The organism is Paenibacillus tundrae (genome assembly GCF_030812775.1).
Classification (GTDB): Bacteria; Bacillota; Bacilli; order Paenibacillales; family Paenibacillaceae; genus Paenibacillus; species Paenibacillus tundrae_A.
This window is the reverse complement of sequence record NZ_JAUSTI010000002.1, coordinates 173,014-230,684: the sequence shown is the minus strand read 5'-3', so window position 1 is coordinate 230,684 and position 57,671 is coordinate 173,014. Positions and strand designations below refer to the sequence as shown.

Here is a 57,671-nt window from a genome sequence, read left to right as displayed (position 1 = left end):
AAAGGATCGACACCTGAACAGACTCGGGTGGCTAACGAGATCATTAATGAGTTGCTGAATGCTGAATCGCTGACAAGTTATGCAGATGCTACCGGAACGCCTGTAACTAGCACTACTGCAACGGTACCAGACAAGTATAAGGATGATCCTTCCTTCTCCGTTGAAACACAAAGTAACGGCATTAATCCGGATTGGGACAAGCTGGCACAGAACAGCTCTGCTTGGAAAGAATTGTGGGATCGTCTTGTGAAAACGAAGCTGCAATAATTAGGGCGTGTCTGACACGGCCTGAAATCTATTCGTAAACCAAACTGGGTAGATTGGAGGAATAGAATGAACAGCGGACGAGAACCCGTTTCCATTGAAACGAAAGGTGTCAGGAAGACATATGGAGAGCGAGCCGCCGTTGATCAGGTAACGCTTCAGGTTCAAAAGGGAGAGTTCGTCTCCCTTCTGGGGCCAAGTGGATGTGGCAAAACAACACTGCTACGCATGTTGGGTGGGCTTGAACAGCCAGATGAAGGGGTCATTTTACTGGGAGGGCGCGATGTCACGGGAGTTCCTGCTTATGGTCGCAACAGTAACATGATATTCCAGCAGCTTGCACTGTTTCCTCATATGGATGTATTCCACAATATTGCATATGGTCTTAAGGTGAAAAAAACACCGAAGGCGGAGATTAAACGGCAAGTCTATGAAATGCTTGAATTAGTCCAGCTTGGAGATTACAGCAACCGAGCTATCTCGCAACTGTCGGGAGGACAAGCTCAGCGTGTGGCCATAGCCCGTGCGCTAGTTAACCGGCCAGAGGTTTTGTTACTTGATGAACCGCTCTCTGCGCTTGATATGCAGTTGCGCCTGGATATGCAGCATGAGCTGAAACGTATTCAGCGGGAGTTCGGAGGCACATTCATTTTTGTCACGCATGACCAGAGCGAAGCGATGAATATGTCTGATCGAATTGGTGTCATGCGAAGTGGAAAACTGCTGCAATATGGGACGCCTGATGAGATTTATGAGAATCCTGCGGATCATTTTGTAGCGAAATTCATCGGGGATACGAACCTTATCAACGTAACCGTATTAGGAGCAGATCGAGAGGTTGTTCGCGTTGATTGTTTCGGTCATACACTTATTGTGAAAGAAAACAGGGGAGGAAGCGCCCAACCAACGGGTACACCATCCGTACTGTCGTTACGTTATGAGTATATTCGTCTTGGTGCCGAAGCCGAGGGCAGTGTGAATTCCTTCGAAGGCAGGGTGATTGAGAGCGTGTATGGAGGCGCAAGTATACGCTACACTTTGGAAATAACATCCGAATTACGTATTCAGGCGACCGTTCTGCATCAGCGAGGTGCATCTCGATATGCACCAGGTGATATCGTACGGATTGGATTTGACCCGGATGATGCACTGTTGCTATCTGAACCTGAGCCTGAATCGAATCAGGAGAATAGATCATGAAACGGGTAACTGAACGCGTTGTCCATTTGTATTCTTCTCAGCATCGTCACTGGTTGACCCAGTTTCTTCTGCTCGTGCCTGCTTTAGCGTTGATGGGAGTCGTCTATCTCGGTAGCTTGCTGATCTTTGGCAGATACAGCTTCGACATTTATGAGAACGGCAAATTAATTCGGGGATGGGACTGGGCTTCATACCGTGCTTTTCTAACGGACTCTTATTACTGGAAACTGATTGGGACGACGTTTCGGATTGCATTCAAGGTTACATTGTGGAGTGTTCTGCTTGCGTATCCACTGGCTTATACCATCGCGGGCCTGAAGAAACCAGGCTTGAAGCAGTGGTTGCTCCTATTAACGTTTCTACCCTTACTGATTAGTGCGGTTGTGAGATCCTATGGATGGCAGTTGCTCTTATCAAGACAAGGGATGATGAACTGGTTGTTCACTCATCTAGGGATTAGCGAAGAAGGCTTCAACATGATGTATAACGAGACGGGTGTTGTCGTTGCACTAGTTCATATTTTTCTACCATTTATGGTTTTTCCTATCCTGAATGTGTTATCCCAAAGTGATGCTTCCCTCAAAGCAGCTGCTCAGGATCTAGGTGCAGGCAGTTGGCGTACCTTTTTTACCATAACGTTGCCCTTATCGGCAAGAGGCATTGCAAGCGGTATCCAGATTGTATTTACGCTGTGCCTAACCGCATTCACCACACCTCAGCTTATTGGGGGAGGTCGGGTAATGACATTACCTGTTTTCATATATCAGCGAACACTGGATACGAATTGGCCTATGGCAGCCGTTGCTAGCTTGTTTTTGCTGGTATCCTCCATCGTTGTCTCACTTATCGTCAACAAAGGCGCGGACATGCTGATGTTTAGACGTTCCCGCAAAGGAGGTCAGGCACATGGTTAGCTCTAACAGACTTACGAAGCTGCTACTCTATGTTTTTACAGGCATGGTAGCTGTATATCTGCTGTTACCATTACTTATGATCGTGATGACGTCAGTAGGCTCGGGATCGGCAAGTAAATTCCCACCAGAGGGGTTCACACTCAAGTGGTACGCTAATCTAGCGGAGCAGACCCAGTTTTTGCATGCGTTCAAGAACAGTCTTATAGCTTCTACAGGTGCCGTACTACTGGCTCTTGTAACGGGTACACTAGCTTCACTTGCTATCGTACACTATCCGTTTCGTGGATCAGGATTATTGCGGGCTTTCTTCGTCTCCCCAATGGTCATGCCCAAAATCACGTTGGGTATTGCTTACCTGATTCTCTTTTCCAAAATGCATATTGCAGGTGGCTTATTTGCCCTGATTTTGGGTGAGGCAGTCATTGTTCTACCTTTCGTTCTGACGATCGTTGGGAGTGCACTCGCCAACCTACAGCCTGTATATCGGGAGGCTGCTGCGGATATGGGCGCAAGCCCGATAAGGATATTCTTCACCATAACGCTGCCACAGCTTAAATTGTCCTTGCTCCTTTCGGGTTCAATTGCATTTGTATTTACATTTGATCAGGTCGAAGCTGCTTTATTGCTCTTGCGGCAGGACAGCTACACGTTGCCTATTCAGTTATTTTTGTATATGGAAAAATGGCAAGACCCTACGATTGCGGTGGTATCCGTTGTTTTAATCGTATTTGCGCTGGTGCTATTTCTGCTGATTAGGCTGGTTCTGCGTTCACTTACAGAAATGGAAGGCATGTTGGGCGGAAGGAAAAAACAAAGGAGGTCTTGATTATATGGAAGAAGCAGGCTCACAACAGCGTTCTCGTAGTGCTGGCTTGAACTGGGAGCGGGCAGAAGAAGTGATGAAGACAAAAGGGATTGCAGCTCTAATTGCGACTACACCGGAGAATATCCAATATGTCATTGGCTCTCAGCTGCGTGCGAGTAACTGGACGATGCAAATTTATGCGATACTTCCTGCGGATCGATCGACAAGACCTTGTATCATCATCCCGACCAATCGTCTGGGAGTAGTCGCACAATTTGGCATAACGAACGTTGATATTTTTGCATACAGCGATTTCTTCGTGGAAGGCACGATGGAAGGCAAGCCCTCAACCCCGGATATTGACTTGTTCTATTCCTTGCTACAATCCACAGTTATTCACAAAAGTCCTTTAGATGCGCTTCAAGCGGCACTGAAACAGTTGGGTATTGAGCATCAGCCTATCGGAATTGATGAAATGCGGATAGCTCCACAGATCTTGGAGGGTATCAAGAAAACGGTGCCTAATGAAGCCGTTATACCTGCCTATGCCCTGTTTCGACAGATCCGGCTGATCAAAACATCCTATGAAGTGAGTCGGCTACAAGAAGCAGCCCTTCTGAATGAACAGATTGAGAAGGAATTAATCGATCTGATCGAAGCAGGAATTCATGAGAGACAGATTGCAGATCACTATCGACTGGCCGTGATGAAAGGCGGTGGGATTCCGGCGATGACTGCAGTAGGCGCAGGGCCACGAAGCGCACTGCCTTTGATCGAGAATTATTTCCACACGATAGAATCAGGTGACCAGGTTCGCTTCGATCTATGTTTGCAACTGGAAGGGTATTGGGCAGATACCGGTCGCACAGTGGTTGCAGGTGAGCCTACACCTTGGATGAAAAAACATTTTGATGCGGTAAAAAGTGGATGGGAGACGGCACTTGAACATGTGCGCCCAGGGGTCAAAGCGTCAGACGTATTTCATGCAGCGGTATCACGCGTACAACGCGAAGGTATCCCTCATTATCGACGTCAGCATGTAGGACATGCGATTGGCCTGGAGCTGTATGATGATCTGACCCTCTCCCCGGGTGACCAGCACATTCTGGAGCCCGGTATGGTACTTTGTGTTGAGGTGCCTTACTACGAGCTTGGTGCTGGTGGCTTCCAAATCGAGGATACGGTGATCGTGACCCCAGATGGTTTTGAGTTTCTGACCCATATGGAGCGTAAACTGTTCACGAAATAACGATTGATGGAAGGCTTCACACAAGCGATCTGGCAACAGCCGATCAGGGAGCATTCCTGCCAGAAAGTTGGAAAATGCAATGATTCAGCAGGGAACAACGACATTTCGAAACATCAGTCTTGCACTGTTTGCCGGAGGATTTATCACGTTTGCATTATTATATAGCTTGCAGCCTTTGATGCCTGAAATCAGTACAGCTTTTGCGATTACGCCTGCCCAGTCTAGCTTAACCCTCTCCGTAACGACCGTTGCTATGGCACTTACGATGCTGTTTGTGGGCTCTTTGTCTGACTTGGTCGGGCGCCGTTATATCATGACCGCTGCTTTGGTGATCTCATCTCTAATCGCTATATTGAGCGCGTTTAGTTCAGGATTTACGGAGCTTTTATTGCTCCGTATCCTTCAAGGTGTCGCACTTGCAGGGCTTCCGGCTACTGCTATGACCTATTTGGCTGAGGAGATTGACACCTCCAGTCTGGGGTATGCCATGGGTCTATACATCAGTGGCAATTCCATTGGAGGCATGGCCGGTCGTTTTATTAGCGGTGTGATTACAGACTGGTTCAGTTGGCGGACAGCTATTGGTTTTATAGGTGTCTTGGGCTTATGCGCTGCTCTGATATTCTGGCTTGTTATTCCACCGTCACGTAATTACGTCAAGAGTGCTGTAAGCTTCTCACGTATTATGCCGCTCTTGTGGTTCCAATGTCGTAATCCACGTCTGCTTTGTCTGTATGGACTTGGTTTTCTATTGATGGGTGGCTTTGTAACGGTATTTAACTATATTGGCTTTGAATTAACTAGAGAGCCGTATAGCCTTAGTCAATCTGTTGTTGGAGGCCTGTTTGTTGTATATATTATGGGCACCTTAAGTAGCACTTGGATGGGGAGAATGGCAGATCGATACGGCAGGTCACATGTTCTTATTCTCACGCTTGTTATCATTCTTGCTGGGGCACTATGTACACTTCATTCGGACTTGTGGGTGAAAATTATTGGACTTGCACTGTTCGCCTTTGGTTTCTTCGGCGGACATTCCATCGCAAGCAGTTGGGTAGGTCTTGTGGCGAAGCAGCATGTATCCCAGGCGAATGCGCTGTACTTATTTTTCTACTATGTTGGTTCAAGTGTTAGTGGAACAGGTGGAGGGGTGCTGTACAGTGTACAGGACTGGCAGGGGATCGTAGGTATGATCGTTGTCTATGTCATCCTAGCGATTATCCTGTGCAGTATCCTTGCCCATCTGGATGAAAGACCCTCGAAGGCAACTTTGAAATAGCAAAAAATGATCATGGATGCTATTCGTTACGAACAAGTGGAAACCACATGATCACTTAAACAAACATTTGATCAATAATAATATGCGAGCATTAGGCTATTTCGGGATTAGTATCCTACGAATTAGCCTTTTTTGTTTTGATAAATGAATCAATTTCAACATACCTTTAGCTGCTTATATCTAGTTACATAAAACTCGTTTTAATGAGTTATGAAATTGATTCAATTGGTGACTTTAAACTCCAGTTGGGTTACGGATTTTACGTACATGCCAAGGACATCTCGAAAATATTAAAAACAAAATGTGACTAAATGTCGTCCGTAAGAGTGTTAAACATATAAAGGAGGGCAAGACACCATGCAGCGATCAGTGCCCGAGCCGGGCGATCATGTGATGAACATCTACGAGGCATATGCGGATACGCTGTTCCGGATTGCCATGGTACACCTCGGCAGACGAGAGGACGCAGAGGAAGCTACTCATGATACCTTCATCAAATATATAGAAAAAGCCCCCACCTTCAACGACGCAGAGCATCAGAAGGCATGGTTAATTCGGGTCATCACCAATCACTGCAAGTCCTTATTAGGCAGAGGTTGGCGCAAACGGGAGGTCAAGCTGGAGGGCGCAGATCCTCTCACAACGGATAACCCTGAAGACCAGGCGTTGATTGAACTTGTGCTGTCCCTGCCTGTCAAATATAGATCGGTGGTTCACTTATATTATTACGAAGATTATCCGATCCGAGAAATCGGCGCTATTCTACAGATTAGCGAGTCAGCAGTGAAGATGCGATTACAGCGGGGAAGACAGTTGTTAAAACTGGAGCTGGAAGGGGAAGAACAGCTATGAACGAGGAACAATTCAGACGAAATTATAAGAAAGCGGTGGATTCGATGAAAACAGACGATCAAATGAAAAAACGGATGGAGCAAACTGTGAATGCAGACCGCCAGCAACCAAAGCGTCAACGCAAACCTCTATACATCGCAGCCAGCGTTGCTATTGTTGCGAGTATTGGAATAGCCGCGCCTAGTGTATGGCAGCAATGGAACACACCGAATGCACCGGTGACCAACGTGGCTTCCAATGAAACAAACAAGTCGAATGAAACCAATACACCAAATACATCGGATAATTCAGTTGTTATTCCAAAAACGGAATTACCAAGTGCGGATGGAAAAGGAACTAAGGCAAGCATGCTGCAATTAGTCGTCTATCAGGGCAATGTCTATACCCAATCAGCGACATCGCTCGATGGTGCGGATGCGCTTGCGTTGCGTGGTGAGAAGCTTGGCACGACAACAGGTGGCATCCATGAGCTAAGCGGCCAAGATAAGTATACGGAGCTTGCTTCCAACATCGGTGAAGCAGACATATATGCAGTAAATGGGTACGATCAAGACTTCCGAATCATGTCCTATACTGAAATTGATGGACAGGTATACGCACAATTATTCGATAAAAACAATGATATCACGATTAGCAGTGGTGCCGATCTCATTGGTAAGCTGCATATTGAAGGGAATATTACGGCCGCGCAGTGGGAAACATTTGCAAGCTGGAACAACGGATTGCAGGAGCTGCAACAGCTACCAGCAGACGAATCGTTGAATGACTTTGTTGCAGTATTGAATGCTGCCAAACCAATTGCAACCAGCCCAGAGCTTGAAGAGAAATTGTACGGACAGGAAGATCGTAAAATGATCTATCTTACACTGCAAGACAAAACGCAAGTTTCCTTGGTATTGTTCGGCGAAGGTCTAGTGCGTTACGGCAATGTACCGGTATTCCTGGAAGTTGAGCAAGGTGCATTCCAAGCGTTCTGGGATAGCCTGAGCGAATAAAAAAATCGTCCGCAGCGAATGTATGCGTAATGAAAAACGAGCAGGGCATGATAGTGCCTCGCTTGTTTTTTTTTTTTTTTGAAACATGCCTATGAGTTCTCATAACAGGTCTAGATAATTGTTTATAAATGGTCAAAAATCTAGAACTAGGATATCTATCAGAACGAGCCAGCTCATGCTAAGATGAAGCTAAAAAGGAGTTTTGGCTCATGATCGAAACGAGTGAAAAAGAAGAGTTATTAGTCAATAGTGACAACCATTTCAGAACATTACTTCATATCGTTGAATCTGTGCCTAGAGGCAAAAGAAGTCGTTCGATTGAAACAGAGGAAAGAGACAAAAATTTTCGCGATGTGCTGATGCATTTATATGAATGGCATGCCATGTTGGAGAGATGGTACCGAGAAGGCATGGATGGGGATGTCCCTTCGATGCCTGCACCTGGCTTTAAGTGGAGTACACTCACGCAGCTCAATATGCAGATTTGGGAAAACTATCAAGATGTGACTTTGAATCATGCGATCAAAAAATTAAAGCTGAGCCACGAACGAGTGATGATGCTTATTCATAGCCATACCAACAAAGAAATCATGACCAAGAAACATTATAAATGGGTGAAAACAAGCAATTTGTACAGTTACTTTGCTGCTAACACTTCCAATCATTACGTGTGGGCAATTCAAAAATGTGAGCGGATCGCAAAGGAGTTATGACATAATTGTTCAGAATTTGTTGAGTATTATATGTTAAAATCTTCTTCATAAAATCGTGAAGTTAAGCGGAATGAATCTGAAGCTCTGTAATGCAACCCACAACGGTAGTCAGGCATCGTTAATCATATCGTTTATTGAGAACGGGACTACTCTTAAGCCAGCAGACAAAACCCTCAACAACTCGATTAGTTTAATGACAAAAGAGGGATTGAAATTGGAAAGAAAGATTAGAAATTCTGCCAAAGCATTGATTATTCAAGATGGAAGAATGCTTGCCTTGAAGCACAAAGATGATCAGGATGTATATTATACGTTACCTGGCGGAACTCAGAATGCAGGCGAAGCATTGACTGATGCTGTTAAACGCGAAGTGGCAGAGGAAATAGGAGTCGATGTAGAGCCGTTGTCATTGGAGTTTGTGAACGAAGGTGTATACGGTGAAGCTCTTCATCGAGTAGATTTCTTTTTTTTATGCAAGTACAGGGGCATGCTGAATCATGCGAATCTGCACAATGAACCAGCACATGAGGCGTATGAATGGTTGGAGATCCAAGATATAATGGAACAACCCCTCAACCCATCTAAATTACGAAAGCAGATTCAACGATTGGTTGCTGGAGAGAAAACCGTTATGTATCTAGGAAATGAAGAACATGAAGACTCAGAATGATTCATTTGAAGAGTCGGCCTGAATATCAGAGTTCATTTGCAATGTTTGAGATCAAAAAAAGACCTCCAGCTTCGTAAGAAGACTAGAGGTCTTTGTCGTATCGTTAGAAACACGTTATATACAGCATGGCTTTCGAGGACGCAGCAGGTTCGTTCGTGCGAACTCTGCCAGTGAATTAGGCTTGCTTGGTTTTAAGACGGATCACGTTCCATGAAGCTTTGTTCAGGACAGCTTGCACTTTACCTTGATCTACCTTCGTGTGTCCGCCGTTGTGAGGCATAACGTTATGTGGGTTTGTTTTGGTATTGGTTGCTTTCAGGTTATCATTTTCTAATACAATGTGCTCTACAAATGTAGTTTCGCCAAAAGAACGAAGATCTACATTCAGTTCCATCTGTTCGTCCAGGTGTCTGTTCACCGCAAAGATGGTGATCATGCCATTCTCTTCATCATGCACGCTGATTGCTTCGAGGTAAGGCACATCCGTGAAGTCTTTGGAATCATACTTCGGTGAAGATACGATAGATTGAAGTACGGTGCCACGTCCGAAGTTGGATGCATGCATGAACGGGAAGTAGGTTGTCTGGAACCAGATCGCTCCGTTGTTCTCAGTCATGATTGGTGCAATAACATTGATCAGTTGTGCAAGACATGCCATCTTCACTCGATCCGCATGTTTCAGGATGGTAATCAGGTAGCAACCTACCGCCAGCGCATCTTCATGCGTGTACACATCCTCGAACTCCGGCGGTGCAATCTGCCACCGTTCTTCCATACGGCTCGTACCAATAGAGTTCCAGACATTCCATTCGTCCAGGGACAACATCAATTTCTTTTTACTGCGTTTCTTTGCTTGCACAAAATCACAGATCGAAGCGACACTGTCGATGAATTGATCTAGATCCAGCGAACTAGCCAGGAAATCGTACGTGTTGTCTTTATTATTGTTATAGTAAGCGTGTAGAGACAGATAATCTACGTTCTCATAGGAGAGATCAAGAACCGTCGCTTCCCAATCAGCGAATGTGCTCATGCCACGACTCGAACTTCCACATGCAACAAGCTCAATATTTGGATCAACCCATTTCATCGCTTTCGCAGTTTCGTTCGCAATTCTACCGTATTCATGAGCAGTCATCGCTCCGATCTGCCAAGGGCCATCCATTTCATTACCTAGACACCAGGTTTTGAATTGGTGAGGATCTTTGTAACCATGAGAAATACGCAGATCGCTCCAATATGTGCCTGAAGGATGGTTACAATATTCTACGAGATTTCTTGCCGCATCAATACCACGGGTACCCAGATTAACAGCCATCATCACTTCGGTTCCAACAAGCTTCGCCCAATCAGCGAATTCATTCGTTCCAATCGCGTTCGTTTCGATGGTCCACCAAGCAAGCTCAAGTCTGCGTTTACGCTCCGCTACAGGTCCTACACCATCTTCCCAATTGTAACCTGATACAAAATTTCCGCCAGGATAACGAACAATAGGCACATTCAATGCCTTGATGGCTTCAATCGCATCCTGACGGAAGCCTTGCGCATCTGCAGTTGGATGACCTGGATCATAAATCCCGCCATACACAGCACGTCCCAAATGTTCAACAAAGGAACCATAAACTCGTGGATCAACTTCAGCAATCTGAAAATCTTTATCAATAAGCATCTTAGATGTAAGCAAAATGAAAACCTCCATAGGATCGATTTAGTAGTTGTTTTATTCATCATTCATGTATTGGATTCGTTAAAAAGCAAAATCAAAATATTGATTTGTTATCTAATATGTATCATAATGCTTTTTTAGGAGCAAGATTATTTTACAGGGTTCGCAAAATAACGAATTCATAACGAGAAAGAAGTGGAGTTCATGATGCTCGGTACGGATGCTAATTCGCTAATCATTTACGAGGCGCTTGCAAGCGAGGCTCGTTTAAATATTGTTCGTTTATTACTGCAGAAGAGAGAGATGCACATCAATGCGCTCGCCGAGGAGCTATATTTGAGCAAAGCCATCGTTAGTACCCATGTGAGTAAGTTACAGAAAGCTGGCATTGTTGGTAGCCGAATGAGGAGAGAAAACGGTGGAACCTATAAATTTTGTTATATCCAGCAAGAATTTATGACGATTAATCTATCGCCAGAGCCAATGGCTGCACCTTACCACGAAGTATCCATTCCCGTAGGGCAATATACGGATTATGAGGCGTGGCCAACATGCGGGATTGCGACGACGACCCAAATCATTGGTCAATACGATACGCCAGCATGCTTCATGGATCCGGATCGGGTGAATGCAGGTATTCTCTGGTTAGCACGCGGGTTTCTCGAATATAAGATTCCTAATTATCTATATAAAGATCAGGCAATCACGGAGATCGAAATCTCACTAGAGCTTGGCTCGGAGGCTCCTCAAGTGAATGAGAACTGGCCGTCGGATATTCGTTTTACGCTGAATGGTCATGCTCTTGGAACGTGGACGAGTCCTGGTGACTTTGGGGATCGCAAGGGCAAGCTTACTCCACAGTGGTGGCATTCCGATGTGAACCAGTATGGTGTACTGAAAGTGCTACGAATCAATGCTGATGGCACGTTTATTGATGGGCAGCGCATTTCGGATACCAAAATAAATGATTTGAATCTCAATAACGCTACATATTGGACGATTGGCTTAAGCCCAGAAGAAGGTGTACCTGGCCGAGGTGGACTTACGTTATTTGGAAAGGGTTTTGGGAACTATAACCAGGACATTTTGATCAGGTACTATTATGAACCAGTAGATGCTAAATAAATGGCTGTGTTAATCTTTTAAGTAAGAATGCATTGGCTTTAAGTCTCTACCGATAAAGTTAGCGGATACAGGCGTTAATTCTAGTTCTCTCGCCCAAACAGAAAGTTGCCCGATATGATGAATTTCGTGGGCAATTAAATGATGTAATATCTCATCTTTGGTATATTCATCTTCATTCCAGTGGACTTTTACCAATCGATCGTTTTTTTCCTCTGAATTGGTCTTTAAGAACTCAACGATTTCAGGTCGTAATGAATTTGAAAGAGCTCTTATCTTCTCAAGTGTTTTATAATTTTCAAAATCAAATATCACATCTTCCTTATCCTGGATACCACGAATCCAACTATATTCAACGTCAATAATGTGAAAAAGAGTGTACAGAATATTCTCTACTCCACCTATGCGGGTTTCTAATAGCTCTGCTGTTGTTAGTTGATGGCACCAGTTAAACCATTCGTCTCTTACTTGCCAGTTGTATTCAAAAAACGTAATCATAATAATCACTCCGATCATAAATTTATCTAAATTGAATGTAGACAGAACCCTAATTATCCAAACGTTTGTTCTTATTTAGATTATATCAAGAATTTATATAACGATCAAAGATCAACACTCACCTTTAACACAGCCAAAAAAATAAATAATATCTAGAATAATATGGAATCATAGGATATATTGGTTATATCCAAATATAAAGGAGCGAATTTTAATGTCTAACAAGGTGATTGTGCTTTAGGTTCACGAAAGGATGATCGGTTCAAGAAATTCCTTTTGTGGACATTGTAATGCGGGAGACCGCCCATCAATGTTTACTGGAGGAGATTATTATTCATTTTAACGAAGCTACTCACATTACCAACATGCATGTACTGCCATTTGCATCCAAGATGTTCGACCTGGAAGGATACACGATTCAACTTATCCCACCTCATGAGGGAGGTCGGAATATCGTGTACTCTTGTGATAAAGAGGGGCATGAATCACTCATTCTTCGTATTTCTTTTTTGCCAGATCGATGCAGGAAGGATTATTTGGCAGAGCTCGAATACGTCCGTTATCTGCATGATCATGGCGCAAGTGTATCTAATGTTGTAAGTTCCAACAAAGGTCATCTACTCGAAGAAATCGTTTATGAAGGACATACATTCTATATTAGCTTGTTTGTAAAAGCCAAAGGGAAGCTGCTTGTAGACAATCATTATCAGTACCGGGAAGGGGTTCCCCTTACCGAGTACTATTATAATTGCGGCAAAGTTCTGGGCAAGATGCATCAGGAATCGAAAAGTTATACGCCCGTTCATCGCAGATATCCATTTCTGGAGAGATACAATACAGAAAAAATCGCGAGCTTAATTCCTGAAGCGTTCCCTCTGCTCAAAGAGAAGATGGCTGAGCTGTTGCAAACCGTTAAGCAATTGGAGTTAGGTCAAGAGAACTTTGGCATGATTCATTTCGATTTTAATGACGGGAACTACGCCATTGATTATGATACCGGTCAGATCACGGTGTATGATTTTGATAATGCTTGTTTTGGCTGGTACATGTTAGACCTTGCATCGATTTGGTCAAACGGCGCTGGCTGGATTCAATTCGAACCAGATGCAGATAAACGTAGACAGTTCATGGACGATTATTTCCAAACCGTACTTGCTGGATATACTTCGGAAACGCACGTTTCGGAAGCGATGCTGGAGAATCTGCCGTTATTCATTCAACTCAATTTGCTGGAGAACATTCTGGATATGTTTGAGGTGATGCAGTATAACGAGCAGGAAGCGGAAGAAGATGATGAACATCTGGCATATCTCATTAAATGTATGGAAGAGGACATACCGTTTAAAGGTTTTTTCCATGAGATGTATTCTCCAGAGTCCCCTTTTGAATATGAGGAAAACTGAACTGAATATGGATGGATTACTTGTAATTCATGATCATGAATGAGTTCATTCAATATGAAGAGGCAGCCGGTGTAGATCGGTTGCCTCTTTTTTGTAGCTTGCTTTGATACAGATATGAATTATGGAGCTAAGGTGCGCTATTCGAATTTGGAAGGAGGGACGTGATACATTTTTTTGAATGCTTTCGAGAAGGTGAAGGGATCGGGATATCCCAGAAATTCAGCGATTTGCTGGATGGTATATTTCTTCTCATACAGATAGTCTCTGGCGCGATTCATTTTAATCTGATTGATGTACTGTCCTGGCGTAATCCCTAAAATTTTCTTGAACAGAGAGATAAAATATTTCTCGGAGACACCCGCAACAGCCGCAAGCTCATTAATCCGGATGGCTCGGTGCAGGTTCGCATCAACGTACTGGAATATGCTCTGAAGAACATCCAAACTTCCTTCGTTTTGTTTAGACTTCCGATTCTGCAGAAATGTACCTGTATACAAGCCTTGCCCATGAAGCTCTAAAATTTTTGCGATGACGAGAAGCAGAGTCGCTTTTAGATAAAGTGGATTACCAGAAGTGCCCTTGCTCTGCTTAAACCGTCGATAGGAAGAGGCAAATAACGAGGTTTCTTCTTGAATCAAGTTGCCAGGTACGATGCCTGGGAGTTGGAATTCACCTAGAATTCGTTTTTGCTCAGCGATACTAAAGTCAAAGTGCATGTACACAAATCGACACAGCTCTTCCGTTGTTGTTGCCATGTAGGGCATATCCGGATAAAAGAATATGACATCGCCAATATTTGCTGTATGTTCGATTCCATCTACGGTTATTTGGACGGAGCCTTCGGTAACAAGCCATAGATCATAGTCAGAATGCGACTTGTGCTCAAACCACTTTCGGTCGTGAGTCTGTTCAAGATAAGAGCTCATCCGGAGTGTGATATGGTCAGAGAGCTCATCGATTACACTCATATTAACTTGATGGGTACGCATCAGATTAATCCTCGCTTTGTTTAACTTTATGACATCCTACAATTTATTCTAATACATAAAAGGATTTGGAGTATTCTTAAAATCATACCATATGACATGTATAGAAAACTATCACACATTCCGATTTTGTGCCACTTTCTTATAATGAACTTATAACGTTACGAGGAGGTTAATACATGAATGACACAACGATGCAGCAACATCCCAAAGTGGTCGTGATTGGCGCTGGTAGCTTGTTTTTTGGTCGTCAGTCCATCTGGCAGATGGTTCATTCCCCATACTTGAATCAGGGTACACTTGCGCTTGTGGATACGGATGAGGAACGTCTCTCGAAAATGGTAACATTGGCTGAAAAGGTAGCGCGGGAGAATAATGTATCTCTTAAGGTGGAGGGATCTGTGGATCGAAGGCAAGTGTTACCGGGGGCAGACTTCGTTGTACTCAGCTTTGCGGAGCAATCGGTGAAGTATCGTGGTATTGATTGTGAGGTTTCTCTGAAATACGGTATTCGGATGTGCTCCGGTGATACGATTGGACCAGGTGGGATCTTTCGAGCTATGCGGGAGCTACCGGTTATTATGGAGTGTGCAAAAGACATTGAAGCCCTATGCCCTGATGCCTGGGTCATTAACTATATTAATCCATCAACGGTTCATGGGATTGCGCTACATCGTTATGCACCACAGCTCAAATCGTTTGCACTCTGCGATAGCCACCATATGCCACACAAGAAGGCCTACTATGCTGTGCGAGCCGGAATCATCGGAGACCATAGCGAATTTACCCAAGAGATCGACCAGAAATTCGATTTCCGTATCGCTGGTGTGAACCACTTTACTTGGCTACTCCAAGCCGAGTTTGAAGGGGAAAATGTGATGCCGAAAATTGCTGAAGCGATGCGCAAGCTGGCAGGGGATGAGAACAACGGCGGCGATCGTGGTGCTAAAGCTCTTTTTAATGATGCGATTACGTACGAGTTGTATAATATTTTCGGAATTATTCCTACATGTACGGCTCACACGAAGGAATATGTTCGATACTGGCAAGGTCACGGCAAGACTGCGGACACGATCCCGCCTTTATCCATCTGGGAGACAGAGGATCGATATCAGCGGCATGACGAAATGTGGCAACAGGTGGATGATTTTCTTGCAGGAAATATCCCGATTGCTGATTACATGAGCACATTCGGTTCAGATCATGCGACAGATATCATCGAGAATATGGTGGGTAATCTGGGCAAGAAGTTCTTCATCAATACTCTCAATCAAGGTGCGGTAACCAATATGAATAAGGATTCATTTTTGGAGCTGTTATGTGACGTGAGTATGGATGGTGTTAAGCCAGTCCATGTAGGCGAGATGCCACGTGGAATAAGAGGTATGCAGGAACTTGTACTGGATACGCATGAGCTTACAGTCGAAGCTGTTCTGGATCAGAGCTACGAGAAGCTGAGAAGGGCGATGCTGACCGACCCGCTGGTGAATTCCATCAGTGATGCAGATAAGATCATACACGAATTGTTAGAACTAGAGCGTGAGATGATTCCGGACGGTTGGTACAATAAAAATTAATGAAGAGACCACGTGAGTTCCTGGAGAGGGAATTACGTGGTCTTTGGTTATGGATCGTTATATATACGTAGTCATAGATATGCCTAGTCCAGTTTTAAGTCACCTCAAACTTTAAACATGCCAGCATTCTCATAGTAATATGAGATAATAAATTCACGAAAGTCCTTAACGGAGGGAGAGAGCCATTTCCGCTTAACCCAAGACAAGCTGATCGGATATACGGAAGCTTCATCTGCAATTTGCATATAGTTCAAGCCCAGATTTCTACATACTGACACGGGAAGCAAGGCCACACCTTGATCAAGTCGGATAATTTCCAGCAACGTATGCGAATCAACCTCAAATGCAAGATTGGGCAGGAAGCCGGCTTTTTCGCACAGCATCGTTGTAAACCGACTGTACTCCTTATTGTCAGCCAGTGAGATAAAGGGCTCCTTCGCAACAACACCTAATGATATGGTCGTCTCGCCACGATAAGCGTGATTCTTAGGTACAGCTAGCACAATGTCTTCTTCAACAAGAACAACACTCTCAATCTCCTCGTCATCAATCGGATGCCCCGTTATCCCCAGATCCATATCACCTTTTTTCAAACTTGTAATAATCTCACTCCGGCTCCCAATGCCTTGCTGAAGCTTGGATTCAGGAGAAGCGTTAATGTAGTCACCAATGAGACCCGTCAGAAATCGAGGATTCGTAATGGAGATTCGGATGGTGCTAGCGATCTGATGTTCCTCTGCTCTAATCTCCATCTCAGCATTCTCAATTTCTAAGAAAATTCGGTTCACATGCTTCAGCAGAATTCTCCCCGACGTATTCAATTCGATCGTTCTTCCTTTGCGGTGAAACAGAGGTGTTCCTAGTTCGTCTTCTAACCGTTTAATGGTTAAGCTCAGTGAAGGCTGGGCTATATTTAGTTGAGCAGCAGCTTTAGATATATGTTCCGTATAGGCTACTGTCTGAAAATATTTGAGTTGAAGCAGCTCCATTTATTCGCACTCCTTATTTATTGTGATAAATATATATAGTTCTTATTATGTATTATATTAAATTTAAACATTGATGTAGAATTTATTTATGAGATAGAGATAAATTTGGATAAGGCAGGTGTCCTTTGATGAAAATCGATGTAAATAACATAGCTAACAATCTGAATACCCCCTTAACGGCTCCGGCTTATCCAATGCCACCGTATAAATTTGTGAATCGCGAATATCTAAATATTATATACCGAACAGATGAGCAAGCTTTGCGAGCTGCAGTACCAGAGCCTTTGCAGATCACAGACCCTCTCGTCAAATTCGAAGTGATGTGGATGCCGGATGTATCTGGACTCGGTGCTTATACGGAAGCAGGGCAAGTCATTCCCGTTCAATTCAATGGTGAGCATGGCGATTATGTGCACTCGATGTATGTAGACAACTTCCCGGCAATTGCCAGTGGTCGAGAGCTTACGGCATATCCGAAAAAGCTGGGTGCACCGAAGCTCTACACGGATTCAGATACACTCGTTGGTACGCTTGATTATGGAACACTTCGTGTCGCAACGGCGACGATGGGTTACAAGCACGTGGAAATGGACAAAGAGGCTGCTAGAAGCGAAATATGTCGTCCGAATTTTATGATCAAGATTGCGACGGACTATAACGGTAATTTGAGAATCTGTGATCTGATCCGCACTCAAATTACGGATATTGAAGTGAAGGAAGCCTGGACAGGGCCTGCCCGGCTTCAACTCTTCGAACATGCATTAGCACCTCTTGCAGATCTGCCTGTATTGGAAGTAGTATCTGCATCCCATATTGTTACCAACCTGACCTTAAATGCTGCACAGCCTTTATATAACTACCTAGAAGAGAAATAAGGAGGAAACACAATCATGAGAATTGCAATTGTAGGAGCAGGATCTTTGGGAACGATCGTCGGAGCTTATCTAGCAGACGGTGGAATGGATGTCGAATTAATTGATGCATATCAGGAGCATGTTGAAGCTTTAAATCAGACAGGTGCCAAAGTGACCGGTACTACAGCGTTTCAGGCTAAAGTAAAAGCCATAACCCCTGAGCAGAAGTCAGGACAATACGATCTCATCCTACTTCTAACGAAACAGTTATATAATGATGCGATTCTACAGGAATTACTTCCATTCTTGAAAGAAGACAGTATCGTATGCTCCCTACAGAACGGGATTCCTGAAGATAAAGTCGCTTCGATTGTTGGGGCACAGCGCGTTATAGCAGGCTCTGTAGAATTTGGCGCAACCTTCATTGAACCTGGCGTGTCGAGTCTGACGACAGAATACACACAGTTCAAGCAGTATGCTTTTCAGATTGGAGAGCTAAATGGTGAAGTTACCGAGAGAATTGAGCGAGTAAAATCCGTTCTAGACCTGGTCGGAGGGACACATATATCGGACAATCTGGTTGGGACAAAATGGTCGAAGCTGTTAATTAATAATGCATTTAGCGGATTATCAGCAGCATTAAACGGAGAATATGGAGATATTATCGACCACGATGCTGGTATTGTGAGTGCAGTTCACATTGCGGATGAGACAATTAAGGTTGGACATGCAAGTGGAGTTCAATTTGTGAAAATGAATGGATTCGATATTGCTTCGCTTGAACTGAACAGTGAGGCAGATATTGCTGCACGAGTTCAAACATTACGTACCGTAATGGAACCTTCAAGACTCCTTAAAGCAAGTATGCTACAGGATCTGGAGAAGAAACGTAAAACCGAGATTGATTATATCAATGGAGTCGTATCCAGTAGAGCGGCAGGTACAGGGGTGGCAACGCCATACAATGACCTAGTTGTTGAACTGGTCAAACAGGCCGAAGAGACACAAACGGTTCCACAGTTCAATAGCAATATCAAAACTTTTGAAGCATTGTTAAATGAGTTACAAGGCAACACGATTTAACATAAATAGCTTGAATGAGCGCATCACCTGTATTGAAACTCTGAAAGACCTTATCAATCAACATCTGGTGAGGTCTTTTTTTGCTATAAGCAGCTTTTAATTATAGACACAAAATAAAATCTACATATATCAAAACGAAGCTGAAATCATGTAGAATAAACAAATGCAAAATCAGATAGATTAAAATCAAGTTTGTATATATTAATTGAGGTGCACAATGAATCGAATATTATTAGTTGAAGATGATGAAAATTTAGTGTTTGGGATGGAGTACACATTAACGAGCGAGGGCTATACCGTAACGGTTGCGGGCAGTCTAGAAGAAGCGAGAAAAGCGTTGAAGGCAGATGTTATAGATATGATTTTATTGGATGTGAATTTGCCTGATGGGTCAGGATACACCTTATGTAGAGAGATTCGGGCAACATCCCCGATTCCGATTATTTTTCTTACTGCTCTGGATGAAGAAGCGAATATTGTTGCCGGGCTTGATCTGGGTGCAGATGACTATATGACAAAGCCCATCCGAACGAAAGAGCTTCTATCTAGAATGAAGGCTGTGCTAAGACGGAATACCAAGGCTAGAGAAGAAGTAAGTGTATGGTTCTCCGATCATATGGAAGTGCGCGTTCTTGAAGGCAATGTGTTTAAGCATAATCAAGAAATTTTGCTAACGGCTATGGAATATCGATTGTTATTAATGCTGATGTCCCACGCCAGACAAATCTGCAGTCGCACAACGATTCTTAGTCATTTATGGGACTCTTCGGGCGACTTCATTGATGATAATACGCTTTCGGTGCATATCCGAAGACTTAGAGAGAAGATAGAGGATGTTCCTGCGGCGCCGCAATATATTCTAACGGTTCGAGGAGTCGGTTACAAATGGAATGCAGATGTGGTTGGGCGATAGATCATGCTTGATGTTCTCCGTAATCCAGAATGGAAGTCTGTTGTTGTTAAAGTCATAGCAGTACAAGTGATATGTGTTGTAACGATGTTCTTTTTTATGAGTTATCAAATGGGACAGATCAATAAGGCGATCATAAATCAGAATGCTGCGCTGATTGGATACGTGTTGAAGCAAGAGCCTCACTTGGAGAATGAGATTATCCATTTCATCACACAGGGAGCCCAAGCGAGCGAAATAGATGAAGGAAAACAAGTGCTCTCACAATACGCATACACAGAGAGTATGCCTGTAGAGAATCAGCCTATTCTATCGAATATTTCGTCGCCAATGCAATCAGCTGCAATTGTTCTGCTGTTTACTGTCGTTCTTATGCTCCTGATCTATTGGGAATACCGTAAGGTATTTAGCAAAATACGTACAATCTCCCAAGCAGCAGAGCAGGTGGTGGAGCAGCAATTCGACAGACCTCTTCCAGAGCATGATGAGGGAGACTTTAGTGCTCTAGGGCGTAGCTTCAATGCCATGGCGGACAGACTCCGTCATAGCTTGGACATGCTGCAACAAGAAAAGGTATTCCTACGTAATCTATTGTCTGATATATCCCATCAATTGAAGACGCCATTGGCATCACTGATCGTATTTAATGAGAATTTGCTAAAGGACGATACGATGAAACCAGAGATGCGGGTGAAGTTTCTAGAAAGAAGTCAACGGCAATTAGAACGAATGGAATGGTTGATTATTAGTTTGTTGAAGCTGGCACGTGTTGAGGCGGGTGCGATTGTTTTTCGGAAGGAGAACGTTCGGATCAGAGAGGTCATTGAGCGCGTGTTACAGTCACTACGTAGTATCTCCGAGCAAAGAGCACAGAAAATCTTTATTGATGACCATGTAGACTTGTCCGTGCACGCAGATGAGGCGTGGCTGACTGAAGCATTCATTAATATTATTAAAAACGCATTGGAACATACACCACCTGAAGGTTGCATTTATATTGAATTTGAGGAGAATACGTTGTTCCAAACGATTAACATCAGAGATGAAGGTGAAGGCATCTCTTCTGAAGATCTGCCGCACATTTTCGAACGGTTCTATCGAGGTTCCGGAACGTCAAAGTCACAGAGTATTGGGATTGGTCTATCCTTATCTAAGTCCATCATCGAAGAACAGGGCGGATTCATTAGTGTTGATAGCACGCCAGGACAAGGAACCGAATTCAGAATCTCATTCAATAAAGCAGATCGATGAGGAAGCTTACGATATCGTAAGCTTCTTCTTCACTTGAATGTAAGCTTCCGTCCGTATAATTACAGACATGGAACGGAACTTAACTCAGGAGGTACTCAGGTGGAAATATTAAAAACCGTAGATTTAACCAAAACGTATGGTAGTGCAGAGACCAAAGTTGAAGCTTTGAAACGTGTGAATTTTTCGGTACAGCAAGGAGAATTCGTTGCAATTGTAGGAGCCAGTGGCTCTGGTAAGAGCTCTCTTCTACATCTTCTCGGTGGGGTCGATCAGCCAACAAGTGGACAGGTTATCATTGATGGAACGGACATCTATAGCAAAAACGAAGCGGAGCTTGCGTTATTCCGCAGACGTAAGATAGGTTTTATTTTTCAATCGTACAATCTTATTCCGGTTTTAACTGCAGAGGAAAATATCCATTTACCGATGTTGTTGGAGAACAAAAAGGTGGATAAAACATACGCATCAGAACTGATGGACATTCTTGGGTTGACGGGGCGCAAACATCATCTCCCTTCTGAAATGTCTGGCGGTCAGCAGCAGAGAACAGCGATTGGACGAGCATTGATTAATAAACCCTCCATTATTTTGGCAGACGAGCCAAGCGGTAATCTAGATAGCAGGAGCAGCAAGGAGATTATGGAGCTATTAACGTTCTCCGTTAAAAAGTATCATCAGACGTTGATTATGATCACACATGATCTCAATATAGCCAAAACGGCAGATCGAGTTGTAACGATTAAAGATGGCGTCCTTTATCAACCTGGTGAGGTGAGTAAGCTTTGAGAAGCTATACAGGCCTCACTGGAAAGTATGTAAAAGTTCAGAAAAAGAGATCGTTGTTAACGATTTTCGGTATTATTCTGTCCGTTACCTTACTAACCTCTATTGGTACGATGGGAATGAGTTACTGGGATAAGACCGTCAGGCAGACCATCCGTGACTTTGGAAATTACCACGTTTCCATGAACAATATCCCGGGAGATGCGGTTAACAAGATAGAGAACAATACGACCGTGGGAAGTGCAGGGGTCGCAAGTAGAGAAGGATATGCCATCATTCGTGAGTCTAAGGAGAAAGAGAAAAAAGAAGACCCGAACGCAGCACCATATCGCTACTTGAATGTCAAAGGATATGATGCAAAAGCGCTGGACATGCTTCAAGTGAAGCTGGATTCAGGGCGTCTGCCTACGAAGCAGAATGAAATTATCCTTTCGGCCTCCAGTTTGAGTTATTTTCCAGTCAAACCGCAACTGGGCGAGAGTATTAGCCTTAACCTTGGAATTCGTAAAGAGGCTTCTACAGGTAAAGAACTTCAAATAAGCGGCTTAGGCGATTTTGGCTGGGGGCTTGACGAAGCGTTTGAGGCACAATCGGAACAACAATACACGGTCGTCGGCTATATGAAGCGCCCAAGTACAGGTGATTGGTCTTCCCGATACATTTTTCCTGCTATCACGTATGATGATCACCAGAATATTGACCAGAACAAGAAGTATTTCGTATATGTGCAGATGAAATCGTTGGATCATATCGAAGAGAAGACGGATAATATGATCGCTGCCTTGCAGCTCGGTCATGCCGAAAAGGATACCGCTAAGCAACTGGACAAAGACAATGACCTGAAGGATATTGGAATTGAATACAATAATGAACTGCTTAAATTGTACGGGAAAAGTACCTATGAAGGGGTCAACCTTAGCTTAAGCCTGGCTATTGCTGCGGTTATTGCGATCGTGATGATATCTACTATTGCTGTTATTTATAATACATTTCATATCTCCGTTCTCGAACGAATCTCGCAGTTTGGTATGCTGAGATGTATAGGAGCTACGCCAGCTCAAATTCGCAAAATCGTATTGCAGGAGGCGGCATTACTTAGCTTAATTGGCATACCGATTGGACTTCTGATGGGCACGTTATTTATGAAGGTACTCTTCTATAATATCAGCTTGATCGCACTCGGCTTCTTAAATGATATGAGAATGGTGATCTCTGTCCCGATCTTAATCGTAGCGGCTTTGCTCGGTTTGCTCAGTGTATACTTCTCGGCCATAGGTCCAGCCAAATTAGCTGCCCGTGTATCCCCACTCGAAGCACTTAAGAGCACAGGGAAGGTTGAACAAGTCGCCAAGGTTAAGACATCGCATGTTGCGCAGAAGCTGTTTGGTATCATCGGACAATTTGCCAGTCGTAATCTAAAGCGGAATAAGAAGAGGTTCAGAATTACAGCTTTATCGATGATTATTAGCATCGTATTGTTCATCGTATTTAGTGGATTGGTCGATTTCATGCGTCAGAACACCCAGGTCTCTGGTGCACAGTATTCGTACTCTTTATCCTATGACAACCTTGCTGGCCAAATGGACGATATGGTATATGAGCATATTGCAGGCCTTGATGCGGTAGATCATGCCTATAAGTTTTACAACAGTCAGGTGGCTGCGATCATCCCAGAAGATAAGATTAATCCGGAGTATATGGCGCTGAATGGAGGGCGATATGTTGTTGCAGAGGACGAAGGGTACCGAACCGATAACAACTTCTTAACCTCGTATGGAGATAACGGACTGGAAGCGCTAGAAGCAAAACTTGTCGCTGGAAAAATAGACAAAGATACGATGAACCAGGAGAACGGAGTTATTGTTCAACAAAGAATACGTCTGTTCACAGACGACGGCAAAGAAAAGATTCTGGATCAAACAGAGTTCAAGGTAGGGGATCATATTCGGATTAGAGATATGAATTCTCACGGATATCAGACTGTAACTGTAGTCGGAATTGTTAATCAGGATCTGCTTTCAATGGAGTATAATAGCAGCCAAGTTGTTACCTTCATCACGACTCCAAAAGTGTACAAGCAGATCACTGGCCATGATGACTATTCTAGAATCTTTATCCTGGCGAATCCTAAACTTTCGAATAAACCGATAACCGATTATCTTCAATCCTTGAGTGAAAAGGATGCGGGATTCAACTACAATGATCACGTGACGGAAATTGCACAAGCTCACAACGATGCCATGACGTTAAGTATCATTTTATACGGATTTATCGGTGTTATTGTAGTTATTGCATTATTGAATATTGTGAACACGGTAAGTACGAATCTGATTCTACGTACCAAAGAATTTGCTGTACTTAAAGCCATTGGCATGACTCAGCGAGAGTTGAAGAAAATGATTATCCTTGAGGGTGTGTTCTATGGTTTGTTTGCGGCTACGATAGGAACGATTCTGGGCACTGTTCTACATTATGGAATACATGCGCTCTTCTCAGGTGCAGTTGATACAGCGTGGAGCATGCCATGGTTAAGTATAGGCATTGCTTTTGTTGGAGCAGTGGTTGCGACGTTGCTTGCAACGATCTGGCCATTGCATCGATTGAACAGAGTGAATATCGTAGAGGCTCTTCGCACTGAGAATTAGGAGAAGGCATTTGCGCAGACCATAAAGATACTAGAAAGGTATCAGAAAGACATCGTCGAAAATCATAGAAACATCGATGTACTATGTGAGTCTCACAGAGCCGGATCACCGTTGATCCGGCTATTTTATTTGTTAAACGATAGGAAGAGTGATGGCTCACCATTCCCAGTGTATTAAGTCAAGTTATACAATGATTTCCCTAACATTTTACAAAAAAAGATGGTTATTTTGATATAATAGTTACTTGAATCAATTTCATAACTCAATGATATTATGAAATTGATTTACTTGTTGTTGCTTTCTTGTGATTTACATCATTCGGGGGAGATTGGGTATGCGGAAGCTACGTTGGGAAGTTGTTATGGCTATTATCGGATTTTGGTTTGTGTTGTTCATGACTTGGAATGAATATTCGAAAGTTCTAACGATAAGTGTTGTCTTGACGGGTATATTTATCGCGTATTTTCGGATTCATTGGTATCCATTGGGATTCGATAAGAACATTGAACGGGTCGAGTCTTATTTGCGAAATCAGCAAAATACACCTGGGGTGTACATCAATTATGTTCTAGCCAATAAGCTGGATGACAAAGCAGAGATCGTCATGGAGCAGATATTACTCAAATATAAACAGAAAGCATCACAAGCCCCGTTCAAGGCAGCTTATGGATTTTATAACAAGGACTTGAATGCTATTCGGGAAGCTATCCCTCATATTCGTTGGTCCGATTACCGGGCATATTATGAAACGTATCTTCTGATGGAAGAGGACAACAGCGAGCAAGCGCGAGAACGACTGAAGTCCATCAAGAAACATTGGATGAGATCCGCGCTACTAGGAGGAATTGAACTCAAAGCGGGTCGACGAGATCTTGCCATACAGCTTGCAAAGGAAGCCCTTCATGTCTCGAAAGGGGTTCATCATTATGTGCTCTATAAGGAATACGAAAGGTTATATCCAGAAGTTGTTAAGACCGTTTCATAGACACGACATTTAAGTATTGAAAGTAGCGTGGTCACTTATGAACATAGAGCAGATTATGCAAGATTTAGTCCATCATAATGTGTTACACTCTGTAGCTATTCCAGCCAGGCGATTGAGTGGAGGTACAGTGAGTGAGTTATATCTTATAGAACGCACAGATGGTCATCCATATGTCGTGAAAATAAATGAGCCTCGAGTGGTTAAGTTTGAATCGATCTACCTGAACCATTATCAATCATCAAACTTACTCCCGAAGCTTACGTTTCTTGAACCTTCGAATACGTATCTCGTATATTCATTTATCACCGGTTCAACGGATTATCCTGATGGGAATAAAACAGAGATATTGCAGACGCTTGTTCATGGGCTTATTAATAATTATAAGCAGGTAAGCGCTGAGCAAGGCTGGGGATGGGTGGATCAACCGAGTAAATCATGGCGTGATTTTCTGGAAGATGAACGCTCTGCAAAATCAAAAATGATCGGTGTGCATTTAGGTGATAAAGATCATGAACTTATATGTAATCTGGTACAGAGCATAGAGGAAGAGAAAGAAGCATTTTTATTGCACGGAGATTGTGGCGTACATAACTTTATATTTGAGGGTGGGCGCTTAAAGGGTGTGATTGACCCTACACCTGTTATTGGAGATCCTTTGTATGATGTGATTTATGCATTTTGTTCATCTCCAGATGATCTAACGATAGAAACATTTCATTTAATCTTAGATCAGGTTCGCTTCAAAAGGGAGGCATCCGTAACGACGATTTACGAGAAAGTTCTCATCGGCTTATACCTGAGAATTGGAACTGCCATCAAACATCATCCGAGCGATCTGGATTCATATCTGCTATCTTGGCAGTATTGGAGGGCAATTGTAACCCAGTGCAAGAATAGGGAGGCTTAGAGTCATGATCAAATTGACTAGAGATGGGAAATACGCCATGACGATTCGCTTCGATCTACATGGTGTTAATGATCTTATTGAAGCGTTTCAGAATGCACTAAATGGCGCTCAGGGCAACATTGAACTAGACGAACCAGCGATGGTTGGAAATAAGAAAATTCAGAAGTTGACCTTCTCCTGTCACAATGAACAGGATCAACTAAGCTATGATGTATCTAGCCTTATTTTTGAATTGGAAGATGAAGTTTTAGAATATAATCTGGGTCGATTAGAAGAGTGTATTGAAAGTCTACAATTTGCTCCAGCTGAACTCTGTGAAGTGCGCTTTGGCAAGATTAATATGACGATTTACGGTATTTTGGAAAACTCTTATGAAAAGGGTATATAGCCCAAAAGTAGTGATAAAAAATTAATCATTAATAATGAATGGATAATAATGACATTGACATCTTCAGCTTTTTCCAAAATAATAGAGTTTAATTGAATACTGGTACCTTTAATTCAGTCCAGAGAGGCTGGCAAGGGCAGCGGATTTTATAATCACGCAGGAATCGGGGCATATCCATCAGGGATGCTCTGTGTCTTCGCGCGGATTATAATGCAAGAAGAGGCTACTTGTCAGTGTATAACTTGACGAGTAGCCTCTTTTTTCTGCTTTTTTTATGGTATCAGAACACTTTATTTTGGAGGTATTCTGATGAGCAAACAAGATCAAGAATTTTCATGGCAAGAGGTACCAAGGACGCAACGAAATCATTTTTGGAAGACGTTATCCGTTATGCTTGGGTTCACATTTTTCTCAGCAAGTATGTTGGCAGGGGGAACCCTGGGTGTCAGTCTGTCATTCATGGAATTCATTGGCATTGTACTCGCGGGTAACCTAGTACTCGGGATCTACACAGGAGCGTTGGCACATATTGCTGCCAAAACAGGATTGTCCACGCACTTACTTGCAAAATATGCGTTTGGTGCGAAAGGGTCGTATCTTCCATCATTTCTGCTTGGATTTACACAGGTTGGATGGTTCGGTGTCGGTGTAGCGATGTTTGCCATCCCGGTCGCTAAAGCGATGGACTGGAACGTATATCTGTTGATCATTGTGTTTGGTCTTGCGATGACTGCATCTGCTATTTATGGTATGAAGTCATTGATCATTCTTGGTTATATTGCAGTTCCAGCAATTGCTATTCTGGGTAGCTACTCCATGTTTGAAGGAGCTAACACGTTAGGCGGTTTGCAGGGATTACTTGACTACACACCAACACAGACGCTTACTGCGGCGGCAGCATTGACGATCTGCATTGGCTCATTTATTAGCGGTGGAACATTAACGCCCGATTTTGCTCGATTCTCCCGTACTTCCAAACAAGCGGTTACGGCGACAGTTATTGCATTCTTCTTGGGGAACTCACTCATGTTTCTATTTGGAGCTGTAGGAGCGATGGCTTACAATCTAGCAGATATCTCAGAAGTTATGTTCCTGCAAGGACTGATCATCCCAGCAATTATCGTTCTGGGTCTGAATATCTGGACGACTAATGATAATGCGCTATATGCTTCTGGGCTCGGGTTTGCCAACATCACCAAAATATCGAAGAAATTCTTCGTTATTGTTAATGGTATCGTAGGTACAGTGTTTGCCATGTGGATGTATAATAACTTCGTTGGTTTCCTGAATGTGCTGGGTGCAGCTGTTCCATCGATCGGAGCCATTATTATTGCAGACTACTTTATTGTGAAACGTAGATCGTATACACCTTTTGCTGAAATGAACTTCAAAAATGTAAACTGGATAGCAATGATTGCTTGGGCCATCGGCGTTGCATTTGCACAGCTTGCACCAGGGGTAACACCACTGAACGCATTGCTCGGAACAGCAGTAGCCTATGTCCTGCTCATGATGACTGTTCCAGCGAAAGAAAACAAAGAAAAGGGGAATTTAAATGATTATACAGAACGCAAAATTGCGGGGTAAAGAAGGCCTTTGGAATATTGTGGTAAAAGACGGAAGGTTTGTGCAGATCACAGAAACGCTGGAGACGATTGCTAATGACGAAGTCATTAATGTCAACGGCTCACTTGTACTGCCACCATTTATTGAACCGCATATCCATCTGGATACAACACTTACGGCAGGGGAGCCAGAGTGGAATCTAAGTGGTACGCTATTCGAAGGGATTCAACGTTGGTCTGAGCGCAAGGCCTTCTTAACTCATGAAGATGTCAAAACCCGTTCCAAAACAGCATTGAAATGGCAACTGGCTCAAGGCATCCAGCATGTGCGGACACATGTCGATGTGACTGATCCAAGCTTAATTGCAGTAAAGGCGATGCTTGAAGTAAAAGAAGAAATGGCTCCATATATGGACATCCAGCTTGTTGCTTTCCCGCAGGAAGGTATTCACTCGTATCCAAACGGCGCGGAATTGCTGGAAGAGTCACTCAAAATGGGCGTTGATGTGGTTGGCGGCATTCCGCATTTTGAATTCACACGTGAATATGGTGTTGATTCCATGAAAGTCGCGTTTGATCTTGCTGAGAAATATGACCGACTGATCGATATTCACTGTGATGAGATCGATGATGAGCAATCTCGATTCATAGAGGTTGTGGCGAAGGAAGCTTACGAACGAGGACTAGGCTCCCGAACTACGGCTAGCCACACAACCGCGATGGGGTCATATAATGATGCTTATACGTATAAATTGTTCCGCCTATTGAAGATGGCTGATCTGAACTTTGTGTCCAACCCACTCGTTAACATTCACTTGCAAGGACGCTTTGACACGTATCCGAAGAGAAGAGGACTGACTCGGGTGAAGGAGCTTCAGGAAGCGGGCTTGAATGTATGTTTCGGTCATGATGATATCTTCGATCCATGGTACCCACTGGGTACAGGCAACATGCTTCAGGTGCTGCATATGGGCATCCATGCTTCACAGTTGCTCGGATATGATCAGATCGTGAATTCAATCGATCTTATTACGAGCAATAGTGCAAGAACGCTGCATATTGAGGATGTATACGGTATTGAGGAAGGTAAACCTGCCAATTTCATCGTGCTTGAAGCAGAGAATGAATATGAAGCCATTCGTAAACAAGCCGGTGTGCTGTATTCCTTCAGAAATGGTCGTAAAATCGCAGAGACGAAGCCGCGGGAAACGTCCATTCTATTTGATGGTGTTTCTGAAAAGGTTACCTTCAACAAATAATAAATATGGCCTGATTATGGTTGAAATAGAGTCACCACTATTTTAGTTAATCACCTTTTAGGTATATCCCCTTTAGTAGACAAGAGAAAAGTCAATGTTAAGACGGACTTCATCTTGCTACGAAAGGGGATTTTTTATGGCCAAAAAGGAAGTTTTCAATCATTAATTATCAGTGAGCGTTATACTAACAGATATCCTCGTATGTTAGAATAAGTGATAGTCTAACGGATGGTTAATGGGGGAAGAACAGTGAACAAAACGGAAAGGCAGCTTGCAATAACGCTCGAACTTCAGCGCAGTAATAAGATGTTGAGAGCGGAGGATTTGGCTATTCAATTCGAGACTAGTGTAAGAACGATATATCGAGATATGCAGGCTTTGAGTGAAGTGGGAGTGCCTATTTTTGGAGCCCCTGGACAAGGTTATGCCTTGATGGATGGGTATTTTCTCCCACCAGTTACCTTTACTGCGGAAGAGGCTGTAACACTACTGTTGGGTACGGATTTTATCTCACAGAGGCTTGATAACAAATACAGTGATGTAGTTGAACAAGTACAACGAAAGATTGAAGCCGTTTTGCCTGAAGGGGTACGTGAGGAGTCGACGCGTATACGCGAAACGATGAGAGTGATTCATGCGGGTGAACCGCAGATCGACAATAAGGTCAAGAGCTACTTAAGTCAGGTACGTCAAGCTATTTTGGAAAGACGAAAAATACGTATGACCTATCTGAAAAAAATAGCTGATTCTGATGGAACTCGTAAGAGCATGCGAGAGGTTGATCCTTACGGTTTATCACTTGTTCAAGGAAATTGGACGTTGATCGGACGTTGTGAGACCCGTAAGGATATTCGACACTTTCGTTTGTCACGAATGACAGAACTGGTTGTGTTGGAATCACATTATGTTATGCCGCCGGAATTTCATCTTAGTAGCTATCGTCCACAGAATAAGAGAAATCAACGAATAACGGTTAGAGCGAATGTTGAAATAGCTGACAAAATCGCGGAGACGGGTCACTTTTATATCGAGGCTATTGAGAAAAAGGACGATAGTCTTCTGGTAACTTATCGTGTCCACGATCCAGAAGAGTTGGTACCCTATATCTTAGGCTGGGGAGGAGACGTCGAGGTGATCGAACCCCAATCTGTATGTGAACGAATACAAGAAGAGGCCAACCGAATTCTAAATCGCTACCGAACCATCTGATCGAAGCTAGTTGTTCCAGTAAGATGTAAATGAAGGATAACTTGACAATATATTCGTCATTAATTTATAGTCATTGTAAAGCTTGCTTTACAATTTGTGCCAAGCAGAGCTTGCGTTTGAGCAATCATGTTGAACGTTTACGGCTCGAATATTTACCACAACTATTGAGCAGGTTTTTATTTTGAAGGATGAGTGCGTCAGAAAGGGGAATAATTCAATGCAAGCATCGGAGAGAACATGTACAGATTGTGGGGGAACTTCGTTCGTTGAAGCGATGGATTTCATCAATCTGCGCCCAGTGAATCAAAAGATGTCGCTTGGTTCTGAACGAGTGTACACCATCTGTCTTGATTGCGGTGAGGTTGTATCCATTAAAGTGAAGAACCCGGAAAAGTTGAAAAAATAAGATTATACACTCGCTTAACCACAGGTAGTCATATCCAGATTGAAATCATAGATTCATTCGAAGTCGCTCACGGAGCGGCTTTTTTGCTGCACATTTAGAATTTACATAAGAACCACACACTACAGCTTTTATGAAAGCGGAACGACGAAAAAACTCCGTTCCAAGAACGAAATTCCCGTCGATTAACAAGCTAGCTATTGTGCTTAAGATCTTGCTTGAGTTAAATCCTATCCTATCGAGCTGCCAATTGTACGACATCGTATAACATTCATTTATTTATTTATTTCTTTAAGTTGCCTTTGCGCCCTGCAGGAAGAGGGATACCACCTTTTGGGCGAGGACAAGGTGTGATTCATACTTTTGTGGATTGTTTTCACGATTTCCCATTAACATTAGCGTCGAGAAGGTCTCTGCTAAGAACATGGGATCTTCTTCACGAAGGATCTGCTGATCCATAGCGAGCCTGAAATGTTCAGCCAGCAATTCATGGATCTGCTGCTCAGCTTCACGGATTTCGCGAAATTGCTTTTCATCAAGAAAAGACTCAGCTTCTCTCATCATCGTTTCAATGTCTGCATGGGGATTCGCTAATCGGGCCTCAGCCAATCGCACCAAACCGTGCTCCAGATGGTCAACTTCGTTCAATAAATGTGAAGTGACCTTCCGAACGTTGTTAAGCATCGTTGTCATTGCCACCTTGAATAGTTCGGGTTTACTCGCGAAATGATAATAAATAGTTGGTTTGGATACCCCGCATTGTTTCCCGATCTGTTGGAGCGAGACCGCTTCGTAGCCGTATTCTTTAAAAAGTGTGGACGCTGTATAAATAATTGCCTGCTGTATGGATATATCATTGACAGCCTGTTTGGGTCTTCCCCGTAACCGTTTTGCTGGTTTCTCTAGCATTGTATTCGCTCCTTCACATGAATATTTTATGACAAATTTCGATCATTAGCAAAATCCTCTTGTAATTTTACTTACCGGTAAATATAATTTAAATGTAATCCAATTCGTAACAAGTAAAGGTGGTATTATATTGAAAACGGCGCAACGCATGAGCAGATGGAAAAAAATACTGATATGGATAAGCGTGGTCGTCGTTGTTCTTGTAGTGGGATTGTTTGTTTACCTATCATCGGTTACATACAGCCCATCCGAACAAGCTGAAGCAGCTATACAAAGTGATGGACAGGTACTGGTTACCGAGGTGAAGCAAGGCTACCGCTTTGAACCCCAGGAAACCGAGGCCGTGGAGCCCAATATCGTTTTTTATCCCGGAGGTCTGGTGGAACCATCCAGTTACTCTCTATTAGCAAGAACAATGGCTGAACATGGCCACCGAGTATACATTGCCAAGATGCCTTTGAATCTAGCCATTTTTGGACTGAACAAAGCAGATTCATTTATCGCTGAACATCCAGATGAAGCTTATGTAATCGGGGGTCATTCACTTGGTGGTGCATTTGCTTCACGGTATGCCGCGGAGCATGCTGATCAACTTGAGGGAATTTTCTACTTGGCATCTTACGCTGATGACGGTGGGAGCTTGAAGGAAACCAACTTATCTGCACTACAAATTACAGGATCCAATGATGGCGTTTTGAACTGGGAAGAATGGGAGAAAACAAAAACTAATCTTCCGAAGGATACGACATTTGTCAGTATAGATGGAGGCAACCACGGACAGTTTGGATCGTACGGCATGCAAAAGGGAGACCGTACACCTGAAATTACCGAGGATGAGCAGCTAAAGGAAGTCGTTCAAGCACTGGATAACTGGTTTAACTTGTTGAAAAAGTAAAGCAAAGAGGCTCGAATCGTTAACCATTACGGTTACCTGATCGAGCCTTTTGTATTACTAAGTCTGGTTAGTGAGTGATAAGTGGCCTACTTTGCAGATAGAGATCCCAATCAGGGCTTGATCCTGTAACGATTTTATCCGCAATGATTTTGGCTAATACACCATTATACACCGTCCCGTTGTCTCCGTAAGCCATAATGACATAACAATGAGGATAGGTATCATATTGGCCGATTACAGGTAACCCATCATGCGTTCCCCCGTAGAAAGCTCCCAAATAAAACTCGGGTTCTGCCGGTATGTCAGGGAACAATTTGTTAAACTCCTGAATGAGTTTGTCTTTACTCGCTAAGAGCTTAGAATCTCGTGTAGTGGCGTAATCCGTATCCTTGTCCATACCTCCGATAATGATTCGATTGTCTGGAGTGGTGCGCATGTAGACATAGGGACGGGCGGTTTCCCATATTAATGTTCGTTTGTACCAGCTCGACCAATCGTCAATAGGTTTCGTAATGACAGCGTAAGAGCTCGCTAACGTCGCATTTTTCTCAACTTTAAACTCACGATCTTCATAACCGGCAGCGATAATGACATGTTTTGCCCGAATTTCACGACGCTCCTTGGTGTAGAAAACAGCGTAGTCCTGTTCGAATCGTTTTCCCGTTATCTCGGTGTTCTCATACATTAAGCCTCCATGAGATCTTACTTTCTCAAGAAGTCCATATACGAATTTTAGCGGATTCATCTCAGCATCATCATAATAATACAGAGCGCCTGCTTTTTGAAAAGGATACGCTTGATTGATGTGTTGTTCATCCCACAGATCTACCTTGAATCCATATTTTTGAAGTAGAGCATACTCTTCGGTTAGAGCAGAGACATCTTCCTTGTAACTTGCATAATACAAGCTGTCACGTCTTATAAAATCCGGATGAATAGGTAGCTCGCTACTGACTCGCTCAATATCATTAATCGCTTGTTCACATAGCTTAAGGTGACGAGCAGCCACTGCTTCGCCAAAGGAATTGCTAAGCGATACAAAGCTCTTCTCACCGGCATATTGAATCAGAGCTGTATTGGTGCTGGTGCTACCTTCTCCGGCTTTTCTTTTGTCTACAATGACTACTTTCAAGCCTTGCTCACTAAGGATGTTGGCACACTGAGCACCTGAACTCCCAGCGCCAATAATGAGTACATCACAGGATATATCTTCTTCCAGCTTAGGATAAGAGGGTGGGTTAACAACCGTTGTCGGCCAGTACAATTTTCCACTTTGCAGATCCATACCAAGTCTCCCTTATATATATTCCGTGTGTAGTATGAGCATTATGATCTAACTCGATGCAACGATGCAAAGACCATGAAGGCTAGGCGTTTATTGACTTTGGGATTGTAATTCTGAGCCTTCGTTAGAAGCGTGTTTACCACCCTTTTTACGGATCATGCTGATGATCAGCAACAGAAGTGGCAATAATCCGAACAAAAAGACGGATATATTTCCTAGAAAATCCCCCAAGGCTAATGTTTCTTCTAGGTTTTTTGGCAAATAAGCAATGATATAGAGTACAGGCAGCAATGCATATTGTATACCTGTGATTTTTCGGAGACTGAACAAATCTCGAATACCCACGGCTGCAAAATAGTGCTTAAACGCATATGTCGCAAAAATTTGCATGAGCCAAAAAACGATAAAAAGCGATTCGTAGCGTTCAAAGAATATCCCTTCAATTTCGAAGCTTCGCACCATATCTAAAGTAGGCCAGGTTCGTGATTCAATACCGGGCAATGATAAATTCCCTACGACCATGACGATGGTAACCAGGTATATGATAGTGCAGATGAGAATGCTATAGATCGCGGCTTTATTACTTGTTTTGACATCCGACATGAGGGCTGTAATGATCAATAACACTTCATATCCGGAGTAGGAGAGAAATGAAGGTTTAATGCCTTTTAATACAGGGAGAAGACCCTCACCCAAAAGAGGTCTAAGATTACTCAATTCAAACATTCTGCTGCTTAAAAGGAACACTACGGCTAACAATAAGAGGGTGACAGGTAATACAATCTCAAAAACGCGGATGATCACTTTAAGACCTCCACTGATCATATAAATGCCAACCCATAAGCTGACCATGATGGTAACCCAACTCGGTGTACGCTCGAGGATGTACATGCTCGTAATCTCGGCCATGACTCTGACTTCGAATGAGCACAGAATGATAAAATAAATAATGATCAAAAGTCCCACAACATATGAAATCCATTTGCCTGTAATTTCAGGAACAAATTCAAATACCGTTTTGCCAGGAAATCTGCGACACAAGGTAACGAGTAGAATACTAATTAGCGCCACCAATACACCTGACACGATGACGGAGATCCACACATCTGGTGTTTCCACTGCTTTACTAATCGTTCGAGGTAGTGTTAGAATTCCGGCTCCAAGGATCGAATTAATAACGACAATGACTACTTCGGATGTGCTGATCTTCGATCCGGATTGTTTCATCGATTTCACTCCAAACTGGAGAATTTTTTTGTAGCATTCCCCAGTCCAGTTGTTTTATGTAAATACAAATTTAGTGATATGATGGGTCATTTACCCTATATTTAGATGCTTGATTTTTGACTGAGATTCGGATAATATGTATTTTAATTTAGAATAGTTAGCAATGAATGGAAAGAGTAGTTGTATTGAATCGTCCAAGCGAGCCGGCGAATGGTGAGAGGTCCGGTACGAGAAAGTGCAACGAATGGGTCCATTCGCTTCAATTCGAACTTCGCATAGCGAACAGTAGGCGTTGACGGCATCCCTCCGTTATCCATGGGAACCCTGTTAGTCGTTTTGACAGGTGTGAGTGCAGCCATAGGCTGAATTCGGGTGGTATCGCGGAGTCTAACACTTCGTCCCTTTTAAGGGATGGAGTGTTTTTTGTTTTTCATTCGTCTAATAATTTTGGTTAGATGAATTCAAATGAATTAGGAGGAATGGGAATGAAACAGAGAATTTTATCAGGCATTAAGCCAAGTGGGGATCTGAACATTGGAGGATATGGTGGAGCATTAAGTCAATTTGTTAAGTATCAACATGAGTTTGAATGTTTTTTCTTTATCCCTGACTTACATGCGATCACAGTGTATCAAGATCCAGAAGAATTAAGGCGTCGCTCACGAGAAATTGCAGCATTTTATATTGCGGCAGGTGTAGACCCTGCTAAAGCATGCATATTTCTTCAATCCCAAGTTGCTGCACACCCTGAACTTTCGTGGTTGCTCGAAACGCAAGCTAGCTTTGGAGAGTTGAGTCGCATGACACAATTCAAGGATAAATCAGAGGGTAAGGATGTTGTCAGCTCAGCGTTGTTCACCTATCCCGTCTTAATGGCAGCAGACATTCTACTCTACCAAGCGACACATGTACCCGTGGGGGAAGATCAAAAGCAGCATTTGGAGCTAACACGAAATGTAGCCGAACGGTTCAATCATCGCTTTGGGCAAACATTCACCCTACCAGAGCCTATCATTCAAGAGATTGGCAGTCGAATTATGGGACTAGATAATCCAGCCAAGAAAATGAGTAAAAGCAATCCAAATCTCAGCAGTTATGTACTTCTCTTAGACTCACCTGAGACGATTCAGAAGAAATTCGCTCGTGCAGTTACCGATTCTGAGGGGAGCGTCTATTACAACTGGGAGACGAAGCCTGCCATTAGCAATTTAATTGAGATCTATTCTGTATTTTCGGACGAAACAATAGAGCATGTTGTGAAAAAGTTCGACGGACAGGGTTATGGTACATTCAAAAAGGAATTAGCTGAACTGGTGGTTGAGAAATTAGTCCCGCTTCAGAGTCGATTTAAGGAAATCGTGAACTCGTCAGAGTTGGATGAGATTGTTAAGCATGGCGCTGAACAAGCAGCTATTCAGGCCAATGTTACACTTACTAAAGTGAAACAGGCGATGGGCATAGTTACGTTTTAACGTTTGAGACGGATGATATTATATTTAAATAACAGCGTTATACCTACATTCATAAGGAAATGGACAAGAACTGGAACGGCGATATTGTTCGTTTCTGTATAAATCCATCCAAAAACGAAACTTGGAATGGTAATGTTGATGAGCATGATCGGTTTCTTGAAATATTGAATATGAAAGCCGATGAACAACAATGTGGTTGTAAGGATTGCAATCCATTTACTATCAATGAATACGTATAGTACATTTTGCACAATTCCTCTAAATAACATTTCCTCAAACAATGCGCCTACAAACATAAATAGCGAGAGGGTAAGGATTGAGGAATCCGGATAGCTTTTATTCGTGTCATCGATATATTTTGCAGGGATATATGAACTCAAAATGACCCCGAACAACAGTAGACCAATCGTAGAAAAGACGATAATCCAAATCATTTCTAAAGGCGAATCCAAGGATAAAAAATGTTGAAGTGTTAGTACATCATTAATGACAAGGGCAAAGATAATAGCTGCACAAATGAAAGAAAATGAAAGAAACACTAACCCAGCGTCTCTTGTACTGAAATCCTTTGTTGTGTTAGTTGGCTTTTCCTTATGCGGTTCCATAGTTCTTCCTCCTTAGATCACATATTACCCATTTTTCATGCACCAATATGGTGTTTCGCCTATATATTGTTGAAAAAGAGGAGTTGACGGATAGATGTATACGTATTATCCCGTTTATTATTATCCTGGATTTCGACAAGAGCACGTTGTGCAATGGACACCAAACAGTGTAGAGCTAAACAGGAAATTACGGACGCTCTGGGAACAACATGTTTTCTGGACAAGGTTAACTGTGAGCAGTATTGTTGATGGGCTTGGAGATGCAGACCAGACTACGGCAAGACTTCTTCGTAATCCACAAGACTTTGCAGTGGTGCTTGCACCGATCTATGGCTCAGCTATTGCCAATGAGTTTGAGAAGCTACTCAGTGAGCATCTGACCATTGCGGCAGAGCTTGTTACCGCACTAAAAGCAGGCAATACTACAGCAGCGGAGGATGCACAGAAACGTTGGTACGCGAATGCAGACAACATTGCTCAGTTTTTTGCTAGAATCAATCCATATTGGTCTAAAGAGGAATGGCAACGGATGATGTTCGAACACTTGAGACTGTTAAGTGAAGCGGTAGCTACTCGTATTGCGAAGGATTACACCACGAATGTAGCCCTTGCTGATCCCATTGAACAACAAGCATTAGAGATGGCCGATATGATGACCACCGGAATCATTCAACAATTTCCAATGTTTTTTCAAGGTTAGTATACGGTTACGCGCGTTAAAGTTGATGTCCATCTGGGCATCGACTTTTTTGATTTGTATTTATTCTGAATCAAGAAAATTGAAACATGTATACTTAATATTCGTAATAATAGGGTATATGTCAAATTAATCAGTTGAAGAGAAAAGGGGATGAGCAAATGAAAAGAGTATTAAGAGTTATGATGTATCCATTTGCTATGGTGCTAGGAGCGCTCAGTTGGGCTTCATTTGGAGGTGATTCTGGTAACGGTGTGGGATTCCTGAGTGATGTAGTTAGAGACCGCGGATATGATGGACAAGAGCTGTTTAACAGAATAGAACACAGAAATACATAAACACTTTTAGCGTCGGTTCCTTCTAGATTTGAAAAAATGGGATTATGCAGACAAATTTTTCATTAAATTTTCTATTAAAATGTTTTGTAAGTTGACGAAAGAAGATCGAGTTGATCGGGGAGAGAAAACAATCTTCCCCATAGAATACTTGTTGCTAGATTTTCTTCTTAAATAATAAACAGCCTGACTTTATGAGGGAGTCAGGCTGTTTGTGTTAAGATCTGTTTCGATATTGATGGTATAATACATAGGATTGACTATAGGATATAAGGTTTGGAATGATTAATATCATTAAGGATGATGGAGAAATGGCAGATCATTTAAGACAAGAAATAAGAACCAGATTAATAGAAAAAGACTACCATTGTGCCAAGGAGTATACGTTATCTATCCTCAGTGGTAAATGGAAAGTGGTTATTTTATGGCATTTAGGCGTAGAAGGGCCACATCGTTTCAGTGATTTACAGAAGTTGTTTCCTAAAATTTCGCATAAAATGTTGACAAGCCAGCTCCGTGAGCTTACTGAAGATGGGATTGTTCATAGGGAGGTCTACCCTGATGTACCGCCTAAAGTAGAATATTCGATGACAACGGTCGGGATGAGTATATTGCCGATTGTCGAAATGATGTATACATGGGGAAGTAAACGGATCGAACAACTTAAACAGGAAACACAATGAGCTAAGGAGTTGGTTACCAATTGGTAACCTCCGTACCGAAAAGTGCATTCTATTCAATACGAGCTTAAGCGTGTAATATGAACTTTATAGTTTGATCCGTATTCGATTTCTGAGTTTGTAGGTTGACTTTACATTTTAACGTTCGAACGAGATATAAAAGGAGAGAGAAACTAAAATGCAATCCATCACAGGTAAAGTAGCGTTAATTACGGGAGCAGGGCGAGGTATCGGGCGAACAATCGCAATCTCGCTTGCACAAGAGGGTGTACATGTAGGTCTAGTTGGCCGGAGTCTTGAAAATTTACAAAATGTAGCGGAGGAGCTTAAGTCGTACAATGTGAACGTTGCAGTAGCCTCAGCAGATGTATCTGACATGGATGCAATCACCACAGCAGTGGATTCAATTCGAAGCGAATTAGGAGCCGTCGACATCCTCGTTAACAATGCCGGGATTGGTAAATTTGGGGGATTCATGGAATTGACACCTGAAGAATGGACAAATATCATCGACGTTAATGTCAAAGGGGTATATTATACAACTCGTGCAGTATTGCCAGAGATGATGGAGCGCAATACAGGTGATATTATCAACGTTGCTTCAACGGCAGGGCTCCGAGGTGCGCCGCTTACGAGTGCATATACGGCATCCAAAGCAGCAGTCATTGGACTTAGTGAATCCTTAATGCTTGAGGTGCGTAAGAAAAATATTCGAGTAACTACACTAACGCCAAGTACGGTAGCTACAGACTTGGCAATTGAATCTAAGCTAACAGACGGTAATCCCGAGAAGGTTATGCAGCCTGAAGATTTAGGTGAACTGATTGTGGCTCAATTGAAGCTTAATCAACGGATTCTATTGAAAGAAGCTGTACTTTGGTCAACGAATCCATAACGTTTCAGATGAGAGTGTCCTACTATTCAGACTTGGTAGGACATTTTTTTATACCGTATTGGTTCAACCTAAAGTGATCATTTCCAAGTATCAAATCGGGAAAAGATCACTTTTTATTTTCTGTTGGAAATGAAATTAGTAAAGTCAAATGAACATCATACTATCCTGAATAGACATGAATTGTTCCTGAATAAACCAACGATATTGTTTTACATTTACCCCAATGCTAGAATGATAAAAATTTCATCGGGGGGTAAAACATGTCGAAATTAAACCTTAATCAAGTGTATTCTGGCTTCACTGTCAACAAGGAAACTTTCGTTAAAGAGCTTAATGCCAATGTATATACATTAGAACATACTAAGACTGGAGCTAGACTATTATATGTAGATAGTACGGATGATAATAAGGTGTTTAGCATCTCTTTCCGTACACCCCCAAGTGACAGTACAGGCGTATTTCATATACTAGAGCATTCGGTTCTATGTGGATCGAGAAAATTTAATGTGAAAGAACCATTTGTAGAATTGTTAAAGGGTTCTATGAACACGTTCTTAAACGCATTGACCTTTGCGGACAAAACGATGTATCCCGTAGCCAGTCGGAATGAGAAAGATTTCATGAATCTCATGGACGTGTATATGGATGCCGTGTTCAATCCAAACATTCGTGAGCACGATGAGATCTTTAAGCAAGAAGGTTGGCATTACGAAATAAATGAAACCACGGATGAGCTCATCTATAAAGGTGTTGTATTTAATGAAATGAAGGGCGTATTTTCCTCTCCTGATACCATCCTCGCCAATACTATTAATGAATCCATATTCCCGGATAACCCTTATCGTCATGTTTCAGGGGGAGATCCAGAGAAGATTACCGACCTAACATATGACGGTTTTATGGAAGCTTATTATACCTACTATCACCCAAGTAACAGCTACATCTTTTTGTACGGGAATCTGAATGTGGAAGAAACGTTAGCTTTTCTGGATCGGGATTACTTAACTAAATATGACAAAAAGCAGATTGATTCCAGCATCCCTCTGCAGCAACCTGTTCAGAAGCATACTGTTGTAAAAGAATATGAAGTGTTGGAAACAGATACCGTAGAAAATAAAGTGCATATGGCGTTGAATTTTGTAATTGGCGAACATTCTGATAGAGAACGTGCGGTGGCATCTCAGATCTTACAGGAAATCCTGCTAACTAGCCCAGCCGCACCATTGAAAAAGGCACTCCTTGCGAGAGGGATTGGGCAGCATGTGTCAGGGATGTTTAATAGTGCTTTGCGTCAGCCCGTTTTCTCAATCATCGTTAGAAATGCTCACGAAGGACAGGAAGAAGAATTCAAGCTTGCAGTTATCGAAGAACTCACACGAATTGTAGAAGAAGGAATTGATAAGAAGCTCATTGAAGGTGCGATCAGCGGGAGTGAGTTTCAGTTAAGAGAAGCAGACTTTAGTATGCCAAAAGGGCTTGTTTACAACTTATTTGTTATGGATAACTGGCTATATGATGGAAGACCAGAAGATTGTCTAGCATATGAGAAATTATTTGAACAGATCAAATTAGCATTAACTACAAACTATTTCGAACAACTCATTGAGGAGATCATTCTGAATAGTAAGCACAATAGTTTTGCAGTGGTGAAGCCATCCAGGACATTAGGAGAACAGAAGCGTCAGGCTGAACTTAACAAACTTAAGACATATCAGAATTCACTTCGTACAGAAGAGCTTGATCAACTGCAGAAGGAAACAGAAAAGCTTATCCAAAGACAGTCTACACGAGATACCAAGGAAGATCTTGAACAGATTCCAATGCTCACGTTGAGTGACCTTAACCAGAGTCCAGAGAGAATCCCTTGCACAGATGTAAAAGTTAATGGCATAGATACACTGTGGCATGAGATGAACACCAGTAAGATCGCGCACTATAATCTCTACTTTGATATCAAAAATGTGGTGAGAGAACTGGGGGAGTCTTACATTCCTTACGTTTCCTTGTTAAGCAAGCTTCTTGGTAAGGTAGATACTCGAAATTATAACTATAACGAGTTATCTAATGAAATCAGTATCAAGTTTGGAGGACTGGATTTCTCTAATAAAACGTTTGAAAATTCAAATGAAGAGAATTTGAATGTGAGATTAAGAGCTAGAGCTAAAGTGCTTGAGCCTCATCTCGAAGTTTCTTTCCATTATTTGAACGAAATCATAAACCACTCGCTGTTCACAGATGAGAAGAGAATTCTGGAATTGCTACAAGAAATCAAGCTGAATCTTGAGATGAGTCTGAATCAAAACGGTCATTCCTTTGCGTTAATGCGGGTGCATTCCCAATTATCTCACGCTGCCAAATATGAAGAAAATCTAGATGGAATCAACTTCTATCGTTTTATTTGTAGTATCTTGAAGGACTTTGATCAGAATCAAGAATCTATTCTTGAAGCACTTGAGAAAACGAGACAGTATGTCTTTACCAAAACGAATCTTGTCTTAAGCTTCACTGGAGATCAGGCGTTATTTAACGTATTCAGCGAGTTCTTGCCTCGGTTAGAATTAAATGATTTAACGAAGAATCACAAGGTTCAACCTACAGAAATCAGTGATACAACTGAAGAAAATGAAGCTTATGTTATTTCTAGCGGTGTTTCTTACGTCACGAAAGGTTACCAATATCAAACTTTAGGTTATGAATACTCGGGTAAGCTCAAGGTTCTGAAGAGAATTCTTGACCTGAATTACCTGTGGAATGCTGTGAGGGTAAAAGGTGGGGCATATGGAGTAGGCATGATGATTAGTCGATGGGGAGTTTGTTCATTTTTCTCCTATAGAGACCCGAATGTAGCAGCTACCTTCAATGTTTACGATCATGCTTACGAACATTTGGCTGATTTCAATGAAGACCAACAAACGATGACAAAGTATATCATTGGCACCATTGCAGGGCAAGATAGACCTTTATCCGATCGCGAAAAAGGTGAGCAAAGTGATGCATACTACTTTAGTAACATATCATTTGCTGATCTGGAGAAAGAAAGACGAGAGATCCTATCAACTACGGCTGAGGATATACAGGGATATGCCAAACTGCTCGAAGAAATCGTAGCGCAAGGCCGTTCTTGTGTAATTGGTAACAAAGATAAAATTAATGAAAATAAAGAAGTGTTCGATGTCGTTACAGATCTAATATCCTAACGCTTTCGGATAAATACGTCAGTAATAAGAGATACATTCTGTGTGTCTAGCGGCTAACAATTCTTAACCAAGTAAAAGATCTAGAATATACAGGTGTTCAAGTATCTTGTATATTTTAGATTCTTTTATATGTGAAACTTTATGGTAGCTAAACCATGATAATAATAAAGGAGTGACTAGATTGTTAAAATCAAAATTATTAAATAGATATGATTTTAGTACATTTATCATACCTGAGGAGCTATCCATTCAACATGAAAAAATTGAATCCCAGGTTGAAGATGCGATCTCATTTGTGGCAAAGAAACATGTAGTTTTGATTGAGTCATCTGATCCAATTGTTTCAGGTGACATTGTTACAGTGGATATCGAAAGTGACAACACCGATCTGAATAAAAGTAATGTACAGGTTTCCGTAGGCATTGGTTTTAACAAACGTATTGAAGAGCATGTTGTTGGAATGAAAATAGGGGAAGTTAAGCGCATTAGCATAGATGGAGAGGAAACAACCCTAAAAGTAGTAAATGCTCAAAGAAAAATTGTACCCGAGGTAACAGATGAATTCATTGAAGGCCTGAATATAGAGCATGTTCATACGATCAAGGAGTACAAAGCTCATTTATATCATGATTTCTCCGAGCAATTGAAAAAGCAGAATGTATTTAAAATTGCACAAGCTTGGATTAAAGCAGGTATCGACGGATCAGAATTCGACATGAGCGAGGAAGATATAGCCCATAAACTTCAAAACGTACGAGAACACGCAGCCCGGGAGAACTCGAGTTATGAGGACTATATTGTGAAATATGCTTCTGTAGAGCTTGAAAATCCATCGTTAGAGGAAAGTGAAGCTTATGTTCGGAAATCGCTAACAAGAGGTATACAAGAAATGCTGCTGGGTCAATCTTTTGATGCTACGGGTGCCAATGAATTCAATCTAGAAACGTATGAAAAAGATATAAAAGAAATGGCGAATAAAGCCGATCAACCCGTAGAGGAATTGAAGAAAAGCTATTCGTTTGAAGATTACCTCCAACAACAGTACAAAATGCACTATTACAATTATGTACTGAATCTGTGTAAAAAAAGAATTGAACTTCATGACTAATGAGTATAGAGCGTTAATCAATCTTTCTGGATTCTTAATGAATGGGGGTGGCGGTGATTGTGGCGAAACAATATGATAACAATTGGCGTATAGACACAGCTATTATTCATACCGCTCAGGAACCTTGTGAAAAATCGGGTGCAGTTGTATCGGCTGTCGTCCCGGCAGTTGCATATGCATTTCCAACAGTCGAAGCTGCTTCTTCTTGTGTTAATGGAGAACAAGCAGGAACCTATTACGGCCGGTACGGGAACCCCACGGTGAAGATATTAGAAGAGAAAATAGCTCACCTGGAGAGAGCAGAATCAGCACTGGGAGTAAGTAGTGGTATGGCAGCCATCTCAAGTGCACTTCTAACCTATTTAAAACAAGGAGACCATGTACTATGCACACGAGATATTTATGGAGGGACGTATAAGTTCCTTCATCATCTCGCGCCACGCTATGGAATCCAAACGGAGTTTGTTGATTGTACAGACCTGAACGCTGTAGAACGTGCCATACGTTCGAATACCAAAGTTCTTTACCTCGAAACACCTTCTAATCCTTGTTTGACCGTTTTAGATATCAGAGGTCTGTCCAATTTAGCACATAAGTACGAGATAACGGTTATTGTTGATAATACCTTTATGACCCCTTATTTACAGAGGCCACTTGAATTAGGGGCTGACGTTGTTGTCTATAGTGCGACAAAGTATCTGAACGGGCATGGGGACGTCATAGCTGGATTCATCGCAGGCAAAACAAAAGAGATTAACTGGATGCGAAAGAACATGGTAGGTGACTTAGGACAACATCTGAGTGCGTGGGATGCATTCTTGATATTGCGTGGGTTAAAAACGCTTGGTTTAAGAATGAAACAGCACTGCCATAGTACAGCAAAGATTGCTGAATTTCTCGCAGACCATCCGTTGATTCAAAAGGTACACTATCCGGGTCTACACTCACATCCTCAGCATCATTTAGCCAAACAGCAAATGATAGGTATGGGCGGTATTGTCTCCTTCGAAGTAAAGGGTGGATTTGACAAGGCCAGACGCTTAATAAACGCATTACAACTTGCTATGATTTCATTTAGTTTAGGTGATCCAGAAACACTCGTACAGCATCCTGCTTCTATGACACATTCTTCAATTGCTGAAGAAGATCGAAACACGTTTAACATAACGGATGGTCTGATCCGCTTATCCACAGGATTAGAAGATGTGGAAGATATTATCGATGACTTGAAGCAGGCGCTTGATCAACTGTATTGAGCAACATGCAGAGATATGAATAATTATAAATGAATTAATGACTGATTGTGTAAGGTTTTTGTACCGTTTCCGTTCCCAATTATCCCGAATTTGGTTGTGATAAACACGATAATAGCCGTAATGCACATAATGGATTGAAAAACGGAAGAAAAGTATTAAAATAAAATAAATTGATAAGAGATTGTAAAAGTTTGAGGGAGGAAAGAGACATGGCGATTACTGAAATTAAAGAGAATGAATTTGAGAATGCAACCAAAGAAGGCTTTGTCATTGTTGATTTTTATGGATCTAATTGTGCTCCTTGTAAAACGTTAGAAAGAACATTGGAAGAGCTTGATTTTGAAGCTCCATTTATCAATATTGTGAAGCTTAAGATCGATGAGACGGAGAATATTATTGAGCAACAGGGTATTACTAGCGTACCTACTGTATTCTTCATGAAGGATGGAGAAGTATTAGAGAAAAAACTTGGCTTTATACCGTTAAATGAAATGAAAGAAATCGTAGGTAAATACATGTATTAATACAAGCCACTCATAGCCTGATTTGATGTAGAAGTCATCACACGAACATTCATACAACGAGATCAGTCTATGAGTTTTTTTAAAATTAACCCGAGTATTACCATTTGAATAATAAGTACATTTGATGTTAGTTAAACGTAGTTCTAGAAGGAGGTCAACTTATGACGGAGAGCCCCACCTCTGTTCAGGCACCCAATCCCCTTGGGTCAGTTCAACCCGATGAAAGTGGTAAACGTGGTATATGGAAGCCATTTTTCAAATTATTAATTCAAGCGAAGCTTCCTTATTTCTGGATTATCTTATCTACCGTTGTAGGTCTCGCATCCGCCCAACTTAGTCTCTTATTCCCCCAATATGCTCAAAAAATCACTGCAGGTGATATAAGTAGACCCATCATCGTTGGCAGTATCCTGGTCGTTCTAGGACAAGCTATATTTACAGCTGTACGACAATTTCTGGCGAATGTAGCCTCAGCCAAAGTAACCTTGAGTTTTCGTAAATTAATCTTGAAAGCTTTAATTGTGCTACCCATCCCGTATTTTGATAAAAGCAATGCGAAAGACATGATCAGCCGTACGACTGATGATACAACAAAATTGAGCGACCTATTAGCTTACGGGATCGGCAATATACTGTCTTCAGTTTACGGAATCGTAGGCGCATTCCTCATTCTATTTAGCTATGATTGGCGATTAGCTGCGGCACAAGTAGGCATTTTATTTGTATCCATCGGAATCGGGATTTTAAATGGACGTATTAACTTTAAGTACAATGTTAAAATTCAAGCAAAGCTTGCCAAATTAACAGGATTCATATCTGAGATTTTAGTGAATATTCCACTTGTTAAGTCTTTTGTGAATGAGAGAAAGGAAGAAAAAAGAGGGAAAGGCTATATTAAAGAATTATTTAAAGTTAACTTTATATTTCAAATTTTCGGGCATCTTTTTGGATTGTTTAATAACCTCGTGAGAGTTTTGCAAACCATCATTATTATCCTTTTAGGGATCTATTTAATCTCACGAGAGATCATCACCATTGATATTTGGATTGCTTTTTATCTTTACGCAGAAGGTCTTTTAACGTCGGTATCTATTCTTATGGGAAACTGGGTTCTTGTGAAAAGAGGCCAAGGAGCAGTAAGACGTATTACAGAAATTACGCTGGAGCCAATGGAGGAATATAATCGAGCGTTATCTTTCGAACCGAAAAATGAAGATATTTCGTTTAAAAATGTTTCTTTCCGATATGCAGAAAAAGAAATTATTAAAAATATGAACTTTACCATCCCACATGGTAAGATTACCGCGATTGTAGGGCCAAGTGGTGCTGGTAAGTCAACCATCTTCAATTTGTTAATGCGGTTCTATGAACCTAACTCTGGTGAGATCCAGTTTGGTAGAAGTGCCATTAACAATTACAAACTGCAAGAGTGGAGAAAAGCTTTTGGTCATGTAGCACAAGATACACAGTTATTTTCTGGAACGATTCGCGACAACATTATGTACGGTGTGGACAGAACAGTAAGTATGCAGGAAATTGAAAAAGCAGCTTCAGCAGCCTGTGCGCTAGATTTTATTCAATCCTCTGAGCAAGGCTTCGATACTCCGGTTGGAGAGAATGGCTCTAAGCTATCCGGAGGTCAGAGACGAAGAATTGCTATAGCAAGGGTTATTTTAAAAAATCCTCCTTTTTTACTTTTTGATGAAGTAACTTCAAGCCTGGATGCCGAATCCGAATTTATCGTCGATCAATCTCTGAAGGAGCTAGCGGTTGGACGAACAACGGTAATCATTGCACATCGTTTATCCACGGTTAAAGACGCAGACCAGATCCTTGTCTTAGAAGATGGGGAGATTAATGGTATAGGCAGTCATGAAGAGTTACTAGAAAACAATAAACTGTACAAGAAATTAGTCGAATTACAGTTTGATGCATAAAACTTACGTGAACGAAAGGAGGTAATAGTATGCAAATCAACGAAGTCGAAAAGCAAAAATGGGGTCCATTTTTCAAACTAATCATTAAATCCAAGCTACCGTGGAAATGGTATATACTCAATCTTCTATTCAGTTTTGCTTTAACAACAGTATCTGTTAAGTTACCTCAATTAGCTGGAAACATTATGGGCGGGGAAATATTTGATCGGCAAATCGTTACAACCTATATTGGAGTATCCCTACTTTTAACCATTATCAATGTTCCCACAAGCATATTTGCATCATGGATCGAACTCACAACAGATCGCAAGATTCAAAATCTAGTATGGACTAAATTTATTAAAATGCCGATTTCATTTTTTAACAAGCTCAATCCAACCTCACTAACTAGCCGTGTCACAAGTGATACGTCTCAGATTAGTTATACGATTACTTTCTTATTTACACTTGTTAATATTGTATACGGGTTGTTTCTGATTCTTAAGACGATTTTTGACATGAGTTCTGCCATGGTTCTTGCATTGTCTGTCGTGATTCCTTGGGTAATCCTAATTGCTTTTACAATCGGTCGATTTTATTTCAAAGCACAGCATAAAATGCAGGAACGATATGCTAACTTCACTAACTTTGTTACAGAGAGATTAACCAATATTCGCCAAGTTAAATCCTCGGGTACAGAAGAGTTAGAGTTGCAGCAAGGATACGAAGTAGCAATGGAACATTATAAAGCACAGATCTATAAAGCTAAAGTTAGCTTAATCTCTGAGCCTGCGATGTATTCCATTCAGTCGTATTGTCAGGCTATAATATTGATCTATGGTGGCGTCCTTGTAAATAGAGGGCAACTGGATATGGCAAGTCTTATTACGATGTTTATGTATTCACAATCGATCTCCTTGTATGCTACACAATTTGTGATGTTCTTCAGATTTTCCAAAGAGGCACAGGGTGCTACTGCTAAAGTAAGTGAGATTTTAGAAGTGGAGAATGAAGAGCTCGCAAGAAAAAAATCATTTGCCTTGCCTGACGAAGATATCCGCTTCGAAGGAGTCTCCTTTCGCTATGGTCAACAAGAGGTTCTCTCCAATCTGAATTTTAACATTCCTAAAGGAGAGGTGACGGCTATTATTGGGCCAAGTGGATCAGGAAAAACGACAATTCTGAATATGTTAGAGCGTTTCTATGAACCCAACTCTGGCCGGATTATGTTTGGTAACACCCCGGTTGATGATATTAATATGGACGAGTGGAGGAACGCAATGGGATACGTTGCGCAAAGCAGCCCCCTCCTTGCGGGATCGATTAGGGATAACATTGTTTATGGTCTACATCGTGAAGCCAAGGAAGAGGAAGTGATTAGAGCAGCGAAACTAGCGAATGCCCACGATTTTATAATGAAATTACCAGATGGTTATGATACGGATGTAGGTGAGTACGGATCAAAATTATCAGGTGGTGAACGTCAGAGAGTTGCGATTGCAAGAACCGTGATCAAAGATCCAGATTACTTACTCCTTGATGAAGCAACAAGTAATTTGGATGCCCATAATGAGGTGGAAGTGCAGAAAGCTTTGAATAATCTGATGAAGGGAAGAACAACGATTGTTGTAGCCCATAATATTCAAACGGTCAAAAACGCCGACAACATTATTGTTATAGCTGGTGGTCAGATTCAAGACATCGGTATACATGAGGAGCTATATCATAAAGAAAATTCTCTGTATCGTAAATATTTTGATTTGCAATTCGGTTATAATTAAAGCTAGAGCTACTTTTTCGATGAACTAGGCACGAATTGGAGATGATTTTATGAACCGACAATTAAATATCCTGATTGTGGATGATGAGCAGATAAGTCTGGATATTTTAAAATCATCTTTAGAGGTATTTAGTTTTGTTACTATTGTAGGAGAAGCTTCAAATGGTGCAGATGTTATCAAGTTTTTGCAAGGAAATAAGATCGACTTAGTTCTCTTAGACATTGAAATGGAAGACATTCATGGATTTAAGCTTGCTAGTCATATTCAAGTGGCATATCCGGATGTAATGATTATTTTTATAACCGGTCACGTTGACTTGGCGTTAAATGGATACGAATATCAGCCGATCGACTTTCTTGTGAAGCCAGTCAATCTATTACGCTTAGAACAGGCTTTGACCAGAGTTAGAGACCTGGCTTACAAGGATCAATCCAAAAAGGGAACCCAGATTGGCATTCATACCGAGGGTGGACTAGAGATTATTAATGTGAATGATATCTTGTATTTAGAAAAAATCGAACGTAAAGTCTTCATCTTCTGCAAGACAGGCGAGAAATTCAAATTAACGGATTCATTGCAGAAGCTGGAGGCAATCTTCAGTGATTATAATTTCTTTCGCACCCATCAATCCTTTCTAATTCCGATTGATAAAATAAAAAGCATACACGCCGACGAATTTAAACGTTCGTATACGGTTCAGTTAAAAGATGTAGACGAGATTATCCCTTTGAGTAGGGATAAACACCATGAGCTCAAGCAGGTATTAATCAAGAATGGAATTAAAATTTGGTAAACATTGATGCACCACGATGAAACGAATCGAAATTATGCAAGTGTTGGCGGTGAAATGACTTGAACATCACGTTTTCAACTATCTGGAGTATTACTGCTTATCCTGTTGTCATATTCGTCTCACTTTTATTTGCATTATCTCTAATCGGCACCAATCCTAAGGAATGCCTCAAACCACTAACAATCAGCTCTGTAGCAATCAGCCTACTTGTGATCTGCTCAGAGCTATTTTTTCCCAAGGAATATTCTTTATGGACATTAGGACTTCTCGCAGTTCTCGTTTATTTGTTCAAAAAGTGTTTTAAACTATCGTATTCATTCTCCTCTATTGTGGTCTTGCTTTCTTCCATTGTATATCTAATTCATGTACTCTTGAGAGAAGTGATTTCAAGTTACTTTATGAAGTCTGGGGTAAGTGAATATAACGTATATACGAGCTTGATCGGTTTAATATTGTATGCCGTATTAGGCTTGGCGATATACAGCAGAAAGGTGTCAATTTTCTCCAATAGAGCAGACATTCACTTGATATCCGAAGGCAGTTTAGCAAGAAAAGTCGCTTATAGCTTATTTCCAGCCATATTTACGTTGTCTATAATGTTTATATGGATTCTATACTGTTTATATCATCTGCGTTTATATCCTATGGTTCAACAGTGGATGGTGTTTTCGTTCACATTTGTTATTTTCATTCTGTTTATATACTTTATTAAGATATTCTTTTTGTATATTAACGATAAAATAGAAAGTATCATGGACAAACAAAATCAGGAAGAGATGTTCAACTTCATGCAGGTAATTCGTTCGCAGCGCCATGATTTTAATTTTCATCTACAGGCAATTTTCGGTATGCTTGAGGGTAAACGTTATGCTGAATGTACAGATTATGTCCAGACGATGGTGGATGAGGTTAGTGATCTGAATGAAGTGCTACCTTTATATCATCCAGCAGTGGGTGCCTTATTGAGTACATTTAGAGAAGTGGCGGCACATAAAGGAATTAAACTTGAAATTTTTGTTTACTATAATTTATCACACATCCCGTGCACGGTAAGTGATATCAATAAGATGATTGGTAATCTCGTGCAAAATGCAATTGATGAAGTAGAGCAGCATCCTACTAAGGATCGATGGATACAAATTATGATTTTAAAAAGAAGTGGTAAAAGCGTTATCAAAGTAACGAATAGGTCGAGCAAAGAAATAAGTAGCTATAAACACATTTTCAATCCAGGATATTCAACGAAGCCGTTACACGAAGGCATTGGTCTTACAACGGTACAGAAAATAGCCGCGAAATATAATGGAGTTGTATATCCTGAATTTGAAGACGACATGGTGCATTTTATTGTACAAATTCCAAATTTGCTACGAGCTGACGATGAACTCACATTTTAATCCAGCGCTTTAACTAAGATATCACCTCTAAAAATGAATATGAAGAAAGACACCTTGAAGCGAATTTTCCTGTCTAATGATGGGGGAAAGCTCCTTAAAGGTGTTTTTTGGTTTGTTTTTGCATTTCAGTCCTTGACCTTAGGTCAGACTTAGGGTGTATGTTTGATTTGTGAAAGAAGAGAGTGGAGGGGCGACATTGAAGAAGGAAATTACGATAGGCGAATTCGCCAAGCTAATGAATGTGTCTGTTCATCAGATCAGGTATTTTGAAGAAAAAGGTGTATTATTTCCGGCTTATATTGATGAAAATCAATATCGTATGTATGGCATTAATGAGATGTATCGGCTAGCTCATATTTTGCTGTTGCGCAAGGCAGGGTTATCGGTACAAGCGATCCGGGATTGGAGTAAGGAAGGTACACCGGATGATATGAAGCGGATGTTAACGCAATCTGTATCTAACCTCGAAGCTGAGATCAATCGCTTAAGCGAGCTCAGTGGATTGATTGGGAAAGTTTTAGATGAGAATGAACGATTTACACAAAAACAAACTTCATTTGAGCTGATTAAACGCGATCAGTTTGTGCTGAATTCTTGGTTTGAAACGCATGTTGACACCAAATTGGATGCCCGGTTGTTGGCTCAACAAGGCAATGCGTTAGTGGATTTGTTCGAATCAGACATTCATTACATATTCGAAGGAGATCAACGACTACAGTTGTGTACTGAAACACAAGACGTAGAAGGAGACGTATTATTGCCAGCAGGAGAGTATCTGACTTACCAATTCTCCGTTGATAATGAGGAAGAATTGCAAGAACACTACAATACATTACAGAGCTTTGCGGATCAGAGGTCTCTCCATTTAACTGGGGCACGTATTCTGGTGGAGAAGTCATATTTGTCACTGTTCACCCAAGAGAGTATACATTACGAGTTACTTGCACGTGTTGATTGTGAGGGAGATCCTAGATGAGAAGAGGAGAACCGATGAGCAAGTTTTCCGATATCTGCATTGAACGCATGAATGAAGATCAGTATATGGCAGTTAGCGAGCTGCTGCTAGAGGGATTTCGGGATAAATTCCATTTTGGTACAAGGGGAAAGGACACACAGTTTGCTGTACGAATAGCGTGTCTGAGTTATCGTCCCGCGAAAGGAGAAATGTATATTGCTGATGTAGCAGTGCACGAAAACTTACGAGGAGCAGGCGTGGGTAGAATGATGCTTGAATGGGTTATGCGCGAAGCCGCATCCAAGCCAGGAATCAAGTACATGAGCCTACACGTCTCTAGTAACAATATTCGAGCTAAGCATTGGTATGAAAGGCTCGGCTTCCGCACACTAGAGACTCAGCGCAGCACATTGATGGGCTGGTTGCTCGGTCAACAGGAATGGAATTATATGATACGAGAAGTATCGTAATCAGAAGAAAGGAATGTAAAGGGATGTTGAAAAAGAAATGGGGAATTGCGCTATTGATCTTCCTGCTTATGATTGGAGGAGCGACAGCTTATGTTATAGAGCAGAATAATTTTGCCATGATCCAGCAGAATGTCGAGATTAACACACCTCAAGGAAAATTAACCGGGGTTCTTACCTTACCCCAGCAATACAATGATAAGCTTGGCTTAGTACTGTTCATTCATGGCGATGGACCGATTAATGCGACCCACGATGATGGGTACAAACCGCTTTGGGAACGCCTTGCTACATTAGGATATGCTTCACTGTCGTTGGACAAGAGAGGTATTGGTGGTTCGGAAGGTAATTGGTTAGATCAAAGTATAGATGACCGAGTGGAGGAAGCACAGCAAGCACTGGCCTGGGCTAGACAACAGCCGATGATTGATTCGAAACAAATGGGTGTGTGGGGAGCAAGTCAGGCGGGGTGGGTTATTCCCAAATTAGCAGAAAAAGAGCCTCTTGCGTTCAGCATCCTTGTCTCTCCTGCGATCAACTGGCTCACACAGGGAGAATATAATACACGAAGTCAAATGCAGAAAGAAGGCAAAAGTCGGAATGAGATTGAGCAACAGGTAGATGAAGATAACCGAGTCAAAGACTTGTTGAAGTCAGGCGGGTCTTACGAAGATTATATGAATATGACTAATCCAAAAGATGCGATGTCTAGAGATCGCTGGATATTTGTCAGTAAGAATTATACCGCAGATGCAACAGAAGATATCGCTCATTTTGACTCCCCGATTCTGCTTATGCTTGGTGACCATGACATTAACGTTGATGTGAGAGAAACAGAGCAGGTTTACAGGGAACAGGTTTCGCCACCGGAACTATTACACGTGAAGCTGTTGCCAGATACCGAGCACTCCATGATGTCTACTGCTACGGCGGATTCGACGATCCGAGCGCTATTGATCAGTTTGTTTGCACCAAGAAACATCACCGTTCAGGGCTATATGGATCGCATTACAGAATTTCTTGCAGATATTAATTAGACTCCAAAAAGCGAATAATATATTAAAAAATATACTGAATAGTTCGTAAATACTGTGAACAAATCGAATAATTCATTGACAATGCCTGTTAAATTTATTAATATTCGAAATGGACATCAGGTTAACACAGAGATGAGTTTGATTATTTTGGTGAAAAGCTTAGCTGTTAAATCCTAATGACGAATATAGGAGCGAATAGTTTACAATCCTATACGAAGATTAGGATTTTTTGATGTGTGGCTTAGGTTAATACTATGAAGGTTGGAGGCTGGCTTTACCATGGACAACTGGTTCAAATTAAAAGAAAGAGGCACGACATTTTCAACAGAAATTATTGCAGGGATTACCACATTCTTCACGATGGTATACATAGTGATTGTAAACCCCGGAATTCTCAGCAGCACGGGCATGGATTTTAATGGTGTGTTCATTGCGACTATTCTGGCAAGTATTGTTGCGACTCTGATTATGGGTATTTGGTCTAACTACCCGATTGTCTTGGCACCAGGAATGGGTCTTAATGCATTCTTTGCCTACAGTGTCGTTTCTGGATATGGCGTTTCTTGGCAAGTTGCACTTGGAGCGGTATTCATTGCAGGGATTTTGTTCATCATTTTGTCGATCACTTCGTTCCGTTACATGTTGTTAGATGCCATTCCGGCGAGCTTAAAACATGCAATCACAGCAGGGATTGGTTTGTTTATTACAACAGTAGGTTTGCAAAATTCAGGTATCATTACCGATTCAGAATCCAATCTGATTACCATCGGAAATCTAGCGGAGCCAATGACGTACCTGACGATTATCGGATTGATTATCACGGTAGTCCTGATGGCTTACAATGTAAAAGGATATCTATTTATCGGTATGGTGGTTACCGCGATACTTGCTTGGATCCTGGGACTATTTCAAATGCCAGAATCGATTGTATCTATGCCGCAAGGGCTAGGGACGACAGCATTTCAACTGGATCTGGCTGGGGTCTTCTCGAATGGCTTGTATACAATTATATTCACATTCCTATTGATCACCTTGTTTGACACAACAGGTACGATGCTTGGTGTTGCTGAACAAGCAGGTCTGCTCAAGGATGGCAAATTCCCACGTTCGCGTGGAGCGTTATTGGCAGATGCAGTTGGTACAACAACGGGTTCATTGCTCGGAACAAGTCCAACATCTGCATACATCGAGTCCAGCACAGGAGTAGCAGCAGGAGGAAGAACAGGACTGACTGCAATTACAGTGAGTGTATTGCTTGCCGTAACATTGTTCTTTGCACCAATCGTAAGTGTTATCTCTGGCATTCCGGCGATTACATCGCCAGCGCTCATTATTGTTGGGTACTTTATGATTAATGTCATCAGTAAAATTGATTGGAAGGATCTAGAAGAAGCTTTTCCTGCCTTCCTGATTATCATATTGACCCCGCTAACGCATAGTATTGCGACAGGTATTGGTATAGGTTTTATCTTCTATCCAGTGCTCAAGCTGCTTCGTGGCAAAGGTAAAGACGTACACCCGATATTCTACATTTTCGCAGTATTGTTCTTTATCCAGCTCGTGTTCCTCGATCACTAAGACTGACGGTTCTAGAATAACGAAGGATGATCCTAGATCAAGAAGTATGATGATCATATCTCAATATAAAAACATGTAATGCATAGGAGAATTGCTTATAACAGCAGTTCTCCTTTTTTATACTCATCCATTATTCGTTTGTTCATATTCAGTTCATATTCCCGTCATGAAGGGGACATCTTGTTTTCTTATACTTGGCGTGTCGGTTCAAAATACACTTTTGAATCCATTGTTTACATAATGTTGCCATGGCGGCATGACAGATATAAGGACAGGAGCAGATGAACGTGGCAGAAACAGTAGAGAGTAAAGTTGGAACGAAGGGGCGTAAGAAACGGAAATTATGGTTGAAAATCATTGGAGGAATCGTCGGAGCGTTTGTACTCTTCTTAGGCATTACTTTTATCGTAAATGTGATCAGTACCAGTATGGAGAAAAATAAAATCGAATCCTATGGTCAATATGTTGAAGTTGACGGGAAGAAAATGAATGTTTCTATTCAAGGCAGCGGTGAACAAACAATTGTACTCTTGCCCGGTCAAGGAACTCCATCACCTGTGCTGGATTTCAAATTGTTGATTGATGAATTAACACCGAGTTACGAAGTGGTGGCGATTGAGCCCTTAGGTTATGGATTGAGTGATGAAACCGAGAAGGAGCGGACGACAGCGAATATCGTCAGTGAAATTCATGAGGCAGTGCAACAACTTGGTATTGACCGTTATGTGTTGATGGGGCATTCGATTACAGGACTATACGGTGTTACTTATGTGAACAATTACCCGGATGAGGTTCTTGCTTTTATTGGTATTGATAGCAGTGTACCTAATCAACCTGGCATGGATGTCAAATTGCCGCTGAAATCGATGCAGTTCCTTCAATCATCAGGGCTAATGAGATTAATCAAAAAAGTAAGCGGAGATTCCTATAAGTCGCTTGCATTTGATGAACATACTAAGGAGCAGATGAATCTGATCTCCAATCAAGTCTCGAGTAATGATACGATGATCGACGAGCTCAAGCATCTAGGTTCTAATTTCAAAAATAGCGAAAAACTCGCCTATCCAAGTCATCTGCCCGTGCTACTTTTCGTGCAATCCAATAACGAGCACAATCCACAGTGGATTCCGCTACATGAGGAGCAGGTGAAACAATCTGCACAGGGCAAAATGATTCCAATGGAAGGTTCCCATTACCTGCATCATACGAAATTCCAAGAGATCGCTGCGGAGTTCAAG

53 protein-coding genes and 1 other annotated feature (2 of these 54 only partly in view) are annotated in these 57,671 nt (G+C 41.8%); of the genes, 45 read left to right on the top strand and 8 right to left on the bottom strand.

Annotated features, from left to right (window positions below; genetic code table 11):
- The 10 genes from J2T19_RS04335 to J2T19_RS04290 all read left to right on the top strand — a co-directional run.
- A protein-coding gene (locus tag J2T19_RS04335; protein ID WP_307213537.1) for an ABC transporter substrate-binding protein crosses the window boundary here: on the top strand, positions 1–267 show its 3' portion. 870 nt of this gene lie to the left of the window's left edge; the window shows 267 of its 1,137 coding nt (coding positions 871–1,137); its start codon lies beyond the left edge, outside the window; its stop codon occupies positions 265–267.
- A 66-nt stretch (positions 268–333) separates the two neighbouring features.
- Positions 334–1,464: an ABC transporter ATP-binding protein gene (locus J2T19_RS04330; protein WP_307213535.1), complete on the top strand. Its 1,131-nt coding sequence runs from the start codon at positions 334–336 to the stop codon at positions 1,462–1,464.
- Positions 1,461–2,378 carry an ABC transporter permease gene (locus J2T19_RS04325; protein ID WP_307213533.1) on the top strand — a complete coding sequence of 306 codons (918 nt, stop codon included), beginning with the start codon at positions 1,461–1,463 and terminating at the stop codon, positions 2,376–2,378. Before J2T19_RS04330 ends, J2T19_RS04325 begins: the two co-directional genes overlap by 4 nt.
- A complete protein-coding gene (locus J2T19_RS04320) occupies positions 2,371–3,204 on the top strand; it encodes an ABC transporter permease (RefSeq protein ID WP_307213531.1) in 834 nt (277 codons plus the stop codon). Before J2T19_RS04325 ends, J2T19_RS04320 begins: the two co-directional genes overlap by 8 nt.
- A 4-nt stretch (positions 3,205–3,208) precedes the next feature.
- Positions 3,209–4,432: a M24 family metallopeptidase gene (locus J2T19_RS04315; protein WP_307213529.1), complete on the top strand. Its 1,224-nt coding sequence runs from the start codon at positions 3,209–3,211 to the stop codon at positions 4,430–4,432.
- Positions 4,433–4,511: 79 nt separating this feature from the next.
- Positions 4,512–5,711, top strand: a complete 1,200-nt coding sequence (locus J2T19_RS04310) for an MFS transporter (RefSeq protein WP_370874810.1) — start codon at positions 4,512–4,514, stop codon at positions 5,709–5,711.
- Between the two features lie 357 nt (positions 5,712–6,068).
- Positions 6,069–6,563 carry an RNA polymerase sigma factor gene (locus J2T19_RS04305; protein ID WP_307213525.1) on the top strand — a complete coding sequence of 165 codons (495 nt, stop codon included), beginning with the start codon at positions 6,069–6,071 and terminating at the stop codon, positions 6,561–6,563.
- Positions 6,560–7,558, top strand: a complete 999-nt coding sequence (locus J2T19_RS04300; protein WP_307213523.1) for a hypothetical protein — start codon at positions 6,560–6,562, stop codon at positions 7,556–7,558. Before J2T19_RS04305 ends, J2T19_RS04300 begins: the two co-directional genes overlap by 4 nt.
- Before the next feature lie 209 nt (positions 7,559–7,767).
- The gene (locus J2T19_RS04295; RefSeq protein ID WP_307213521.1) at positions 7,768–8,271 is read left to right on the top strand and encodes a ClbS/DfsB family four-helix bundle protein; all 504 of its coding nucleotides are present in this window, start codon (positions 7,768–7,770) and stop codon (positions 8,269–8,271) included.
- 214 nt (positions 8,272–8,485) lie between these two features.
- Positions 8,486–8,941 (top strand): NUDIX domain-containing protein, encoded by a 456-nt coding sequence (locus tag J2T19_RS04290; protein WP_307213519.1) that lies wholly within the window; start codon positions 8,486–8,488, stop codon positions 8,939–8,941.
- A gap of 175 nt (positions 8,942–9,116) precedes the next feature.
- Here J2T19_RS04290 and arfA read toward each other — a convergent pair whose 3' ends face one another.
- Positions 9,117–10,610, bottom strand: coding sequence for an arabinosylfuranosidase ArfA (gene arfA, locus J2T19_RS04285; protein WP_307213517.1), 1,494 nt, complete (start codon positions 10,608–10,610; stop codon positions 9,117–9,119).
- Between the two features lie 201 nt (positions 10,611–10,811).
- On the opposite strand from arfA, the gene J2T19_RS04280 reads away from it, so the two are divergent.
- The gene (locus J2T19_RS04280; protein WP_307214022.1) at positions 10,812–11,732 is read left to right on the top strand and encodes an ArsR/SmtB family transcription factor; all 921 of its coding nucleotides are present in this window, start codon (positions 10,812–10,814) and stop codon (positions 11,730–11,732) included.
- A gap of 9 nt (positions 11,733–11,741) precedes the next feature.
- Here the strand turns inward: J2T19_RS04280 and J2T19_RS04275 are convergent, their stop codons facing one another.
- On the bottom strand, positions 11,742–12,227 hold the full coding sequence (locus J2T19_RS04275; protein WP_307213515.1) for a DinB family protein: 486 nt from the start codon (positions 12,225–12,227) through the stop codon (positions 11,742–11,744).
- Positions 12,228–12,505: 278 nt separating this feature from the next.
- Between J2T19_RS04275 and J2T19_RS04270 the strand changes: the two genes are divergently transcribed.
- Positions 12,506–13,630, top strand: coding sequence for a phosphotransferase enzyme family protein (locus J2T19_RS04270; RefSeq protein WP_307213513.1), 1,125 nt, complete (start codon positions 12,506–12,508; stop codon positions 13,628–13,630).
- A 137-nt stretch (positions 13,631–13,767) separates the two neighbouring features.
- On the opposite strand, the gene J2T19_RS04265 is transcribed toward J2T19_RS04270, so the two are convergent.
- Positions 13,768–14,598: an AraC family transcriptional regulator gene (locus J2T19_RS04265; protein WP_307213511.1), complete on the bottom strand. Its 831-nt coding sequence runs from the start codon at positions 14,596–14,598 to the stop codon at positions 13,768–13,770.
- Positions 14,599–14,795: 197 nt separating this feature from the next.
- Here J2T19_RS04265 and J2T19_RS04260 point away from each other — a divergent pair, with 197 nt between their 5' ends.
- Positions 14,796–16,193, top strand: coding sequence for a family 4 glycosyl hydrolase (locus J2T19_RS04260; protein WP_307213509.1), 1,398 nt, complete (start codon positions 14,796–14,798; stop codon positions 16,191–16,193).
- Between the two features lie 104 nt (positions 16,194–16,297).
- Here the strand turns inward: J2T19_RS04260 and J2T19_RS04255 are convergent, their stop codons facing one another.
- Entirely contained in the window at positions 16,298–17,182 is an 885-nt protein-coding gene (locus J2T19_RS04255) for a LysR family transcriptional regulator (protein WP_307213508.1), read from the bottom strand.
- Positions 17,183–17,310: 128 nt separating this feature from the next.
- Between J2T19_RS04255 and J2T19_RS04250 the strand changes: the two genes are divergently transcribed.
- The 13 genes from J2T19_RS04250 to J2T19_RS04190 all read left to right on the top strand — a co-directional run bounded on the left by J2T19_RS04250 (position 17,311) and on the right by J2T19_RS04190 (position 31,427).
- Entirely contained in the window at positions 17,311–18,057 is a 747-nt protein-coding gene (locus J2T19_RS04250) for an acetoacetate decarboxylase (protein WP_307213506.1), read from the top strand.
- 15 nt (positions 18,058–18,072) lie between these two features.
- Positions 18,073–19,119 carry a ketopantoate reductase family protein gene (locus J2T19_RS04245; protein ID WP_307213504.1) on the top strand — a complete coding sequence of 349 codons (1,047 nt, stop codon included), beginning with the start codon at positions 18,073–18,075 and terminating at the stop codon, positions 19,117–19,119.
- Between the two features lie 217 nt (positions 19,120–19,336).
- Entirely contained in the window at positions 19,337–20,032 is a 696-nt protein-coding gene (locus J2T19_RS04240; protein ID WP_307213502.1) for a response regulator transcription factor, read from the top strand.
- A gap of 3 nt (positions 20,033–20,035) precedes the next feature.
- Complete coding sequence (locus J2T19_RS04235; protein ID WP_307213500.1) at positions 20,036–21,280, top strand: HAMP domain-containing sensor histidine kinase; 1,245 nt, start codon at positions 20,036–20,038, stop codon at positions 21,278–21,280.
- A gap of 99 nt (positions 21,281–21,379) precedes the next feature.
- Entirely contained in the window at positions 21,380–22,066 is a 687-nt protein-coding gene (locus tag J2T19_RS04230) for an ABC transporter ATP-binding protein (protein ID WP_307213498.1), read from the top strand.
- Complete coding sequence (locus J2T19_RS04225) at positions 22,063–24,708, top strand: ABC transporter permease (protein ID WP_307213496.1); 2,646 nt, start codon at positions 22,063–22,065, stop codon at positions 24,706–24,708. The genes J2T19_RS04230 and J2T19_RS04225 overlap by 4 nt, the downstream gene beginning before the upstream one ends.
- A gap of 334 nt (positions 24,709–25,042) precedes the next feature.
- Positions 25,043–25,693, top strand: coding sequence for a hypothetical protein (locus tag J2T19_RS04220; RefSeq protein WP_307213494.1), 651 nt, complete (start codon positions 25,043–25,045; stop codon positions 25,691–25,693).
- Positions 25,694–25,730: 37 nt separating this feature from the next.
- On the top strand, positions 25,731–26,600 hold the full coding sequence (locus J2T19_RS04215; protein ID WP_307213492.1) for a phosphotransferase family protein: 870 nt from the start codon (positions 25,731–25,733) through the stop codon (positions 26,598–26,600).
- Between the two features lie 4 nt (positions 26,601–26,604).
- Complete coding sequence (locus J2T19_RS04210) at positions 26,605–26,988, top strand: hypothetical protein (protein WP_307213489.1); 384 nt, start codon at positions 26,605–26,607, stop codon at positions 26,986–26,988.
- Between the two features lie 309 nt (positions 26,989–27,297).
- The gene (gene codB, locus J2T19_RS04205; RefSeq protein WP_307213488.1) at positions 27,298–28,575 is read left to right on the top strand and encodes a cytosine permease; all 1,278 of its coding nucleotides are present in this window, start codon (positions 27,298–27,300) and stop codon (positions 28,573–28,575) included.
- Entirely contained in the window at positions 28,544–29,812 is a 1,269-nt protein-coding gene (locus J2T19_RS04200; protein WP_307213486.1) for a cytosine deaminase, read from the top strand. Before codB ends, J2T19_RS04200 begins: the two co-directional genes overlap by 32 nt.
- A gap of 249 nt (positions 29,813–30,061) precedes the next feature.
- Positions 30,062–31,021 carry a helix-turn-helix transcriptional regulator gene (locus J2T19_RS04195; RefSeq protein WP_307213484.1) on the top strand — a complete coding sequence of 320 codons (960 nt, stop codon included), beginning with the start codon at positions 30,062–30,064 and terminating at the stop codon, positions 31,019–31,021.
- Between the two features lie 217 nt (positions 31,022–31,238).
- On the top strand, positions 31,239–31,427 hold the full coding sequence (locus tag J2T19_RS04190; protein ID WP_307213482.1) for a hypothetical protein: 189 nt from the start codon (positions 31,239–31,241) through the stop codon (positions 31,425–31,427).
- Between the two features lie 288 nt (positions 31,428–31,715).
- On the opposite strand, the gene J2T19_RS04185 is transcribed toward J2T19_RS04190, so the two are convergent.
- Positions 31,716–32,333, bottom strand: a complete 618-nt coding sequence (locus J2T19_RS04185) for a TetR/AcrR family transcriptional regulator (protein WP_307213479.1) — start codon at positions 32,331–32,333, stop codon at positions 31,716–31,718.
- A gap of 148 nt (positions 32,334–32,481) precedes the next feature.
- On the opposite strand from J2T19_RS04185, the gene J2T19_RS04180 reads away from it, so the two are divergent.
- Positions 32,482–33,228, top strand: coding sequence for an alpha/beta hydrolase (locus J2T19_RS04180; protein ID WP_307213477.1), 747 nt, complete (start codon positions 32,482–32,484; stop codon positions 33,226–33,228).
- Positions 33,229–33,295: 67 nt separating this feature from the next.
- Here J2T19_RS04180 and J2T19_RS04175 read toward each other — a convergent pair whose 3' ends face one another.
- Positions 33,296–34,513 (bottom strand): NAD(P)/FAD-dependent oxidoreductase, encoded by a 1,218-nt coding sequence (locus tag J2T19_RS04175; RefSeq protein ID WP_307213475.1) that lies wholly within the window; start codon positions 34,511–34,513, stop codon positions 33,296–33,298.
- A gap of 90 nt (positions 34,514–34,603) precedes the next feature.
- On the bottom strand, positions 34,604–35,740 hold the full coding sequence (locus J2T19_RS04170) for a GerAB/ArcD/ProY family transporter (RefSeq protein ID WP_307213473.1): 1,137 nt from the start codon (positions 35,738–35,740) through the stop codon (positions 34,604–34,606).
- A gap of 154 nt (positions 35,741–35,894) precedes the next feature.
- Positions 35,895–36,146, top strand: a binding site (T-box leader).
- A 79-nt stretch (positions 36,147–36,225) separates the two neighbouring features.
- Between J2T19_RS04170 and trpS the strand changes: the two genes are divergently transcribed.
- On the top strand, positions 36,226–37,212 hold the full coding sequence (gene trpS, locus J2T19_RS04165) for a tryptophan--tRNA ligase (RefSeq protein ID WP_307213471.1): 987 nt from the start codon (positions 36,226–36,228) through the stop codon (positions 37,210–37,212).
- Here the strand turns inward: trpS and J2T19_RS04160 are convergent.
- A complete protein-coding gene (locus J2T19_RS04160; protein WP_307213468.1) occupies positions 37,209–37,817 on the bottom strand; it encodes a CPBP family intramembrane glutamic endopeptidase in 609 nt (202 codons plus the stop codon). The genes trpS and J2T19_RS04160 overlap by 4 nt on opposite strands.
- 94 nt (positions 37,818–37,911) lie before the next feature.
- On the opposite strand from J2T19_RS04160, the gene J2T19_RS04155 reads away from it, so the two are divergent.
- From J2T19_RS04155 to J2T19_RS04075, 17 genes are all read left to right on the top strand, one after another.
- A complete protein-coding gene (locus J2T19_RS04155) occupies positions 37,912–38,517 on the top strand; it encodes an acetylglutamate kinase (protein WP_307213466.1) in 606 nt (201 codons plus the stop codon).
- A gap of 158 nt (positions 38,518–38,675) precedes the next feature.
- Positions 38,676–38,852 (top strand): hypothetical protein, encoded by a 177-nt coding sequence (locus J2T19_RS04150; RefSeq protein WP_307213465.1) that lies wholly within the window; start codon positions 38,676–38,678, stop codon positions 38,850–38,852.
- Between the two features lie 308 nt (positions 38,853–39,160).
- Positions 39,161–39,532, top strand: coding sequence for a winged helix-turn-helix transcriptional regulator (locus tag J2T19_RS04145; RefSeq protein WP_307214020.1), 372 nt, complete (start codon positions 39,161–39,163; stop codon positions 39,530–39,532).
- A 175-nt stretch (positions 39,533–39,707) separates the two neighbouring features.
- Entirely contained in the window at positions 39,708–40,424 is a 717-nt protein-coding gene (locus tag J2T19_RS04140; RefSeq protein WP_307213463.1) for a 3-ketoacyl-ACP reductase, read from the top strand.
- 260 nt (positions 40,425–40,684) lie between these two features.
- Positions 40,685–43,621, top strand: coding sequence for an insulinase family protein (locus tag J2T19_RS04135; protein WP_307213461.1), 2,937 nt, complete (start codon positions 40,685–40,687; stop codon positions 43,619–43,621).
- Positions 43,622–43,802: 181 nt separating this feature from the next.
- The gene (locus tag J2T19_RS04130; RefSeq protein ID WP_307213459.1) at positions 43,803–44,729 is read left to right on the top strand and encodes a trigger factor; all 927 of its coding nucleotides are present in this window, start codon (positions 43,803–43,805) and stop codon (positions 44,727–44,729) included.
- 59 nt (positions 44,730–44,788) lie between these two features.
- Complete coding sequence (locus J2T19_RS04125; protein WP_307213457.1) at positions 44,789–45,985, top strand: trans-sulfuration enzyme family protein; 1,197 nt, start codon at positions 44,789–44,791, stop codon at positions 45,983–45,985.
- Between the two features lie 209 nt (positions 45,986–46,194).
- Positions 46,195–46,509, top strand: coding sequence for a thioredoxin family protein (locus J2T19_RS04120; protein ID WP_239291669.1), 315 nt, complete (start codon positions 46,195–46,197; stop codon positions 46,507–46,509).
- Positions 46,510–46,670: 161 nt separating this feature from the next.
- Entirely contained in the window at positions 46,671–48,446 is a 1,776-nt protein-coding gene (locus tag J2T19_RS04115; protein WP_307213453.1) for an ABC transporter ATP-binding protein, read from the top strand.
- 29 nt (positions 48,447–48,475) lie between these two features.
- Positions 48,476–50,206 carry an ABC transporter ATP-binding protein gene (locus J2T19_RS04110; protein WP_307213452.1) on the top strand — a complete coding sequence of 577 codons (1,731 nt, stop codon included), beginning with the start codon at positions 48,476–48,478 and terminating at the stop codon, positions 50,204–50,206.
- Between the two features lie 49 nt (positions 50,207–50,255).
- Positions 50,256–50,999: a LytR/AlgR family response regulator transcription factor gene (locus tag J2T19_RS04105; RefSeq protein WP_239291672.1), complete on the top strand. Its 744-nt coding sequence runs from the start codon at positions 50,256–50,258 to the stop codon at positions 50,997–50,999.
- 752 nt (positions 51,000–51,751) lie between these two features.
- A complete protein-coding gene (locus J2T19_RS04100; RefSeq protein ID WP_307213450.1) occupies positions 51,752–52,396 on the top strand; it encodes a sensor histidine kinase in 645 nt (214 codons plus the stop codon).
- 196 nt (positions 52,397–52,592) lie between these two features.
- Positions 52,593–53,372 carry a MerR family transcriptional regulator gene (locus J2T19_RS04095; RefSeq protein ID WP_307213447.1) on the top strand — a complete coding sequence of 260 codons (780 nt, stop codon included), beginning with the start codon at positions 52,593–52,595 and terminating at the stop codon, positions 53,370–53,372.
- Positions 53,373–53,386: 14 nt separating this feature from the next.
- Positions 53,387–53,821, top strand: a complete 435-nt coding sequence (locus J2T19_RS04090) for a GNAT family N-acetyltransferase (protein WP_307213445.1) — start codon at positions 53,387–53,389, stop codon at positions 53,819–53,821.
- Positions 53,822–53,847: 26 nt separating this feature from the next.
- Entirely contained in the window at positions 53,848–54,855 is a 1,008-nt protein-coding gene (locus J2T19_RS04085) for an alpha/beta hydrolase family protein (protein WP_370874809.1), read from the top strand.
- 279 nt (positions 54,856–55,134) lie between these two features.
- Positions 55,135–56,433 carry an NCS2 family permease gene (locus J2T19_RS04080; RefSeq protein ID WP_307213440.1) on the top strand — a complete coding sequence of 433 codons (1,299 nt, stop codon included), beginning with the start codon at positions 55,135–55,137 and terminating at the stop codon, positions 56,431–56,433.
- 281 nt (positions 56,434–56,714) lie between these two features.
- Positions 56,715–57,671, top strand: the 5' portion of a protein-coding gene (locus tag J2T19_RS04075; RefSeq protein WP_307213438.1) for an alpha/beta hydrolase. The gene runs 27 nt beyond the window's last position; only the first 957 of its 984 coding nucleotides appear in the window; its start codon is at positions 56,715–56,717; its stop codon lies off the right edge, out of view.

What these genes read in the sequence shown, in the direction of transcription:
- J2T19_RS04330 (WP_307213535.1), top strand. Translation starts at nt 334, where the DNA reads ATGAACAGCGGACGAGAACCCGTTTCCATTGAAACGAAAGGTGTCAGG.
- J2T19_RS04325 (WP_307213533.1), top strand. Translation starts at nt 1,461, where the DNA reads ATGAAACGGGTAACTGAACGCGTTGTCCATTTGTATTCTTCTCAGCAT.
- J2T19_RS04320 (WP_307213531.1), top strand. Translation starts at nt 2,371, where the DNA reads ATGGTTAGCTCTAACAGACTTACGAAGCTGCTACTCTATGTTTTTACA.
- J2T19_RS04315 (WP_307213529.1), top strand. Translation starts at nt 3,209, where the DNA reads ATGGAAGAAGCAGGCTCACAACAGCGTTCTCGTAGTGCTGGCTTGAAC.
- J2T19_RS04310 (WP_370874810.1), top strand. Translation starts at nt 4,512, where the DNA reads ATGATTCAGCAGGGAACAACGACATTTCGAAACATCAGTCTTGCACTG.
- J2T19_RS04305 (WP_307213525.1), top strand. Translation starts at nt 6,069, where the DNA reads ATGCAGCGATCAGTGCCCGAGCCGGGCGATCATGTGATGAACATCTAC.
- J2T19_RS04300 (WP_307213523.1), top strand. Translation starts at nt 6,560, where the DNA reads ATGAACGAGGAACAATTCAGACGAAATTATAAGAAAGCGGTGGATTCG.
- J2T19_RS04295 (WP_307213521.1), top strand. Translation starts at nt 7,768, where the DNA reads ATGATCGAAACGAGTGAAAAAGAAGAGTTATTAGTCAATAGTGACAAC.
- arfA (WP_307213517.1), bottom strand. Translation starts at nt 10,610, where the DNA reads ATGCTTATTGATAAAGATTTTCAGATTGCTGAAGTTGATCCACGAGTT.
- J2T19_RS04280 (WP_307214022.1), top strand. Translation starts at nt 10,812, where the DNA reads ATGATGCTCGGTACGGATGCTAATTCGCTAATCATTTACGAGGCGCTT.
- J2T19_RS04275 (WP_307213515.1), bottom strand. Translation starts at nt 12,227, where the DNA reads ATGATTACGTTTTTTGAATACAACTGGCAAGTAAGAGACGAATGGTTT.
- J2T19_RS04265 (WP_307213511.1), bottom strand. Translation starts at nt 14,598, where the DNA reads ATGAGTGTAATCGATGAGCTCTCTGACCATATCACACTCCGGATGAGC.
- J2T19_RS04260 (WP_307213509.1), top strand. Translation starts at nt 14,796, where the DNA reads ATGAATGACACAACGATGCAGCAACATCCCAAAGTGGTCGTGATTGGC.
- J2T19_RS04255 (WP_307213508.1), bottom strand. Translation starts at nt 17,182, where the DNA reads ATGGAGCTGCTTCAACTCAAATATTTTCAGACAGTAGCCTATACGGAA.
- J2T19_RS04250 (WP_307213506.1), top strand. Translation starts at nt 17,311, where the DNA reads ATGAAAATCGATGTAAATAACATAGCTAACAATCTGAATACCCCCTTA.
- J2T19_RS04245 (WP_307213504.1), top strand. Translation starts at nt 18,073, where the DNA reads ATGAGAATTGCAATTGTAGGAGCAGGATCTTTGGGAACGATCGTCGGA.
- J2T19_RS04240 (WP_307213502.1), top strand. Translation starts at nt 19,337, where the DNA reads ATGAATCGAATATTATTAGTTGAAGATGATGAAAATTTAGTGTTTGGG.
- J2T19_RS04235 (WP_307213500.1), top strand. Translation starts at nt 20,036, where the DNA reads ATGCTTGATGTTCTCCGTAATCCAGAATGGAAGTCTGTTGTTGTTAAA.
- J2T19_RS04220 (WP_307213494.1), top strand. Translation starts at nt 25,043, where the DNA reads ATGCGGAAGCTACGTTGGGAAGTTGTTATGGCTATTATCGGATTTTGG.
- J2T19_RS04215 (WP_307213492.1), top strand. Translation starts at nt 25,731, where the DNA reads ATGAACATAGAGCAGATTATGCAAGATTTAGTCCATCATAATGTGTTA.
- J2T19_RS04210 (WP_307213489.1), top strand. Translation starts at nt 26,605, where the DNA reads ATGATCAAATTGACTAGAGATGGGAAATACGCCATGACGATTCGCTTC.
- codB (WP_307213488.1), top strand. Translation starts at nt 27,298, where the DNA reads ATGAGCAAACAAGATCAAGAATTTTCATGGCAAGAGGTACCAAGGACG.
- J2T19_RS04200 (WP_307213486.1), top strand. Translation starts at nt 28,544, where the DNA reads ATGATTATACAGAACGCAAAATTGCGGGGTAAAGAAGGCCTTTGGAAT.
- J2T19_RS04190 (WP_307213482.1), top strand. Translation starts at nt 31,239, where the DNA reads ATGCAAGCATCGGAGAGAACATGTACAGATTGTGGGGGAACTTCGTTC.
- J2T19_RS04185 (WP_307213479.1), bottom strand. Translation starts at nt 32,333, where the DNA reads ATGCTAGAGAAACCAGCAAAACGGTTACGGGGAAGACCCAAACAGGCT.
- J2T19_RS04180 (WP_307213477.1), top strand. Translation starts at nt 32,482, where the DNA reads ATGAGCAGATGGAAAAAAATACTGATATGGATAAGCGTGGTCGTCGTT.
- J2T19_RS04175 (WP_307213475.1), bottom strand. Translation starts at nt 34,513, where the DNA reads ATGGATCTGCAAAGTGGAAAATTGTACTGGCCGACAACGGTTGTTAAC.
- J2T19_RS04170 (WP_307213473.1), bottom strand. Translation starts at nt 35,740, where the DNA reads ATGAAACAATCCGGATCGAAGATCAGCACATCCGAAGTAGTCATTGTC.
- trpS (WP_307213471.1), top strand. Translation starts at nt 36,226, where the DNA reads ATGAAACAGAGAATTTTATCAGGCATTAAGCCAAGTGGGGATCTGAAC.
- J2T19_RS04160 (WP_307213468.1), bottom strand. Translation starts at nt 37,817, where the DNA reads ATGGAACCGCATAAGGAAAAGCCAACTAACACAACAAAGGATTTCAGT.
- J2T19_RS04155 (WP_307213466.1), top strand. Translation starts at nt 37,912, where the DNA reads ATGTATACGTATTATCCCGTTTATTATTATCCTGGATTTCGACAAGAG.
- J2T19_RS04150 (WP_307213465.1), top strand. Translation starts at nt 38,676, where the DNA reads ATGAAAAGAGTATTAAGAGTTATGATGTATCCATTTGCTATGGTGCTA.
- J2T19_RS04145 (WP_307214020.1), top strand. Translation starts at nt 39,161, where the DNA reads ATGGCAGATCATTTAAGACAAGAAATAAGAACCAGATTAATAGAAAAA.
- J2T19_RS04140 (WP_307213463.1), top strand. Translation starts at nt 39,708, where the DNA reads ATGCAATCCATCACAGGTAAAGTAGCGTTAATTACGGGAGCAGGGCGA.
- J2T19_RS04135 (WP_307213461.1), top strand. Translation starts at nt 40,685, where the DNA reads ATGTCGAAATTAAACCTTAATCAAGTGTATTCTGGCTTCACTGTCAAC.
- J2T19_RS04120 (WP_239291669.1), top strand. Translation starts at nt 46,195, where the DNA reads ATGGCGATTACTGAAATTAAAGAGAATGAATTTGAGAATGCAACCAAA.
- J2T19_RS04115 (WP_307213453.1), top strand. Translation starts at nt 46,671, where the DNA reads ATGACGGAGAGCCCCACCTCTGTTCAGGCACCCAATCCCCTTGGGTCA.
- J2T19_RS04110 (WP_307213452.1), top strand. Translation starts at nt 48,476, where the DNA reads ATGCAAATCAACGAAGTCGAAAAGCAAAAATGGGGTCCATTTTTCAAA.
- J2T19_RS04105 (WP_239291672.1), top strand. Translation starts at nt 50,256, where the DNA reads ATGAACCGACAATTAAATATCCTGATTGTGGATGATGAGCAGATAAGT.
- J2T19_RS04100 (WP_307213450.1), top strand. Translation starts at nt 51,752, where the DNA reads ATGGACAAACAAAATCAGGAAGAGATGTTCAACTTCATGCAGGTAATT.
- J2T19_RS04090 (WP_307213445.1), top strand. Translation starts at nt 53,387, where the DNA reads ATGAGCAAGTTTTCCGATATCTGCATTGAACGCATGAATGAAGATCAG.
- J2T19_RS04080 (WP_307213440.1), top strand. Translation starts at nt 55,135, where the DNA reads ATGGACAACTGGTTCAAATTAAAAGAAAGAGGCACGACATTTTCAACA.